The following is a 45,629-nucleotide window of genomic DNA, read 5'->3' on the forward strand; positions in this document are numbered from 1 at the left end:
GCCGGGCACGCCGGGCACGCCGGGCACGCCGGGCACGCCGGGCACGCCGGGCACGCCGGGCACGCCGGGCACGCCGGGCACGCCGGGCACGCCGGGCACGCCGGGCGCGCCGGGCACGGTCGGCGGAGGTCGGCGGAGGTCGGCGGGGCTCATGCGGTGAGCCCCGCCGGTTCGGTCGCCCCCGGTGAGAAGCGTCCCGGACGTTACAGCCGCTTGCTCCGCAACGTCGATCCGATGTGGGCCGCCGCCGTCGACAAGTGGTGGCGGACGTCCCGGAGCTGATCCTCCGTGACCCCGTGGTCGCGGGACGCGTCGCGGATGTCGTCGCGAAAGCGGTCCAGCAGGCGGTCCAGGTCGCGGCCGGGGTTGCCGGTGGGGTCCTCGTGCGCCCAGGCGGGTTCGTACTCCGCGGGGAAGTCCTCCGGGGTGGCCGAGTGCTCCGGCTCCGGGGGTGCTCCGGAGGGCGCCCGGCCGAAGCCGAACTCCTTGCCGAACTCCTTCCCCAGGTCCTTGCCGAAGTTCTTCCCGAAGTCGCCGAACTCCTTGGCCAGTTCGGTGAGTCCCTCGCGGACCCCCGTCGGCCAGTCGCCGCGCGCGAAGTGGTCCTGGACCTGGTCCTGGACGTGCTTGGCCATGCGCTGCATCTCCTCCTGAGCCTGCGCGCGGGCCTTCTCCTGCGCCTCCTTGGCCTGACGGCGGGCACGCTGCGCCTCGTCGCGGGCGCGGCGGCTCTCGTCCTTCGCGCGGCGGGCCTGTTCCTTCCACTCCTGCCGGACGCGCCGCATCTCCTCCTTCGCCGCCCGCCACGCCTCCTTGTCCTGGAAGTCGTCGAGGCCGCCGAACCCGCCCGCCGTGGTGTCCTGCTGTTTCGCCCGCGTGCCGTCCGCGGAGCCGTGCCGCGCCTCCGTGGCCGCCGCCCGCATCTCGCGGCGCAGGTCACCGGCCGCGCCCCGTACGTCCGCGCGGATCTCCGCGGCGAGCTCCGCGACCGACTCGCGGATCTCCAGCTCCAGATCGGCCAGTTCGCCGCTGCGGTCGGCCAGTTCGGCCCGGCCCGCGTCGGTGATCGCGTACACCTTGCGGCCGCCCTCGGAGGTGTGCGTGACGAGTCCTTCGGCCTCCAGCTTCGCCAGCCGGGGGTAGACGGTGCCCGCCGAGGGTGCGTACAGGCCCTGGAAGCGCTCCTCCAGGAGGCGGATCACCTCGTACCCGTGGCGCGGCGCCTCGTCGAGCAGCTTGAGGAGGTACAGGCGCAGTCGGCCGTGGGCGAAGACGGGAGCCATGTCAGAGCACCTTCTTGTCGGTCGCGGTGCCGTCGGTCGTGCTGCCGTCAGCCGCAGTGCCATCGGTCGCGATGCCATCGGTCACGGTGCCATCGGTCGTGGTGTCGACCGGACCGCTCTCGGCGGCACCGTTGTCCGCGGCGCTGGCCGCGGTCTCGTCCGCCACGATGTCCGCCGGGCCGTCCGCGGTGCCGTCCACTGTGTCCTCCGGGCCGGTCGACACGGCCGTGTCCCGAGGCTTCGGGGCGTCCTCGTACGACTCGTCCTCCGTGGGGGGCCTGCGCAGCAGGGCGATGGAGCCCGAGACGGTCATCGCCTTCAGCCTGCCGTTGCCCGCGCCGAGGCGGCCGGTGATCTTCTTGGCGCCCCACTGGCCGTTGACCCGCAGGTCCTCGAAGGCGCTGGAGACGCTGCCGCTCGCGGTGTTGGCCTCGACCTCCGCGTCCGCCGGGTGCGGGAGCCGAATGGCGATCTCGCCCGAGACGTTCGACAACTGGACGTCGGTGGGCGCACCCGCGGCGTCCAGGTCCACGATCATCGAGCCGCTCACCGATTCGGCCCGCACGGAGGAGCCGGAGCCCTCGACGACGGTCAGGTCGCCGGAGACCGAGTTGAAGCGGAGGTCGCCGGTGACGGCCTGGGCCTCCAGGTTCCCGGAGACGGTCTCCACGCGCACGGGGCCGGCGACGCGGACGAGTGTGGTGTCACCGGTGACGCCCCGCACCTGGACCTTTCCGTCCACCCCGGAGACCACGGCGGCGGCGCCGACCACGCCCAGCTCGACGTGCGTCCCGGTCGGGACGGCCAGCGAGACCACCGCCGCACGGCGCCAGCCCTTCCGGTCGAGCCACTTGAGGAAGCCCTTCCAGGGAAGGTCCTCGTAGGCCACCGTGAGCGTGCCGTTCTCCTGGGTCACCTGGAGCGGGGGGCCGTCCAGTTCGGAGACCTCCAGCCGGGCGGAACCCTCGTCGGTCCCCACGACGTTCACTGTTCCGTTGACGATGCGTACGTGCAGCGTCTGCACGGGGCCGTCGAAGGAGAGCTTCTTCGGCTCTGTCACGGACCACTCGGACATGGTGCAGACCTCCTCGACCGGACCGGACCCCGACACGAGTCCGAGTTCGACGCGCCATATCGCGTCTTCCGTTATTCACGATATATCGCGGATGCGGAAAGTCAAGACACCCGTTCTGGGGATCATTGGCGCGTTGAAGTGGGCAAATCGCCCTAAAGTGGGGCTATGTCGACTGCCTCCGGTGCGCCCCGGGACGATCACCCGGTCCAGGCCCCCGGGGCCGTGCTGCTGTGCCGGGCCCGTCCCGAGTCGGCCGGTCCCGCCGCACAGCTGCTGCGCGAGCGGATGCTGCTCGCCGGGGCCGGGCCCGAGTGGAGCGTGCTGGTTCCCGAGGGCGGGCCCTGGCGGGACGGCGCGGAACCCGTCGACCGGGTGCTCACCGGCTGGGCCACGGCGCTCGCCGTCGGCGCCCCCTGGCCCGTCCTCGCCCTGTGGTGGGACACCGACCGCAGCGGCTTCACCCTCGCCTCGGGATTCCGTCGCACCGTGGGCTACGAATGGCTGGCGAACGGCACCCCGGTCGGCGAGGACGAGGCGATGCGCACCTTCGCCGCCCGTCTCGGCCTCGACCCGGTGCTCGACATGCAGGCCCTGGAACCGCTGACGCGGCCCGATCCGGCGGCCGACGCCCACGCGCGCGTGACGGGGCTGCTCGCCGTCCTCGCGCGCGCGGGAGTGCTGCTTCCGCCCGGACTCGATCCCGGGGAACCCATGGAGCGGCTCCGTGACGCGGTCCGGATCCGGCCGGACGCCGAGCAGATCGAGTGGACCGGCTGGCGTGCCGCCGTGGGCGCCGAGCTCGACGTCGTGGAGAGCGGTGGTCTCGGGCCCTGGCTGCGCGGCCCGAGGGCGCGCACCCTCGCGGTGGCGCAACTGGCCGTCGGCCTCCCGCTCACCGCGTGGGGGGTACGGCGCCACAGTGGCGGCTGGACCGTCGCCGGCGCGGTCCTGATGATCCGCGGCGCCCTGGCCCTGGCGTACGACCACCTGCGCGCCTACGACTGACGGGCTCGCCGTCCCGCCGGAGAGGGCCCGCGGCTCCGGGTGCCGAGCCGCCGTGTTCCGGGGACCCGGTCACGCGGGACCCGGGACAGGAGGACCGTCCGGGACCCGGTCGCCCCGTACCGGAGGCGCGCCGGAGGGGCTACTCCTCGTCCTCGTCCTCGTCGTCCAGCCGGGCCAGCCAGGTCGCCAGCCGTTCCACCGGTACCTCGAAGTCAGGGTTGAGGTCGACGAACGTACGCAACTGCTCGGCGAGCCACTCGAAGGTGACCTCTTCCTCGCCGCGCCGCTTCTCAAGTTCCTCGATGCCGCGGTCGGTGAAGTACATGGATGGTGCTCCGTGGGTGAAAGGGAAGTGGAACGCTGGGAATGGGAAAAGGATAGGCGGGGGCACGGGACCGGTGGAGGGCCTCTGTCGCGGGCGACCCCCTGCGGCTAGCCTGCAAGGTCGGCCACGGGGGCGTGGGGACACCACGGGGGCGTGGGGAACGGGGGATGCCATGAGTGACGCGGTGACGCGCATCGCACGGATCGAGATGCCCGACGGAACACCGGTGTGGGCCCGGATCTCGGGGGCCGAGGAACTGGAGGAGCCGGGCGGCGAGCTGTTCCTGACGGACGTCGGCTTCGGAGAGCGCGTGGAGGCGCAGGTCGAGAGCCTGCACTCGGTGATCACCAGTGTCGCGCGCTCGCTCGCCGCGCCCCTGCGCGCGGTGCGACCCGACGAGGTCAGCGTCGAGTTCGGCATCGAGCTGACGGCGAAGGCCGGCAAGGTGGTCGGGCTGCTCGCGGACGGCGAGGCCAAGGCGGGCATCACGGTGACGCTGACCTGGAACGGCGGCCCGCCGGACCTGGAGGAGACCGGAGCCGCCCCGCACGCGGGCGCGTCTCCCGGCGCCCCGGCGCACGGCGGCGCCACCGACACCTCCGGCGGGGGCGGAGCATGACGGACGGGCACGCCCCGGGCGCACCGGGCGGCCCCGGGAACGCTCACCGTGCGCTGCGTGATCTCGTCATGGCCGCCACCGTGCGCATCCATCGCGCGGGCTCCGGGTATGCCCTCGACGAACCCGGCACGTTCCTCGGGAGCGGTTTCTTCATCGCTCCGAACTGGGTTCTGACCTGCGCGCACGTGGTCCGGAGCGGGGAGGGGGACAAAGTGACGGTGGTGTACGAGACAGGGCCGGGCCGGGGTACGTCCGCCGTCGCCGGCGAGGTCGCGACGGCCCTCCCGGACCGCGTCGAGCTCCCGGTGCGGGGCACCTGGCCGTCCCCCGACCTCGCGCTCGTGCGGCTGCGCGAGCCGGTGGACCACGACTGCGCCTATGTCACCGAACGCCCCGCCGCCTACTACGAGGAGGCGGCCGTCCTCTACTCCGGCTGGTCCGTGGTGGGCGGGGAGCTGCGCAGACTGAGCGGCACCTGCACGGTGCAGGGCACGCTCGGCGGCTGGTCCGACGACGAGCAGATCCGGCTGGGCGGCGATGTGCTGCCGCCCGGCGTCTCGGGCGGACCGGTCGTCGACCCCGTACGCGGTGAGGTCGTCGGTGTCCTGAAGTCGCGTACGGACCGGGGGCTCGGCGGCACCTGCACGGGGGTGGAACAGTTACGGTCCCTGCCGGTACCGCCCGAGGAGATCCGGGCCGAGCACGACGACAGCTATCACGCCGTCTTCCACGCCCACGACCGCTACCACCGGGACCGGCAGCGCCATCCGGACACCGACCGCAGCACCTGGGCCGACGTCCAGAACCAGCTCGGCGCCCGGCCCGGCCGCGCGCTCAGCCCCGAGGAGCGGACCCAGCTGCTCGGCAGGCTCGCCGATCTGCCGCCGCCGGTCAGTACCCGCGCCCTGCTCGGCCTGCTCGAATCCCTGGTCGGGGACCGGACCGCGATCCCGCATCCGGCGCCGCGCGGCTGGCGCGACGGTCTAGGGGCGCTGTACGAGAGCTCGCGGCACGACGCCTCCCTGGACCTCGTCCTCGACTACGCGATGCTGGCCATGTCCGCCGAACGCCCCTTCGTCACGCCCGGCACGCAGGCCGCCGAGCGGGCCCTGTGGGAGTGGGTGCGGCAGACCGCCGAGGGCAGGCCGGGCCCCGCCTACCGGCGCCGCCTCGGCCAACAGTGGATCGAGCGGCTCCGGTTGGCGCCTCGTGGCCCGTCGGCGGCGGAAGCAGAGACGGCGCACGGCACCGCGCACAGCGCCGACCGTGCGCCCCGTCTCTTCGTGCTGCTCGAACTGGAACAGCTCGGCTGGGAGCCGGGCCGCTGCGACTGGCACGTCTCGGTGGGCCGGCCGACCGGGGAGGTGGTGCGACTGCGCGACGGCGAGCGCGCCCCGCTGGAGGACCTGCCGGCCGTTCTCGGACCGCCGCTGGCGGAGGCCTTCCGCCAGTGCGACGAACCCGGGCGGCCCGCCGACCTCCAGGTCGCGCTGCCCCATCTGCTGCTCGGACTCGACGTCGACGCCTGGCGGTTCGGGCCCGGCGAGCCGCCGCTCGGCGCGCACCGGCCCGTCGTCGTGCGCTGCGCCGACCGGGAACAGCTTCCCGAGCCGGCCGACGCGACGGCCCCGGCGGGAAAGCAGCTCCCCGCCGACGAGGAGCAGCACGAGCGGGAGGCCCGCTGGCGGTGGATCCACGCGCATGGCGCGCAGGCCGAAGTCCTCGACTGCGAGGACGGGTTGCGGGTACCCGTACCGGCGGCGGAGTCGTTGCGCGGGCTGCCGCACAAGACCGTCCCGGTGCTCTGCCGCTACGGCGACCACCGCTTCGAGGACGACCCGGTGGCGCTCGTACGGATCGTGCACGGCGGGTACGGCGTCGCGCTGTGGCGGCGCTGGCGCGGGCAGTCCGACGCGGTCTGCGGCGAGTTCCACCGAAGGGCCGGCGACACGGTGGCGGGCGCGGGCCGCGCGGACCGGCTCCCCGAACTGGTGCACGCCCTGCGGGCCGGGCTGCGCGAGGGCCGGCCGGAGACCTACTGGGCCGACGGGATCGCCCTGTTCTACGACGACCCGCGCCGGCCCCTGCCCGGGACCGGGGACCTGCTGGAGGCGCCATGACCGCATCCGCGGACCCGGTGTCGCGCGACGCTCGAACCAGGCCGAAGTGGGCTGCTATGAGCCCCTCTTGGGACCTTACGAGGCCCTTCGGGGGTCGATACGGTGAGGCGACGATCGACGGCTGCCGTGGTGGACGAGTGACGACGAGGACTGGGCAATGACCGAATCCAGCGAGTGGCTCATCTACCGAGGCGCCGGCGAACCCCACGACGGCCTGAACCGCCTTCCCGCCCCGCCGCCCTGGCGCGACTTCGCGAGCCGGGACGCCGCCGGATCCGACGGCGACGGCTCCGAGGACCGCAGGCTGGGCGCGCACCGGCATCTGGCCGAACTGCACAGGCCGGGCGCCGAGGAACTCGAAATGATCAACGCGGCGCTCTATCTGCGCCGCCCGCTGCTCGTCACCGGCAGCCCCGGCGCGGGCAAGAGCACGCTCGCGCACTCGGTGGCGTACGAACTCGGTCTGGGCAACGTCCTGCGCTGGCCGATCGTCAGCCGGTCGACGCTGCAGGACGGGCTCTACCATTACGACGCGATCGCCCGGCTCCAGGACGTGCAGATCGCCGCGCCGCCGGGCGCCGACCCGGCCGCGCCCGGCGCCCCCGGCTCCGTCGAGGGCATCGGCAGCTACATCCGGCTCGGCCCGCTCGGCACCGCGCTGCTGCCCTCCGACACCCCGCGCGTGCTGCTCATCGACGAGCTGGACAAAAGCGACATCGACCTGCCCAACGACCTCCTGAACGTCCTGGAGGAGGGCGAGTTCGCCATCCCCGAGCTGGAGCGCGTCGCCGACCGGCTGCCCGGCGGCGAGGCCGAGGTGCTCACCGCCGACGGCACCAAGGCGCGGGTGCGCGACGGCCGGGTGCGCTGCCGTGCCTTCCCCTTCGTGGTGCTCACCAGCAACGGCGAGCGCGACTTCCCCGCCCCGCTGATGCGCCGCTGCATCCACCTCGAACTGGGCCGCCCGGACCACAAGCGGCTCGCCACCTTCGTACGCGCCCACCTGGGCGACGAGGCGGCGCGGGCCGGGGACGATCTGATCACCCACTTCCTGGAGCGCTCGCGCAGCGAACTCGTCGCCGCGGACCAGTTGTTGAACGCCATCTACCTCACCGACGCGGCCGCCCCGCCGAGCCGCGACCGGCTCGCGGACCTGCTCATCCAGCGACTCGACCGCCCGAGGTGACGCGCTGATGCCCGGCGGCGACCCGATCGCCGAACTCATAGCCCGGCTGCGGCAGATCGGGCTGGATCCCGATGCCCGGCAACTCGCCGACACGCTCTGGCTGGCACGTTTCTCGCACCGGACGGACACGGTCGGGAGCGAGCCGGGGAGCGCGCCACCGGCCGGCCGGACGGCGGCGGGCGACGACCCCGTTCCCGGGCGCCCGGACCCGCCCGGCGCCGAACGGCCGCCGCCCGGCGACCGGCCCGAGCGGTCCCGGCCGGACACGGAGGCGCAGGCGGACCGGCGCGTCGCGCTGTACCCGGTGCCCCGGGACGGCGCGCCGCGCGGGTACGGACAGGGCCGGTCGGCGGTGCTGCCGGTCGGTGTACCGGCCGCGCCCGCGTTCCCGGCCCCGCTCGAACTCCAGCGCGCGTTGCGGCCGTTGCAGGGCTACCGGACCGCGGCGCCGCCCCTGCGGACCGTCCTCGACGAGACCGCGACCGCCGAACTCAGCGCTCGGGCGGGCGGATTGGTCCTGCCGGTGTTCCGCGGGGTGACCCGGGCCGACGCCGCGCTCCAGCTGGTCATGGACTCCTCCTCGTCGATGCGCGTGTGGGACCGGATGTTCGCCGAACTGGAGCAGGTCTTCGGCCGGTTGGGCGCCTTCTGGGACATCCAGGTCAGCCACCTCCACGAGGGCCCGGACGGAGAGCCCGCCGTCAGCCGCCGCCCCGAGCCCGGCGCGGCCCCCCTGCACTCCGCCGACCGGCTGAGCGATCCGACGGGCCGTCGCGTCACCCTCCTCGTCAGCGACTGCGCGGGGCCCCTGTGGCACAGCGGCCACGCCCACCGGCTGCTGCACCACCTGTCCCGGCTCGGCCCCGCCGCCGTGCTCCAGCCGCTGCCGCAGCGCATGTGGAACCGCACCCGGCTTCCGGTGTCGTACGGCGAACTCACCCGCGGTGAGGCCCTCGCGGGCGCCGCCACACTGAAGGTCCGGTTGCCCGCCGGAACCCCGCCGGAGGCCCGCGACGGCGCTCTCCCGGTGCCCGTCCTGCCGCCCGAGCCCGCCGCGCTCGGCGCCTGGGCACGGCTGCTGTCCGGGGCCGGCGCGGGACCCGTGGCCGGCGCCGTCGGCTGGGTGCGCCACCACCACGAGCCCTCCCGGAGCACCCGCCCCGGACGTCGGATGTCCGGGCTCGAACTGGTGAGCCGGTTCCGCTCCAACGCCTCCAAGGCCGCCGGGCGGCTCGCCGGCTATCTGGCCGCGGCCCCGCTCAGCCTTCCCGTGATGCAGCTCGTCCAGCGCACCATGCTCCCCGACTCCGGGCCCTCCGAACTGGCCGAAGTCCTGCTCAGCGGCCTGGTCTCGCGCGCCAAGGCCGAGGAGTACGGCGCGGACGGCACCCAGTGGTACGAGTTCGCGCCCGGCGCGCGGGAAGCCCTCCTGTCCCCACTGGGCCTCGACGAGGCCATGCTGGTGCTCAAGCACTGCTCCGAGTACATCGAGTACCGCTTCGGCAAGGGCGGCCCCAACTTCCCCGCCCTGGCGCTCGCGCAGCTCGGCGAGGGCGGCTCCGGACGGCCGTACACACCCGGTGCCGGATACCCGGGCGAGAACGGCGACAACGGCGGCGCCACCCTCGTCCCACAGCCCTTCGCCGAGGTCGCCGCACGAGTACTGGAGCGTTTCATGCCGCTGCCGGAACACTTCGCGATCTACGTGCCGGCCCGCGGCGGCGACGACCTGCCCGACGAGCGGCCGACCCACCCCGCCGTGCTCCGGGCCCGCTCGCTGGCCCGCCAGTTCGGCAGCGACGGCATGGTGCAGGACCTCATCGACGCCGTACAACTGCTGCGCGGCGCCACCGAACACGAACGGGTCCCCGGCGCCGACCCGGAACTGTGGGCCGAATACGCCAACTGCGTGCTGCTGCTGTGGGAGGTGCAGGGCGGCGCGGAGCTGCTGCGCGAGGCGGAGGCGGCCGCGGAGCGCGCCGTCGCGCACCCCCGGGCCGTGCGCGAACGGGCCGTCCTGGCCCGGGTGCTGCACGCCGCCGCTACCGACCGCAGGCGGCGCGGCGACCGGCGCGGCGCCCTCGACCTGCTGCAACGCGCCGACCGCGAGTACGCGGTGGCCTGCGCCGCGCCCGACCTGGACGCCACCGAGGCCCTGCGGCTCACACTGGAGCGGGTACGGGCGCTGGAGGCACAGTGGCGCCTGGGCGGCGACAGCGCGCTCCTCCAGGGCGCGGTCGGCATGCTGGAGGCGTTCGCCGACGCCTGGCCCGACCGGCGCAGCCGCCCGTCCGAACTCCCGCTCGCCCACGGCCGGGTCCTGCTGCGTCTGTCGGGCGCCACGGCCGACCACGAACAGGCCAGGCTGTACGCGGAACAGGGCGCGCACTCCCTGCGTGCCGCGCTGGAGACCGGCCCCGAGGACCCGCCCGCGGTCGCCGGTGACTCCTCACGCGTCCGCATCCTCCTCGACCTCGTGGACGCGCTCCTGAGGTCGGGCGGCGAGCTGGACGACGCCCAGGCCCATGTCGACGAGGCGCTGGGGCTGGCCCGCGAACAGGGGCTGCGGTCCGCCCTGTTGGTGCGCGCCGGGCGCATCCACACCGCCCGGTACGCGGACTCGGGCGACCCGCGCGAACTCCAGGACGCCGCCGCGCGGTTCGAGCAGGCGTCCCGCGGCGTGCCCCGGGACGCCCCCGCGCACGCCGACGTCCTCGCCGAATGGGGCGAGGTGCTGCTGCGGCGCGCGGTGCTGGACGACGGACCCGCCCCGCGCGCATCGTTGTCCCGGGCGATCCGGGTGCTGCGCGACTGCCGTACCGAGACCGCGGCGGGCAGTGCCGGGCTGGCCCACCGCCTGCTGCTGCTCGGCCGCGCGCTGATGCTGCGCTACCGGGCCCGCGGCGACAGGGTGGACCTGCGGGAGGCCGAGCACCTCTTCGGGCTCGCGGCGCTGGAGGAGGGTCCACCGCTGATCACCGCCCGCTGCTGGCTGGAGCTCGGACAGGCGCAGTTCGAGGCGTACCAGAGTCTCGGCCGCAAGGCCCGGCTCGACGAGGCCGTCGACGCCTTCCGGGCCGCGGCGGAGTCGGCGCGCGAGGCCGAGGAGGAGGCGGAGACGGAGCGCGCGCGTCAGGAGGCCGTGGAACTGGGTGCTCGGGCGCAGCACTGGCGGGGTATGTCCTACGAGGCGGCGGCGCGTCCGCGTGCCGCGCGCGAGGCCTACCGGGCCGCCCGGACCGAGTGGTCCAGGCTCCCGGACGGTGTCGTGAGCACGGGTGAGCCGACGGCCCGGCAGACGGCGCAGCGGCTGGCCGAACTGGAGTGAGGAGCGCCCGCCGGCGGCCGCCGGGGCGGAGTCAGCGAAGGTGAGGGGGAAGACATGGGCGTACGGGACGACGCACAGGCCGACGCACGGGACGGGGCACTGGACGGGGCACTGGACCGCGGTGTCGCGGGGGAGCGGCTGACGTGGCCGCCGGACCCGTCGAAGGACCCGGACCCGTCGAAGGACCCGGACCCTTCGCAGGCATCGGACCCCTCGCGGACGCCGGGCCCGGCGCAGGAACCCCCGGCGGAGCTCCCCGATCTGCTGGACCTGGACCTGGCGGAGCTGCGGACCGTCCAACACCCGGTGCTGGAAGAGGTGCTGGCCGATCTGCGGGCGCGCTCAGGACAGCCGAGCGAGATTCTTTGGGGGTTCAACAACGCTTTCTGAGCGGCGGAGTGAGCGACGGCCCGGTCAACCGTCGCTCACGAGCGGCCACTTCCGGTCCGCCCTGGTGAATGAACCGGACAATTTCGATGGGGCGGCGTTTGTGTCCCGCCCGCGCCCGGGAATGCCGCCGGGTACGGGCAGGGGGCCGTGGAGCGGTTCGCGGCGTGGGATCGCGCGGCCGTACGTCATGGGGGTGCCGGAGTGTCTGCAGAGGTGACCTCCCCGATCCCGTCCCCCGAACCGACCCTCCCCGAACCGCACTCGCTTGAACCGGCTTCACCTGAACCGCCGTTCCCCTTCCGGCAGTTCATCGTCAAGATGCACGGCCGGTGCAACCTCGCCTGCCGCTACTGCTACCTCTACGAGGGCCCCGACCACACCTGGCGCGCCCGACCCGCCGCCGCCTCTCCCGGCGTACTGGACCGGACGGCGCACAGGATCGGCGAACACGCCCGCACGCACGGCATGACAGCGCTGTCCCTGGTCCTGCACGGCGGCGAACCGCTGCTGGCGGGCGTCGACACCCTCGCCCGGTTCACCGGCCTCGTACGCCGACAGGTCCCGGACGACTGCACCGTGCACGCCACCGTCCAGACCAACGCCACCCTGCTCACCGAGCGGCGGCTCACCGTCCTGGCCCGGCACGCCATCCGCGTCGGCATCAGCCTGGACGGCGGCCTGCCCGAGCACAACACATCGCGCACCGACCGCGCCGGACGCCCGTCCTGGCCCGCCGCCGCGCGCGGCGCCCGGCTCATCGCCGAGCACTGCCCGCAGGCGTACGCCGGGATCCTCACCGTCGTCGACCCCACCACGGACCCGGTCGAGCTGTACGAGTCACTGCTCGCGCTGCGACCGCCCGCCCTCGACCTGCTGCTCCCGCACGGCAACTGGTCCGCTCCGCCACCGCACTTGGACGGCTCGGGGACTCCCTACGGCGACTGGCTGTGCGCCGTCTTCGACCGCTGGTGGCAGGCCGGGCGGCGGGAGACGCGGGTGCGGCTCTTCGAGGAGTGCCTCGCGCTGCTCCTCGGGCTGCCCGCCGCCACCGAGTCGCTCGGCCTCGCACCCTTCGACGCCGTCGTCGTCGAGACGGACGGCTCCATCGAGCAGGTCGACTCCCTCAAGTCCTGCTACGAGGGGGCGGCCAGGACCGGCCTCGACGTCTTCCGGGACCGTTTCGACGAGGTTCTGCGCCACCCCGGCGTCGCGGCCCGGCAGGCGGGCGCCGCCGCACTGGCCGCGCGCTGCCGGGCCTGCCCGCTGCTCTCCGTCTGCGGCGGCGGACACTACGCGCATCGATACCGGGCCGGACACGGCTTCGCCAACCCGTCCGTGTACTGCGCCGACCTCCAGCACTTCATCCGCCATGTCGCCCGCAGCCTGGCCGGGGTCGCAGCCGTTCCTGCCGCCGTTCCCGTCCCCACCGCCCCCGTCCCCGCCGTTCCCGTCCCCGCCGTCCCCACCGCTTCCGAAGGAGGGGTCCCGTGATCCTGCCGGCGGTCCCGGAACGGGCCCTGAACGAACTCGGCCGTACCGAAGGCGGCCCCGAGACCCTCGGGCTCCTCGTCCGCGACCAGCACACCCGACGGCTGCTCCTGCTCCGCGCGGTCCTCGACGCGGCCGAGTCGGCCGGCCCGGACGTCCGCCCCGCCGCCGTCCTGACCCGGTTGCGCGAGGACTGGGCCCTCCTGGAGGAGGCCGAACGACTGGAGCGGTCCGCCCGCCTCAACGGGCCTTCTCACGAGGGGGATCCGGGATCCGGGTGGCCGAACGGTTCCGCGCCGGGACCTGGCCGGGCAGGGGTACACCCGCCGGTGTCCGAGGGACCGTACGGTTCTGCGGCGGTGTTCGCGGGGCGGGGCGGTTCCGCGCCCACGCACGCGGGACCCGACGGTTCCGTGCCGACGTCCGGGGGCCGAGGTGGTCACGCGCCGGTGTTCGAGGGGCCGTTCGGTTCCGCCCCGGTGTTCGCCGGGGCGGGTGGCTCTACGCCGGGATCCGGCCGGGCAGGTCGCTCCGCGCCGACGTCCGGGAGCCACGGCGGGTCCGCGCCGGCCGGGAATCCTCCGCCGGTGTCCCCCGTCCGGGCCCTCCTCCTCCACCCGTTCATCGGCCCGTGGGCCCGGGACGCGCTGCGCGCGCTCGGCTCCGGAACGGGCCCGCGACCCGACCGGGACACCCGTGAACCCGCCCGCGCGCTCGCCCACTTCGGGTCGCTCGCCGCCGTGGCCGCCGCCCGCTCCGGACTGTCCTACGCGGTACGGCTGACCGCCCGCGACGGCATCCTGACGCTGCCCACGCTCGGCGCGCTGCGGACGGGCGGTTCCGGTCTCGGGGACACGGAGGTGGGCGTCGTGCACCGGCGGGGGCGGCTGACGCTCCGGCGGCCCGGCGAGACGGACGTGGTCGTTCGTCTGCAGAGCGGTGCCGGCGCCTGGTCGGAGGCCGCGGCCTGGACGTCGGCGTACACGCTGCCCGGTCTGGTGCCGGGCTCCGCAGCCGTACCACTGGACGACCTCGACCCGTATCGGACCGCACGCGGCGGACCCCGCCCGGACACCCTGAGCGGCCCCGTCACCCTGGACGACGCCGACCGCAAGCACTGGCTGCACACCTGGTCGGGCACAGCGGCGGCGCTCGGTCTCGGCGGCGAGCGGCGGCTCGCGGAAGCGGTGACCCTGCTGCGTTGTCTGGTCCCGCTCTCCGCGCCACCCGGCTCGGGGCCGGGCGGGGCGGGCGGCAGTTGCAGCGGCACCCGGCGCGAGGCCTTCGGTGCGGTCCTCAGCAGCGCGCCGGCGACGGCGACCGTGTTCGCGGCCACCCTCGTCCACGAGATCCAGCACGCCAAACTCGCCGCACTCGCCGACATGGTGACGCTCCATCACGCGAGCCCTGCGGCGCGCCACTTCGCGCCGTGGCGTCCCGATCCCCGCCCGTACGACGGCCTGTTGCAGGGCGCCTACTCGCATCTCGCGCTCGCGGACTTCTTCCAGCGCTGCGCCCTCGCCGCCATGCTCCCGGCCCGCCGGGACGCCGCCTGGGCGCAGCACGCGCGGTACCAGGAGCAGGTCGGGGCCGTCCTGCCGGCGCTCGTCGGATCGGGTGATCTCACCGTGCGGGGACGCCAGTTCGTCGACCGCATGGTCGAGGTGCACGAACGGCTCGCCGAGCGGCCGCCACCGCGCGGACACGCGGCGCGCGCGACGGCGTACGTCCAGGCCGCCCGTACGCTGTGGGCCCGGCGTCACGCACCGGGCGAATGAACCGCCCACCACAAGGGGGGCGCGGGACGGTCCGGCCGAGTCGGACCGGGTCCGCCGAACGCGCCCCGCGCGCCCGTCGAACGCGCCAAGCGTCGATTCGATTGAGCCATCCTCGCCGAAAGCAGCCGGTTCCCGGACGCGGGACGGTCGGTGCGCCAAGATCGTCGCTGAACACCTTGGAAAAGGAACCGTGGAGCAAGCGACCGGCGTGCGTCGGCGCCCTATCGCCGACCCTCCCGGCGGTTCTAAAATCACGCGCGGGGAGGCCGCTGCATGTCTGGAGCTCGTACGCCGGTCGGGCCAGCCGAGAGGGGGTCCGCGAGGCAGACCGTCACCATCAGCTTCGCCGGTTTCAACCGGGCCTGGGCGGCCTGGATCGGGGACCGTCTGGAGCGGCGTGGCCATCGCGTGGTGTACCAGCGCTGGGACGCCCCGGCCGAGGTGCCGCTCGTCGACCTGTTGCGCGACCTGACACTCGCCCGGGGCCGGATCCTGATCGTCGTCAGTGAGTGGTACTTCCAGCTGGGCCCGCGCAACCACGAGGAGTGGAACACCGCGTTGCGCGAGGTCGTCGCGCCCGACCCGTCCCGCTTCGCGGCCGTCTCCGTCACCAACAGCGCCGTACCGGCGGCCACCACCGTGCTCGGCGCGGTCGACCTGAACAACATGGGCGCCGACGAGGCCGAGCGCCGCGTGCTCGACCGCCTCGACCTGCCCTCCGAACCCCTCCCGGAGTCCGTCGAGGGCGCCCGGCGCGGCCCCCGCTTCCCCGCCGCCATGCCCGAGGTCTGGGGCGGCGTACCGCGCCGCAACACCCGCTTCACCGGCCGCGAGCCGCTCCTGAACGACGCCTACCACCTGCTCCAGGGCGCCGAGGCGGGCGCCGGCGTGGTCACCCTGCACGGCATGTCCGGCGTCGGCAAGACCCAGCTCGCCGCCGAGTACGTCTACCGCTTCGGCTCCGAGTACGACGTTGTGTGGTGGGTCAACGCCGAGAAACGCGTCACCTACCGCCGCCGACTGGCCGAACTCGCACCGCAGTTGGGGCTCGCCACCGGCGCGGAGTACGGCGAACGGCTGCGTGCCGTACGCGACTCGCTGCGCCGCGGCGACCCGTACTCCCGCTGGCTGCTCATCCTGGACGGCGCGGACGAGCCCGACCAGATCTACGACCTCGTCCCCACCGGACCCGGCCACGTCCTGATCACCTCGCGCAACCCCGAGTGGAACGAGCACAACAGCAGGCTGCTGGAGGTGCCGGTCTACGCCCGCGACGAGTCCGTCGCCTTCATCCGCCGCCGCGCGCCCCGCCTCACCGAACCCGAGGCCGACCAACTCGCCGACGCGCTGGAGGACTTGCCTCTCCTCCTGGACCAGACGGCCGGCTGGCTCAACGACTCGGACCTGTCCGTCCAGGAGTACATCGCCCTGCTGGACGGCGGCATCGACAAGGACGTCGTCAAGGTCGCCGCGGACTTCCCGGTCGCCTTCCAGACCGCGTGGTCGATACTGCTGAACAAACTCCGCGACAGCGTCCCCGAGTCGGTCGACCTGCTGCGCCTGTGCACCTTCTTCGCCCCGGGCTTCATCCCCGTACGCCTTCTGAAGGACATGCCGCACGACCAACTGCCCGAACAGATCGCGGGGTTGCTCAACGACCCGCTGCTGTGGAACAGGGCGATCAACCAGCTCCGCCAGTACTCCGTCGTCCGCCTGGAGTCCCACGAGGCGGCCGGCGACGAGGTGGCGTCCTCGGGCGAGTCCCTGTACCTGCACCGCATGGTCCACCAGATCGTCCACAAGGACATGCCCGACGAGGACCGCGGCGAGTTCATCGACGTGGTCCGGCGCGCCCTGGCCGCGGCGGACCCCCGGCGCCCCACGGACACCCGGCTGTGGCCCGCGTACGCGGAGATCGTGCCCCATCTGAAGTACGCGGACGTCCTGCGGAGCAAGGACTCGGCCGTCCAGACGCTGGTCTTCAACTGTCTTCGCTACATGTACATTTCGGGCGAGTACCAGGCGGGCATCACACTCGGCCGGCGCGCCCTCGATGCCTGGCGGGAGATCCTCGGGGAGAACCACCCGAGGATCTGGGAGCTGACCCACCACTACGCCAACCTGCTGCGGGCGGTCGGCGACTACGGGAGCACCGAGACGATCGAGCGCGCCGCCGTCGACCATCTGCGCGAGCAGCGCGGCGAACAGGACCTCGACCACCTGCGCGCGGTCAGCGGCCTCGGCGCGGACCTGCGCGGCCTGGCCCGCTACGACGAGTCCCTGCAGCTCTCGCAGCGACTCGTGCTGACCTACCGCGACCTCCTGGGCGAACAGGACTCTCGGACCCTCGGTGCCCAGAACAACCTGGCGGTGTCCCTGCGTCTGCTCGGCCACTACGAAGCGGCACTGGACATCGACCGGAAGACGCTGGAGGCACGCCGCCAGCTCTTGCGGGCCCGGCACCCGTGGGCACTGTCCTCCGAGCTCCACTACGCTGTCGACCTCCGCCTGCTGGGCCGCTACACCGAGGCCGAGTCGATCCAGGCCAAGAACGTGCGCGAGTACCGTCTCGTCATGGGGGCCGACGCGCCGCAGACCCTTGAAGCGGAACACAACCTCGCCCTGTGCCACTACCGCACCGGGAACCGCGCCGAGGCGGGCGCCCTGCTCACCCGGGTGCTGGACCGCTGCGAGCGCGCCCTCGGCGAGACCGATCCGCAGACACTGAGATTCGGCGCCTCCACGAGCTGTTTCACCCGCGAGCACGGCGACATCGACCAGGCGCGGGAACTCGGCGAGTCCGTCGTCGCACGGTACGAGGTGATGCTCGCCGAGGGGCACCCGTACATCGCCGGTGTCCGCGCCAACCACGCCCTCGTGCTGCGCAGTGTCGGCGAACGGGACCAGGCCCATGTGGTCATCGAGCAGTCCCTGGCGGACATGACCGCGGCCGTGGGGGAGAGCCACCCCTGGACGCTGGGCTGCGCCCTCAACGCCTCCGCCCTGCGCAACCTGGTCGGCGACCCGGAACGGGCCGCCGCGCTCAGCCGGCGGGCGGTCGCCGGTGCCACCGAGACCCTCGGCCGCACCCACCCGCTGACCCTCTCCGCCCGTATCGCCCTCGCCGCCGACCTGCGCGCCCTGCGGGACGGCCGCCAGGCCGAGAAGACGGAACAGGAAGCCCTCGCCGACCTGGACGCCACGCTGGGCCCCCGGCACGTCCACACCATCGCCGCCCGCTCCCGCAACCGGCCCTTCTGGGACTTCGAACCGCAGGAGACGTGAGGTCCGTGCCGGGGCCGTCGGCTCCGGCACCGCCCGGCAGCACGACGAAGGGCCCGGCCCCGAGTTCGGAGGAACTCGGGGCCGGGCCCTTGCGTACGGCCGTGACGGAGGCCTAGGCCTCGAACACCTCACGCACGAGCTGCTCCTGCTCCGCCTGGTGCCGCTTCGCGGAACCGACGGCGGGGGAGGAGGAGTGCGGACGCGAGATGCGGCGAAGGCGCTCGCCGTGCGGGACGTCGGCGCCGACCGCCAGGTCGAGGTGGTCGATCAGGTTGAGCGCGATGAACGGCCAGGCACCCTGGTTCGCCGGCTCCTCCTGGGCCCACAGGTACTTCTCGGCGTTCGGGTACTTGGCGATCTCCGCCTGGAGCTCGGCACCCGGCAGCGGGTACAGGCGCTCGATACGGATGATCGCCGTGTCCGTGGAGCCGAGCTTCTTCCGCTCGGCCTCCAGGTCGTAGTACAGCTTGCCGGCGCAGAACACGACCTTGCGCACGGCGGACGCTTCGACCGAGTCGTCACCGATGACCGGGCGGAACTGACCCGACGTGAACTCCTCCGCCTTCGACGAGGCCGCCTTCAGGCGCAGCATCGACTTCGGGGTGAAGACCACCAGCGGCTTGTGGTGCGGGTTGTGCACCTGCCACCGCAGGAGGTGGAAGTAGTTCGACGGGAGCGTCGGCTGGGCGACCGTCATGTTGTTCTGCGCGCACAGCTGGAGGAAGCGCTCGATCCGGGCCGAGGAGTGGTCCGGGCCCTGGCCCTCGTAGCCGTGCGGCAGCAGCAGGGTGACGCCGGACGTCTGGCCCCACTTCTGCTCGGCGGCCGAGATGTACTCGTCGACGACCGTCTGCGCGCCGTTGACGAAGTCACCGAACTGCGCCTCCCACATGACCAGCGCGTCCGCGCGGGCCAGCGAGTAGCCGTACTCGAAGCCCATGACCGCGTACTCGGAGAGCAGCGAGTCGTAGACGTTCAGGCGGGCCTGGTCGTCCGACAGGTACTGGAGCGGGGTGTAGTCCTCGCCCGTGACCCGGTCGATCAGCACCGCGTGACGCGTGCCGAAGGTGCCACGGCGCGAGTCCTGGCCGGACAGCCGGACCGGCGTGCCCTCCAGGAGCAGCGAACCGATGGCGAGGGTCTCGCCCATGCCCCAGTCGATCGTGCCGTCCTCGATCATCGCCGCCCGGCGCTGGAGCTGCGGAAGCAGCCGCGGGTGCACGGTGACGTTGTCGGGGATGTTGACCTGGGACTCGGCGATCCGCTTCACGACCTCCTGGGAGACCGCGGTGGACACGGCGACCGGGAACTCGGCCTGGACGTCCGGGATGTGCGCCTCGGGAACCTGCGCGACGGCCTCGCGGACCTCGGTGAAGACCTTCTCGAGCTGGCCCTGGAAGTCCTGCAGCGCCTGCTCGGCCTCTTCGAGGGTGATGTCGCCGCGACCGATGAGGGACTCGGTGTAGAGCTTGCGCACCGAGCGCTTCTTGTCGATCAGGTCGTACATCAGCGGCTGCGTGAACGCCGGGTTGTCGGACTCGTTGTGTCCGCGGCGGCGGTAGCAGATGAGGTCGATCACGACGTCCTTGTTGAACGCCTGGCGGAACTCGAACGCCAGCCGCGCGACACGGACGACGGCCTCGGGGTCGTCGCCGTTCACGTGGAAGATCGGCGCCTCGATCATGCGGGCCACGTCGGTGGCGTACATGGAGGAGCGCGACGACTCCGGGGCGGCGGTGAAGCCGACCTGGTTGTTGATGACGATGTGGACCGTGCCGCCCGTGCGGTAGCCGCGCAGCTGCGACATGTTGAGCGTCTCGGCGACCACACCCTGGCCGGCGAAGGCCGCGTCACCGTGCAGGGCGACGGGCAGGACCGTGAAGTCCGTGCCGCCCTTGTTGATGATGTCCTGCTTGGCGCGGACGATGCCCTCGATGACCGGGTCGACCGTCTCCAGGTGGGACGGGTTGGCGGCCAGCGAGACCTTGATCTGCTCGCCGTCCAGGCCGGTGAAGGTGCCCTGGGCGCCCAGGTGGTACTTCACGTCGCCGGAGCCGTGCATCGACTTCGGGTCGAGGTTGCCCTCGAACTCGCGGAAGATCTGCGCGTACGACTTGCCGACGATGTTCGCGAGGACGTTCAGCCGGCCGCGGTGGGCCATGCCGATGACGACCTCGTCCAGGCGGGACTCCGCGGCGCTGTCGATGACGGCGTCGAGGAGCGGGATGACGGACTCGCCGCCCTCCAGGGAGAAGCGCTTCTGGCCGACGTACTTCGTCTGCAGGAAGGTCTCGAACGCCTCGGCCGAGTTCAGGCGGCGCAGGATCCGCAGCTGCTCCTCGCGCTCCGGCTTGGTGTGCGGGCGCTCGATGCGGTCCTGGATCCACTTGCGCTGCTTCGGGTCCTGGATGTGCATGAACTCGATGCCGGTGGTGCGGCAGTACGAGTCGCGCAGCACGCCGAGGATGTCGCGCAGCTTCATCAGGGACTTGCCGGAGAAACCGCCGACCGCGAACTCGCGCTCCAGGTCCCACAGGGTGAGCCCGTGCTCGGTGATGTCCAGGTCGGGGTGCTTGCGCTGCTTGTACTCCAGCGGGTCGGTGTCGGCCATGACGTGGCCGCGGACCCGGTAGGAGTGGATCAGCTCGAAGACGCGGGCGGCCTTGGTGACGTCGTCGTCGTGGCTGGCGTCGATGTCCTTGAGCCAGCGGACCGGCTCGTAGGGAATCCGCAGCGACTCGAAGATCTCGTCGTAGAAGCCGGTCTCGCCGAGCAGGAAGTTCGCGACGATGCGCAGGAACTCGCCGGAGGCCGCGCCCTGGATGACCCGGTGGTCGTAGGTCGACGTGAGCGTCATGACCTTCGCGATGCCGAGCTTGTTCAGGGTGTCCTGGGAGGTGCCCTGGAACTCCGCCGGGTAGTCCATCGAGCCGACGCCCATGATGACCGACTGTCCGGGCATCAGACGCGGGACCGAGTGGACGGTGCCGAGGCCGCCGGGGTTGGTCAGGGAGACCGTGACACCGGTGAAGTCGTCCATCGTCAGCTTGCCGTCACGGGCGCGGCGGACGATGTCCTCGTAGGCCTGCCAGAACTCGAAGAAGTTCAGCGTCTCGGCCTTCTTGATGCCAGCGACGACCAGCTGGCGGTCACCGTTGGGCTTCACCAGGTCGATGGCGAGGCCGAAGTTGACGTGCGGAGGCTTGACGAGGGTGGGCTTCCCGTCCTTCTCCACGAAGTGCCAGTTCATCGACGGCATGGCCTTGATGGCCTGCACCATCGCGTACCCGATGAGGTGGGTGAAGGAGATCTTCCCGCCCCGGGCGCGCTTCAGATGGTTGTTGATGACGATGCGGTTGTCGAAGAGCAGCTTCACCGGGACGGCGCGCACGGACGTGGCCGTGGGCACCTCCAGCGAGGCGTTCATGTTCTTCGCGACGGCACCGGCGGGACCGCGCAGGGTCACGTACTCCGGGCCCTCGGGCGCCTCGGCGGCCGGAGCGGCCTTCGGCTGCGCGGCGGCCGGAGCGGCCTTCGCGGGAGCCGGGGCGGCGGCAGCGGGCTTCGGAGCCGCGGGAGCGGCGGCCGGAGCGGGCGCGGGCGCGGCCGGCTGGGGGGGAGCCTGGCGCGCCGCGGGCGGCGCGGGTGCGGCCGGAGCGGCCGGGGTGGTCCCTGCGGCCCCCGCGGCCGCAGTACCTGCCGGAGCCGAGGCGGCTGGCGCCCCGGGCTTGTAATCGGCGAAGAAGTCCCACCAGGCTCGGTCTACCGAATTCGGGTCCTGGAGGTACTGCTGATAGATCTCGTCGACGAGCCACTCGTTGGCACCGAAGGCGGCCGCGGGGTTCTTCCCGGCGGCTTGGTCATCGGTCGAGATGCTCGAGTTACTGGGGGACTGTGGCGACACGGCGGCAACCGCCCTCTTCCGCTTCACAAGGTGATGGACAGCGGGAATAAAGGCTACGCCTCCCTGGCCGAGAAGGTCAGGCCGGGCCCGTCCAACGTCGCGTAAGTCACATCGGAATCGGTGTTTCGCTCATGGAAATGGCGGGAAACAAGCGGGGTTCCGCTTCGGAATGGGTACGTCGATCACGGGCCGCGGGACGGTTCACGCGGTCCTGTGCCTGATCACACGTGTACGCCGAAGGCGACAGCGATGGATCTTGCGGCTCCGGTTCGAACTTTACGTCAACTTGGCAGAGAAGGGAGTCCCGGAAGGATGACCTGGATCCGGCAGCCCCGCTGAGATTCGGCCACACCGATCCGTCCGCCGTGCAGATCGACCGCCCAGCGGGCGATGGCCAGACCCAGGCCCGTACCGCCGTCGCTGCCCGGACCGTGCGGCGCGGGCACCCCGCCGCGGTTGAACCGCTCGAAGACGCGGTGCCACTCCGACTTCGGGATGCCGGGCCCCTCGTCCAGGACCTCTAGGGCCAGCGACTCGGGATAGTCGCCCCGTCGCGCCCGTACCGTCACCCGGCCGTGCGGCGGGCTGTGTTTGACGGCGTTGTCGATCAGATTCGCCACGACCTGGTGGATCCGCTCCGGGTCCGCGTGCGCGGTCAGCTCCGGCGGGGACACGTCGAGGTGCAGATGGACGTCCGTGCGGGTGTGGCCGCCGCCGGAGCCCGAGCTGAGGTCCGCGCGGGCGGAGGCGACCATGTTGGCCTCCTTCAGCACGCCGGACAGATACGGCCACACCTCGAACCGCCGCCGGCGCAGCGGTACGACGCCGTTGTCCAGCCGGGACAGGTCGAGGAGCGTCTCCACCAGCCGCCCGAGGCGCTCCGTCTGCTTCAGCGCGGTGCGCATCGTCTCGGGATCGGCGGCCGAGACGCCGTCCACGACGTTCTCCAGGACCGCGCGCAGCCCCGCGATGGGGGTCCGCAGCTCGTGCGAGACATTCGCCACGAGCTCCTTGCGCTGACGGTCCTGGGCCTCCAGCTCGTCGGCCATGAGATTGATCGTCTGCGCCAGGTCGCCCAGCTCGTCACGCCGGTCGTCGCGCACCCGGCGGGTGTAGTCGCCGTGCGAGATGGAGCGGGCCACCGCGTTCATCTCGTCCAGCGGCGCGGTGAGCGAGTGCGCGACGAACTGCGTGATCAGCAGGGTGGCGATCATCGAGAAGACCGTGATGAAGCGGAGCTCCGTCTTGGTGTGCACCGCGATCATCGACAGGCCGGTGGTGATGAGCACGGAGATGACGACCAGCGCGCCCAGCTTGGTCTTGATCGAGAAGGGCCGCACCTCGCCCCAGGAGCCCGCGCTCCTGCGCTCCCCGGACGCGCGCTCGCCGAGCCCGCGTCCTCGCTCTCCGAGTCCGCTCATCACATCAGCCCCTCACGCAGGTCCCGATCACGCGGGTCCCGACGTTCCGAAGGAGGTCCGGCTCAGGGAGTCGGGGTCTCCAGTGCATAACCGACGCCGTGCACCGTACGGATCCGTTCGGCACCGATCTTGCGACGCAGCGCCTTGATGTGGCTGTCGACGGTCCGGGTACCGGAGGCGTCCGCCCAGTCCCACACCTCGGCGAGCAGCTGCTCGCGCGAGAGTACGGCACGAGGGGTGTTCGCGAGGCAGACCAGGAGGTCGAACTCGGTGGGAGTGAGGTGGACGTCCTCGCTGCGGACCCGCACCCGGCGCTGCGCGTGGTCGATCTCCAGCTCGCCGAGGCGCAGGATGCCGCTGCGCGGCGTGGTGGCCGCGACGACCGCGCGCTCGACCCTGCGGAGCAGGACGTGCACCCGGGCGGCCAGTTCGCGCATCGAGAACGGCTTGGTCATGTAGTCGTCGGCGCCGACTCCGAGCCCGACCAGCATGTCGGTCTCGTCGTCACGCGCGGTGAGCATGAGCACCGGCACGGGACGGGCGGCCTGCACACGACGGCAGACCTCCAGACCGTCGAAGCCGGGCAGCATGATGTCGAGGATCAGCAGATCGGGCTGCCATGCCTCGGCCGTGTCGACGGCGGCCGGACCGTCGCCCGCGGTTTGCACGAGGAATCCCTCGGCTCGCAGGCGGGCCGCGATGGCGTCGACGATCGTCGGGTCGTCCTCGACGACCAAAACCCGGCGCTGAGCGCCGGGGGTGGCCGCCGTACCGTTCTGGGAGGTGTGTGTCTGCTCCATCGCCCGCCCCTGAAGTGTGCTTTCCGGAATCCGTGGGGTGATCCCATGACTGCGCTTGACGCTTGAATGATCCGCGTCAGGCAAGCAGGGTACGGGCAGGCACCGTGCCTCGGCTATCCAGGCCTTACCGCGAGGTACACGAGGTCGGGAACGCCCCGGGCAACGGGGATCTCTTCGGTACGAACCAGACGGAATCCGGCATTCCGCAAGGATTCTTCAAATTCCGGAGACGGCTGGGCCGACCATACGGCGAGCACACCGCCCGGCCTCAACGCCCTTGCGCAGCTTGCCAGTCCGGCCTTTCCGTACAGTCCCGCGTTGCCCTCGGTGACCGTCCAGCCGGGTCCGTTGTCGATGTCGAGACACAGCGCGTCGAACGTGTCGGAGATCTCATTGACGTAGTCGACGAGATCGGCTTCGACGATGTCCGTGCGCGGGTCGGCGAGCGCCCGCACCGAGAGTTCGGCGAGGGGTCCGTCGCGGTGCCAGTCGATGATCGCCCGTTCGCGCTCGACAACCGTGATGCGCCCCCAGCGGTCGTCCGCGGCCGCGTGCGCGAGCGAGAATCCGACGCCGAGCCCGCCGATCAGCACGCTCGGCTCCGGCCGCCCGTCGAGGGCGTCGTGCGCCGCGTCCACGAGCAGCCGCTCGGAACGCCCGTCGGACGTGTCCATCAGAAAGCACCCGTTGGCGATGATCTGCAGCAGAGGGCCGTGCCGCCGCAGCACGACCTCGCCGTACGGGCCCTGACGGCGGTCGATGACAACGGGAGTGTCGTACGAGGCTGTCATGGTCGACATCCTGGCACTTTCACCAGTACGAGTGGCCGGAATTACCGGGGGCCCGGTCCTCCGCGGTCCGAGAGTGCGGGCCGGACGCCCCGTGGCCCCCGGCCGTGCGGCGCGGGGCGGTGCGGCGCGGGTCGTCCGGGGCGTGATCAGGAGGGTTCCGCGATTCCGGGGGTGACGGCGGGCCGTGCGTGGTTGACGCGGTGGCGGCCCGGGGATCCCAGAAGGAGGCCCTGACGTCTCGGCCCCCTTACTTGAGGAGTTGCTGAGAATCGTCGTGTACGTGGCGCCGGTCATAGACAGCGGTACAGGGGACGCGAAGGGTGGGATGCGACGGAAGGAGCGCCGCACCGTGGACCTGAGCACCACCGGCCGAGCCGACGCGTCCACCGGCCGAGCCGGTGCGTCCACCGGAACGGCGCCGGGCACACCTCCCCTGAACCGCCTTCCCGGGATGCCCCAGCAACGCGAAGGCGTCACGCCGCCGCCGTCCCCGGGGACCACGCCCGCGGTCACATCAACGGCTTTGTCCACGGCCACACCTCTGCCTGGCCCGGCGGTCACACCGGGATCACACGGCCCCCTCGGGTCGGTGGCCACACCCGGGCCGGCGGGCGTGCTCGGACGGGAGGCCACGCTCGGATCTGCGGGTGCGCCCGGGCCGGCGGCCACGCTTGGGCCGGTGGGCGTGCCTGCGGCGGAGGGCGCGTTCGGATCTGCGGGTGCGCCTGGGCCGGCAGGCACGCGCGGACGGAAGGACGCGCTCGGTTCGGCGGGTGTGTCGGGGACGGCGGACCTGCTCGGGGCCGCGGACATACCGGGACCGCCGAGCCTGCTCGAACCGGAGGACGCGACCGCGACCGCGCCCGGCCCGGCAGTCGTACGGGACGTCGCGACCGGCTCCGATTGCGTCCCGCGTGCCTTCCCCGGCCGGCTCGGCGGACTCCCCGTCCGGCGGCTTCTGCCCACCCCGCTGGGTACGCCCTTCACCTTCGGGTACGGGACGGTCCTCGCCGCCACCTCCTACCTCGCCGACCACGCGCACCCCGCGTTCGTCCGCGCCCTGCACCAGGCGTCCAGTACGGACTTCGCGCACCTCGCCCGGCATCCCGTGCTCGTACTGATCGCGAGCGCGCTCTGGATCGTCGGCGGGATCGCCTCGCCGTACGCGGCCGGCTTCCTGCTCGTGCTGACCGCCCTGGAGCGTCGTACGGGCACGGCGCTCGCGGCCGGTGTCTTCCTGCTCGGGCATGTGGTGGCCACGCTGGCCACCGAGCTGCCGGTCGGGGCGGCGGTGCTGGCGGGCGTACTGCCCGTCGGCTCACTGCACCGGCTCGACTACGGCATCAGCTTCGGCGTCGCCGCGAGCGTCGGCTCGCTCGCGGGACTCCTTTCTCCCTGGCTGCGCTGGCCGCTCCTGATCGGCTTCGGCTCGGTCCTCACCCAGGACCTGATCCTCCTCGCCGACCCCGTGACGGACGGGGGACACCTGATCGCGCTGGCGGTCGGCGTCGCGACCTGGCCGCTGGTACGCGGGCGGCACCAGCGCCGATTCCCCGGGCCGGTCGCGCAGCTCTGAGACGCGCCTGCCCGGCCGGTGTCCGCTCCTGCGTGCTCAGGAGCGCAGCCTCCCCGCCCCCGCGGACGAGTGGGGAGCCGTTGAGCCGTTGGGGGACGGCCGACGCGCCCGGCCCGCGATTGCGGTGCGTGCCGGACCGCACCTGCCTGTCCGCGCGGGTGCTCCCACGCCGGTGCGGGGCGTCGGACGGCCGATCCCCGGCCCTCCTTCGGGGCACGAGGAGGGCACCAGGACGGAGCCCCGCGCAAGACGTCCGAAGACGGTTCCACCGGTGCCGGCACGGGCACCGGTGAAACCCCTCCGGCGAGTGCAAGGGCAAGGGCGACGGCGGCGCGACCGGTCGGCGGACGAGGTCCGGCGCCGACGCCGGACGACGACCGCCGGGGGGATCTCCGGCGCGGGACCCTAGCGGGCGATCGACCCGTTCTGGGCGTCGGACGCGGACTGCCATGCCTGTACGCCCGCCAGGGACGCCTCCTTGGCCTGCCGCCACTTCATGGCGGCCTGCTGGGTCGGAGGCACATCCATGGCGCGGATCATGCTCCGGCCTGCGGAGAACACGGCGACCGCCGCGATGGCCATGCCGCTGAATGCCACCAGGGCACCGGCCGCGGTGAGCACGGCGCCGGTCGTGACGAGCCGGCGGTCGACGTCGAACGTGGGCGTGGAGTGGTGATGGTTCATGACTCCACCTTCCAACGGCAAGTGGCCACCCCGCATCCCGAGCGACGGCGCACGAAGCCGTGTCGGCCGAGCAGTGGCACGTGCGGCCCCGGTGGCAGGCGAGGAGGTGATCCGTGACCGGGCCGGACGTTCCGGCGACGACAGCCGCTCGATCGGTGGCCGACCGCGCATCGCTCGATCGGTGGTACCTGGTCCGCGCCGGGCGGATGACCAGCGGCGATCCGTACAAATCCGGGAGATCGGAAGTGATCGCTCACAGCGAACAGCCCCGGGGGAACATTGCGGGGCCGCCGCGCATTGAGTCGACATAGCTCAACTTGACTGCCGAAGGGGCGATCATGGCTTCGACGTCCGCATCACTCACCCTGCCCGTGCTGCCGCTCGACGACGAGGTCGTGCTGCCCGGAATGGTGGTTCCGCTGGATCTGAACGACACCGATGTGCGTGCCGCGGTGGAGGCCGCTCAGGCCGCCGCCCGTTCAACGCCGGGCAAGCCTCAGGTACTCCTGGTGCCACGCATCGACGGCACCTACGCGAGCACCGGAGTGCTCGGCACGGTCGAACAGGTCGGCCGGCTGGCCGACGGCGACCCGGGCGCGCTCATCCGAGGGCGCGGGCGCGTGAAGGTCGGCGCGGGGACCACGGGTCCCGGTGCCGCACTCTGGGTGGAGGGCACCCGGGTCGAGGAGACCGTGCCCGACCCCCTGCCCGGCCGGGTCACCGACCTGGTGAAGGAATACAAGGCGCTGGCCACCAGCTGGCTGCGCAAGCGCGCCGCCTGGCAGGTCGTCGACCGCGTGCAGCAGATCGACGATGTCTCCGCCCTTGCCGACAATTCCGGTTACTCACCGTTCCTTTCCGTCGAACAGAAGGTCGAGCTGCTGGAGACCGCCGACCCGGTGGCCCGGCTGAAGCTCGCCACCGAACAGCTCCGCGAGCACCTCGCCGAGCAGGATGTCGCCGAGTCCATCGCCAAGGACGTCCAGGAGGGCGTCGACAAGCAGCAGCGCGAGTTCCTGCTGCGGCGCCAGCTCGAAGCCGTACGCAAGGAGCTGCGCGACCTCAAGGGAGAGGACGGCGAGGACGAGTCCGACGACTACCGCGCCCGTGTCGAGGCCGCCGACCTTCCCGAGAGCGTCCGCGAGGCCGCCCTCAAGGAGGTCGAGAAGCTGGAGCGGTCCAGTGACCAGTCGCCCGAGGGCAGCTGGATCCGGACCTGGCTCGACACCGTCCTGGAGCTGCCGTGGAACGAGCGGACCGAGGACGCGTACGACATCAGGGGCGCCCAGTCCGTGCTCGACGCCGAGCACGCCGGTCTGGAGGACGTGAAGGAGCGCATCACCGAGTACCTCGCCGTGCGCAAGCGGCGCGCCGAGCGCGGTCTCGGGGTCGTCGGCGGCCGGCGCGGCGGTGCCGTGCTCGCGCTCGTCGGCCCGCCCGGAGTCGGCAAGACCTCGCTCGGCGAGTCCGTCGCGCACGCCATGGGCCGCAAGTTCGTCCGCGTCGCCCTCGGCGGCGTACGGGACGAGGCCGAGATCCGCGGACACCGCCGTACGTACGTCGGCGCGCTGCCCGGCCGGATCGTCCGCGCCATCAAGGAGGCCGGGTCGATGAACCCGGTGGTCCTGCTCGACGAGATCGACAAGGTCGGTTCCGACTACCGGGGCGACCCGGCGGCGGCGCTGCTCGAAGTCCTCGACCCGGCGCAGAACCACACCTTCCGCGACCACTACCTGGAGGTCGAACTCGACCTCTCCGACGTGGTGTTCCTGGCCACGGCCAATGTCCTCGAAGCCATCCCGGAGGCCCTGCTCGACCGCATGGAGCTGGTCCGCCTCGACGGCTACACCGAGGACGAGAAGGTCGTCATCGCCCGGGACCACCTGCTGCCGCGCCAGCTGGAGCGGGCGGGCCTGGAGAAGGACGAGGTCGTGCTCGACGAGAGCGCGCTGCGCAGGCTCGCCGGGGAGTACACGCGGGAAGCCGGCGTGCGGAACCTGGAGCGGGGCATCGCCCGGCTGCTGCGCAAGGTCGCGGCCCAGCACGAACTGGGCCGCAGGGAGCTGCCGTTCACGGTGAAGGACAGCGACCTGCGCGACCTCATCGGGCGCCCGCACCACGTGCAGGAGTCCGCCCAGGACCCGGCCGAACGCCGCACGGCGGTGCCCGGTGTCGCCACGGGTCTCGCGGTCACCGGAGCGGGCGGTGACGTCCTCTATGTGGAGGCGTCGCTGGCCGACCCGGAGACGGGCGCGGCCGGTCTGACCCTCACCGGTCAGCTCGGCGACGTGATGAAGGAGTCGGCGCAGATCGCGCTCTCCTTCCTGCGCTCGCACGGCGCGGAGCTCGAACTGCCCGTCGGCGACCTGAAGGACCGGGGCGTGCACATCCACTTCCCGGCGGGCGCCGTTCCCAAGGACGGTCCGAGCGCGGGCGTCACGATGACGACCGCCCTGGCGTCGCTCCTGTCCGGCCGGCTGGTCCGTACGGACGTGGCCATGACCGGTGAGGTGTCGCTGACCGGCCGCGTGCTGCCGATCGGCGGCGTGAAGCAGAAGCTGCTCGCCGCGCACCGGGCGGGTGTCACGACCGTGATCATCCCGAAGCGCAACGAGGCCGATCTGGACGATGTCCCGGCCGAGGTCCTGGAGAAGCTCGACGTCCACGCCGTCACGGACGTCCGCCAGGTCCTGGAGCTGGCGCTGTCGCCGGCGATGAACGGCGCGGTGCCGGAGGTTCCGGTGGCGGCGTGACGGACGCCCATCGGAGGGGAAGGCCCGGGTCCCGTGAGGGAGGCCCGGGCCTTCGCCGTGTCTCGGCCGTGGCCGTCCGCCGTGGCCGTCCGTCGTGGCTGTGAGCCCTGGCGGTACGACCGTTGTGCGCGTCCCGTACGTACGTCGGTGAGGTGCGACGTCAGCCGGTGGCGAGCGCCTGGACGCGGTCCAGGGCGCCGTTGAACTTGTCGTGGTCCCCGACCGTCGTGCCGGACGACGTGTACTGCCAGATCGTGTAGTACCCCCAGCCCGCGGGGAGCGTCCCGGGATCGGAGGCGTAGCGCGCGATCCACAACGGGTTGGCGGAGGCGAAGCCGCTGTAGTCGCCGGTGCACTGGGTCCACCAGCTCGCGGCCGTGTAGATCACCGCGTCCCGGCCGGTACGGGCCCGGTACTGGGTGAGGAAGCTGCTGATCCAGCTGACCATCGCGCTCTGCGTCTTGCCGTAGCAGGCGGCACCGTACGGGTTCCACTCGATGTCGAGGGTGCCGGGCAGCGTCTTGCCGTCGCCCGACCAGCCGCCGCCGTGGTCGACGAAGTAGTTGGCCTGGGTGGCGCCGGTCGTGGTGTCCGGGGTCGCGAAGTGGTACGAGCCGCGGATCATGCCGATGTTGTACGCGCCGTTGTACTGCTGGGCGAAGTACGGGTTCGTGTAGTACGTCCCCTCGGTCGCCTTGGTGTAGGCCCACCTGACCCCGCTGCTCCACAGCGTGGACCAGGCGACGTTGCCCTGGTAGCCGGCGACGTCCACGCCTTCGGTCTGGGTGGCGTCACCGGTGGACGGTGTGCCGTCCTGGCCGTCGTGGGCGATCACCCCCATGCCCATCCGGGCGGAGCCGCGTGCGGGGGTGTCGGTGGCGGAGGAGGGGAGGGTGGAGAGGAGGGAGAAGGCGGCGAGCAGGGTTCCTACCGCGAGCGCTCGCACGCGGTGGGCCGTTCCGGATCTGTGCACGGGCATGTGCGTGCCTCCGAAGGGCGATGGAGCTCCGGGAGCCCGGGGGAGCCCGATGGAGCTCGGTGGGGGGAGCGCGGGCACGCGGGCCGTAGGGGGGATCAGGTCGTCCTTGACCTGGGGTGGCGTGCGCATGCCAGCAGATAAGTGTCTGATAAAGAAGCTACGCACGTAGACGACGACGTGGAAGAGGGGCCGGAGGCTGCCGTTGGTCTACGCCTGCGAAATACTGGCGGAGCTGGGGCAACGGCCAGTTCTGGCAGAAACTTTCAGGATCGGGAAACCGAGGCAGGGGTGCTGACGTGCACGAGGGCGGAAACGACGGCGGACGTCCGGTCGAATCCGGCGTGTCGGGAAATGGTGTGGACCGGCCCGCGGCGCACGGTGGCGCGGAGCGCGAGTTCCTCTCCCTGGAACGCGAGTTGACCGTGTTCCTGCGCCGCGCCCGCGCCAGCCAGGGGGAGATGGCCCGCGAGGTCCATCCCGACCTGGAGTCCGCCGCGTACGGACTCCTCGTCCGTCTGGAGGAGTGCGGCCGTCAGCGTGCCACGGAACTCGCGGCCTACATCGGCGTCGGCAAGGCCACCATGTCCCGGCAGTTGCGCGCCCTGGAGGAGCTGGGCCTGGTCGCGCGCGAACCCGACCCCGCGGACGGCCGCGCCTGGCTCGTCCACCTCACCGACGAGGGCCGCGGCCGCGTCACCAGCGTCCGCGAGGCCCGCCGCGCCCGCTATGTCCGCCAACTCGCCCACTGGGACCAGAACGAGGTCGCGGAACTGGCCCGGCTGCTGCATCAGTTGAACCGCGGCATGGAGAAGTAGGCCCGGCCGCCGCCCCCGTCTCCTCACAGCTCGACGAACACCACCGTCGCGTCGTCGTGCGTCTTGCCCCGCCGGGGACGCGGACGCTCCAGCGCGTCCGCGCGCTCCAGCGCCCGTACGCGCTCGACGAGTGACGCGGAGCCCTCCTCGCGTACGAGGGCGAACAGTTCGGCCCAGTCGCCCGCGTGGAACCTCTCCACCCAGCGGGTGGCGCCGTCCGTGAGGGCCGTCAGGGCGCGGACGGAGGAGCGGGGGAGTGTGCCGGTCACCGCGCGCGAGGCCACCGAGGGATCCGCGGCCGCCGTGAAGAAGCCGCCCTCCCTGTTGCGCACGGTCGCGTCGGCGACGGCGTCCGTACTGAGGGCGCCGCGAGGGAGGCGGGAGAGGCGGTCGTCGAGGAGGGGCGTGACCTCGCCGGAGGGCGATTCCACCAGCAGGGCCGAGTCCGAGAGGACCAGGTACTCGACCTCCGACGCGGACCACCGCGCGAGGGCCACGGTTGCCTGGGGTGTGCGCGGGTGAGAAAGGTCACAGGTGGCGGCGTGCGTGCCGGCGACTCGGCGAATCGCCCGCGACAGGACGTCGGACAGGGGTAAATCCCGCTGCGAAACGGACAGTTCGGTCAGTGCCCCGCCGAGTCGCGCGGAGAACCAGGAGACCGAATGCGAACAGCCGTAGTCACCCCGAGGGGGTGTCACCCCGTCGAGCACCACCAGTGAACCGCCCTGTCCTGAAGCGGGAAGTCCGACCGAGGCGAAGTCCTCATTGGGGCGGTCCGGGTCTCCGGGCTCCGATGCGAGTTCAGTGCGCATTCCGTCAGTCTGCACGAGCCCTTCACAAGGCCCCCGAAAGGCCGACGAGGAACGCTCGCCGTGCGGCCCAGCAGCTCAGGCGCCAGGTTTGGCATGGAATGATCGACTCCGGCAACGCGTGGCGGCGAATACTGCCAAAGCCCGTCCCGGACGTCCAACCGGCTCGGCGCGGGGGCCTGTCACGAGCGGTCCGGGACTTGCCCGCCAACTCCCCTCCGATGTTCACTCCTTCGGGTGGCGGGTCAGATGATGCGGGACCACTGCCCACCGGCACTGGGAGGGTCGGGAGCCGTACCGGGCGGACGCCGCGATTGACGGGACGTCACCCGGGCCCCAAATGGGTACACGAGTCAGGAATGCGAGCACCGGTGCAGAAGACGCGGCCGAGGCGCACAGGCAAGAAGACGGCCTCCAACTCCACAGAGGGTGGCGCCGTCGGCGACGCCACCGACTCCACAGGCCGGGGCAGGACCGCCCATGTACGCAACCGGCTGATCGTGGCCGTGGCGGTCGTCGCGGCCGCCATCGCCGGAGCCGGGGCGCCCACGGTGCTGTCCGCCTCGCAACAACTGAACGACTCCCAGAACCTGGTGACGCTCGCCCAGCGCACCCAGCAGGCGCTGACCCTCGCGCACTCGCTGGCCGACGAACGCGACGAGGTCACCTCGTACGTCGCCGCCGGCAGGCCCAAGGCCAAGGCGCCCTCCGAGCAGCGCAGCTCCCTGGTCGACCGGCAGGTCGACGAGCTGCGCGCGGACACGGACGCCCCCGCCGCCCTGATCAAGGACCTCGACGGCATCGCGGCCCTGCGGAGAGCGGCGCTCACCGGGAAGAGCACGGCTCTCGAAGCGCACCAGGCGTACTCCGAGGCCATCGTCGAACTCCACGCCCTCTCCGAGGACCTGGCCGACCGGATGCCGCCGCGCGCGGGCTCCGGCGCGCACGCCCTCGCCGAGCTGGACACCGCCGTCCAGCAGTCCGCCGCCGCCCGCGGACTGCTCCTGGCGGCCCTCGGCATCCCGCGCACCACCCAGACCGTCTACAACCCGGTCACCGGTCTCATGACCACCACGAGCTCGTCGTCGGACGCGGACACCAAGCAACGCGACGCGCTGAGCGCCGCCGCCCAGCAGGCCCGCGTCCGCTCCGACGCGGCCGTCGCCGACTTCCGCGAGACCGGGCCCGAGAAGGCCGTGTCGTCCTACGACTCCACGGTCACCGGCCCCGACGTCGGCTCCGCCGACCGGTACCTGGTGAACCTCACCGGCCAGCCGAAGCTCTCCGACTCCGCGCTCGGCACCAGCGTCAAGAAGCTGGACGCCGCGCTGTCGGCCCGGATCGACCTGATGCGCGGCGTGGAGGCCTCCCTCAACGACCACCGCACCAAGGACCTCGAACAGCTGCGGGACGACGACGTCAACGCGCTGGAGATCCGCGTCACGCTCTTCGGCGTACTGATGCTCGTCGCGGCCGGCGTCACCATGGCCATGGCCCGCACCCTCACCCGGCCGCTCGCCGTCCTGCGCCTCGGCTCGGCCCGGCTCGCCGCCGACCCGGGCTCCCAGGAACCGGTCAAGTTCACCGGCCGCAACGACGAGTTCGCCCAGGTCGTCCGCTCCGTCAACGCGCTGCACGCGCACGCCGCAGCGCTGCACGAGCGGATCGGCACCCTCGAAGGCGACCGCAAGCACCTCATCGGCCAGCGCCAGGTGATGGCCGACGAGCGCGACAAGCTGCGCGGCGAGCTCGCCGAGTCCGTGGCCCACTTGGAGCAGGTGCGCGGCACGATCCACAGCACCTTCGTCAACCTCGCGCTGCGCACCCTCGGCCTCGTCGAGCGCCAGCTCGGCGTCATCGAGGGCCTGGAGGAGCGCGAGCAGGACCCGGACCGCCTCTCCACCCTCTTCAAGCTCGACCACTTCGCCACCGTCATGCGGCGGCACAGCGAGAACCTCCTCGTCCTCGCGGGTGCCGAGCACGTCCAGCACCATGCGGGCCCGGTCCCGCTCGTCGACGTCGTACGGGCCTCGGTCAGCGAGATCGAGCGGTACGAGCGGGTGCGGATCGCCGCGCTGCCCCCGCACGCGCACATCGCCGGGTTCGCCGCCGACGACCTCAGCCATCTGGTGGCCGAACTCCTGGAGAACGCCACCTCGTTCTCGCCGCCCGACGTGCCCGTCGAGGTCTCCGGCTGGCTGCTGGAGAGCGGCGACGTGATGCTCTCCGTGCAGGACGAGGGCATCGGCATGACCGACGAGCGGATGCGTCATCTCAACGCCCGGCTCTCCGAGTTCGACCCGGAGGACACGTACGACCAGGAGAGCGGCGAGGGACTCGGGCTCGGCCTGTACGTGGTGGCCCGGCTCGCCCACCGGCACGGTGTACGGGTGAAGCTGCGCGAGCAGAAGCAGGGCGGGGTGGCCGCCGTGGTCGTCCTCCCGAAGGCACTGCTGGCCACCGCGCCGTCGTCCAGCGTCCCCGCGGCCACCCGGCACGTCGGCGGAGCTCCCGCGGTGGCCCTGCCCGGCGCCGACGCCGAGGCCAACTCCAATGTCCTGCGCGGTCGTTCGATCCGTACGACCCCGGTTTCGGCCGCGGCCGACGACGAGGACCCGCTGATCGCGGCGGCCAAGGCGGCCGTACGGGAAGCCGCGCCCGAGCTGGAGGCGGCACCCCGGCAGGCGCCCGTCACCGCGCCCGAGCCGGCCGCGCAGACCCCGGTCATCCCGGCCCCCCGCGAGCCCGAGCCGGTCACCGATCCGGAACCGGAACTCACGTCCGAGACGACGATGGAGCTGTGGCTCCCGGACTTCGCTCCGGACACTTCCGGACCGGAAGCCCCGACATCGGGGGACTTCGAACTGGCGGCCCCCGCCCCTGCGGCCCCCGCCCCGGCGGCCACCGCACCAGCGGGCCCTGCACCGGCGGTGGCCGCACCAGCGGGCCTTGCACCGGCGGTAGCCGCCCAGGGTGGATCCCCCACTTCGGACTTCGCCGAGACGCCGTCAGGTTCCCCGCGAACGACCACCACCCCCACATTCGGGTCCCCCGACCCGGCCCCTGCTCCGCCCGTCGGGTCAGCCGAGCCGGCTTCGCCCTTCGGGTTCCCCGAGTCGGCCCCCGACTCCGGCTTCGCCGAGCCCGCCCAGGTTTCCCCCGAGGCACCCGGAGCCGCGGCCGGGCCGGCTTCCGGCTTCGACGGGGTATCGACTGCCGGCGCAGAGGGGGCGACTCCTTCCGCAGGCGAGGCAAACCCCCACGCCGACGGGACGGACCCCCACACGGTGGGGACGGCCCCCGGCGTCACCGAGGCGTCCGCGGTTCCGGCCGCCCCGGCCACCGACCCGTACGCCATCGGCCCCGACAGCCACGAGCGGGCCCCCGATGAGCACCCCCGGCTCACCGAAAAGGGGCTGCCCAAGCGGACGCCGAAGATCTCCGCCCCCGTGGCGGCCCCGCGGCCCCGCGTGGGCGGCGTGGACGCCGATGCCCTGCGCCGCAGGCTGGGCGGGTTCCACCGGGGAGCGGTCGAAGGCCGTCGCGACGTGGAGGCGGAGATCGCCGACCGGACGGCGGAGACCCCCACGCCCGAAGGACAGACCCCGTCGGCACCCGCACCCGCACACGCGCCCGCAGGACCCGCGCCCACCGCGCACCAGATCGACGCACAGGACGTAGCAGCATCGGGGGGCACAGTCGAGGAGGCAAGCAGTTGACCGCGACCAGTACCTTCGGCCTGAGCAGTGAAGCACGTAACCTGCACTGGCTGTTGACCAATCTCGTCGAGGAGGTGCCGGGCCTCCTGTCGGTCGCGGTCGTCTCCTCCGACGGGCTGCTGCTGCTCTCCTCCGACCCCGGCCGCAACGCCGAGGCGAGGACGGCCGACAGCACCAGGCCGACCGGACCCAAGGGCTCCGCCGCCGACCTCGCCACCATCGTCTCCGGCATCGGCAGCCTCACCATCGGCGCCGCCAAGCTGATGGACGGCGGCGGCGTCAAGCAGACCATGGTCGCGATGGACGAGGGCAGCCTCTTCGTCATGGCGATCAGCGACGGTTCGCTGCTCGGAGTGCACGGTTCCCCGGACTGCGACATGAGCGTGGTGGCGTACCACATGGCGCTCTTCGTCGGCAGGGCAGGACACGTCCTGACCCCCGAGCTGCGCCTCGAACTGCGAAAATCCCTTGAGGCCGACGCTGTCGGGAGTGCCTGATGACAGCGTCGAACGGGGTCCAGAAGCTCCCGGTCCGCGGCGGCGGCCGCAAACCCGCCCGCGTACGCCCCTACTCGCTCACCGGCGGACGTACGCGCTTCGGCCACGTCCTGCTGGTGGAGACCTTCGTGGCCGCGCTGGAGGCCCCGGAGGAGCGCAAGGAGCTGAGCAACGGCTCGCTCACGCACCGGGTCATGCCCGAGATGCGGGCCATCGTCGAACTCTGCCGCCGGATGCGTACGGTGGCCGAGATCGCCGCCCTCCTCAGGATGCCGCTCGGAGTGGTCCGAGTGCTCTTGAGCGACCTGGCGGACCAGGGAAAGATCCGCGTGTACGGAACAGGTCACGGCCCGGGACAGCCGGACCGCGCTCTGCTGGAAAGGGTGCTGAGTGGACTCCGTCGTCTCTGACGCCGAACCTGGCGTCGCCCCCCTCCTCGACGAAGAGGAGAATCTGAAGGCCTGGCAGACGGACCGCACGCGCGCGCCGATCGCCACGAAGATCGTGGTGGCGGGCGGGTTCGGCGCCGGCAAGACCACCCTCGTCACGGCCGTCTCGGAGATCACGCCCCTCCAGACGGAGGCGCTGATGACCCAGGCCAGCGAGGAGACCGACGACCTCACGGGTACGCCGGAGAAGCTGACCACCACCGTGGCCATGGACTTCGGGCGCATCACGCTCGACGACGACCTCGTGCTCTACCTCTTCGGTACACCGGGCCAGCAGCGGTTCTGGTTCATGTGGGACGACCTGGTGCGCGGCGCGATCGGCGCGGTGGTCCTCGCCGACACCCGCCGCCTCTCGGACTGCTTCCCGGCGCTCGACTACTTCGAGAGCTGCGGACTGCCGTACGTCGTCGCCGTCAACCACTTCGACGGCAGCGACGAGTTCGAGCCCGACGACGTGCGCGAAGCACTCACGGTGCCTTCACACATACCTGTCATGATCATGGACGCGCGTCGCCGGATCTCGGTCGTCGAGACCCTGCTCGCGCTCGTCGGCCACGCGCTCGAAGTCAGCCCCGAATAGGGACGCCCGAGTCCTAGGAGAAGCAACCCGCATGCGGAAGATACTCGTCGTCGGAGCCGGCCAGTCCGGGCTCCAGCTCGCCCTCGGACTCCAGTCGCAGGGGTACGAGGTCACCCTGATGTCGAACCGGACGGCGGACGAGATCCGTTCCGGCCGGGTCATGTCGACGCAGTGCATGTTCGACACGGCGCTCCAGCACGAGCGCGATCTCCAGGTGAACTTCTGGGAGTCCCAGGCCCCGAAGATCCAAGGGCTCGGCGTCTCGGTCGCGGCCCCCGGTTCCTTCGACCCGGGCCCCTCGCAGCGCGTCATCGACTGGGTCGGCAAGCTCGACGGATACGCGCAGTCGGTCGACCAGCGGGTCAAGATGGCGGGCTGGATGGAGACGTTCGCGCAGCGCGGCGGCCAACTGGTCATCCACGGCGCGGCGGTGTCCGACCTCGACTACTTCTCCCGCGCGTACGACCTGGTCCTCGTCTCGGCGGGCAAGGGCGAACTCGTCTCCATGTTCGGCCGTGACGCCGCCCGTTCCCCGTACACCGAGCCGCAGCGCGCCCTCGCGGTGGCCTACGTGCACGGTCTGGGCCCGCGCCCCGAGCACCCGGACTACGACGCGGTCCGCTGCAACCTGGTCCCCGGCGTCGGCGAGCTGTTCATCATGCCGACCCTCACCACCTCGGGCCGCGCCGACATCCTGTTCTGGGAGGGCATACCCGGTGGTCCGCTCGACGTCTTCAACGGCGTCAAGGACCCCGCCGAGCACCTCTCCCTGACCCTGGAACTCATGGAGCGGTTCACGCCCTGGGAGTACGCGCGCGCCACCAACGTCGAACTGACCGACGTGGGCGGCACGTTGTCCGGGCGGTACGCCCCCACCGTGCGCAACCCGATCGGCCGCCTCCCCGGCGGTGGGCTGGTCCTCGGCGTCGCCGACGTCGTCGTGGCCAACGACCCGATCACCGGCCAGGGTTCCAACTCGGCGTCCAAGTGCGCCGCCGCCTACCTCGCCTCGATCGTCGAGCAGGGCGACAAGCCCTTCGACGAGGAGTGGATGCAGGCGACGTTCGACCGCTACTGGGACACCGCGCAGCACGTCACCAAGTGGACCAACGCGATGCTGGGCGTCCCGCCGGAGCACGTGCTCAACCTGATCGGAGCGGCGGGCCAACTCCCGCCCGTGGCCGACCGGTTCGCCAACGGCTTCAACAACCCGGCCGACTTCGAGAACTTCTTCTTCGAGCCCGAGAAGACGGCCGCCTATCTGGCGTCGGTCACCGGGGGCTGACATCCGCCCGACCACGGTCGTGGCAGCGACGCGACAGTGGATTCACATCCGGCCGCGTCCGCACGGTGAGCAAGGAAAGCGGCCCCCGACCTACCAGGTCGGGGGCCGCTTTCGGGTCCAACTACCGTGAGTGCCCGGTGTCCTCGGTGGCTTTGCGCCGGACCGGGAACGCGGGGAACGCACGGTTCGCGGCTGACGTGGCTCTCGTGAGAACGGTCAGCAACGGTGGCCTGCCACCCTCCTGGGACGACGGGCCACCGTGAGCGGGCGAACGTCAGACAGCCGCGCCGGCCAGCTTCGGGCTCGGGCCGTACTGGTTCGCCTCCGGCTTGGTGTCGCTGGCCAGGAAGACCAGCAGGATGATGCCGCCCACCAGCGGGACAAGAGCGATGAACGTCCACCAGCCGGAGCGTCCGGTGTCGTGGAGGCGGCGGACGCCGACCGCGAGGCTCGGGAGCAGGACGGCGAGCTCGTAGAGCGGGGCGATGACACCGGTGCCGAGGAGGCTGAGGTCGATGACCAACAGCGCGACATAGATGATCACGTTGATGAGCGCGAACATCCAGTATTCCTGGCGGCGGGCGCGGCCGTTGAAGGTGGCGTACTTCTTGAGGACGTCGAGGTACCAGTGCATGGGTCCCCCCCAGGGACTAGTGGTGGGGCCGGTCCGAAAAGAACAGGCCAGCGTGGAATGTAGAGGGCTTGATCACACCGGTCAAAAAGTTACCTGGCAGCGGCCGATCGGTGATCACGCGTGGATGTATAGGGCCTAACTTCGCCTACTTTGTTCTGCGTGAGCCCGTGACGGACCAGGTGGACCCGGCGAAGCAAGCGTCGATGCGCCCGCTCCGTAATGGAGTTGTGCACGCCCCCTCTGATCGTGCCGGTCAGGTGATCGGGGGTAACTCGCAGGCCGTGTCCCGCACACGGTCGCGAAAACCGTCGTGGCGCGAGTCACCGCGTGTTCAAATCCCACGCCCACCGCAGGTGAACAGCCCCTGGAAAGCGCCCGATTCAAGCTCTGCCGAAGCAAGCCGGCCGCCTAACCGGCGTCGGTCACCGGCGCGACGGAGGCGTAGCCCTCGTCGGTTCCTTCGGTGGCCTGCTCGGGGAGCTTCGGCGGCGTGTAGTGCCGCAGGGACTTCCCGTCCGGATCCGGGCGCACCGCGCCGAGCAGCGGGTTCGCGGCGATGGGGGACACCTTGATCGTCGCCCCCGGGCGCGGCGCCTGCACGACCATCCCGTCGCCCAGGTAGATGGCGACGTGGGTGGCCTCGGGGAAGTAGAGCACCAGATCACCGGGGCGCAGCTTGTTCAGCGGGATCCTCGGGAGCTGGGCCCACTGTTCCTGGCTGGTGCGGGGGATGGGGCGGCCGGCCCGGTCCCAGGCCTGTGACGTCAGCCCCGAGCAGTCGTAGGCCGCCGGGCCCTCGGCGCCCCACTCGTACGGCTTCCCGATCTGCTCGACGGCGTAGCGCAGCGCTTCCTCGCCCGCCCGCGAGGGCGGCCGGACGCTGCTGAGCGCGCCGGAGGCCATGACCTTCTTCTGCGCCGTGGCCGTCCCCGACTTCTCGGACCTCTCCAGTTCGGCGATCTGCTCGGCGGTCAGCGAGGCGAGCAGCCGCTGGACGTCGTCGAGTCGCCTGCGCACCTCGTCCCGATCCGTCTTCTGCCGTTCGGCGAGCGAGAGCTGACCGTCCAGCGCCTTGCGGGCCGCACGCGCGAGCACCTCGGTGTGCTTCTCGCCGCCCGCGACCCGCCGCACCGTCTCGGCCCGCTCCAGCGACAACTGTCCGATCAGGTGTCCCTGGTCGAGGGCGTGCTGCGGATCCCGGGCGAGCAGGAGCTTCAGGTACGTGGAGAGGTCGTCGCTGCTCTGGTACTGCTGCCGGGCCAGCCGCCCCGCGGCGCCGCGGCTGTCCTGGAGCGAGAGGCGTGCCCTGGCGAGGCCGGTGTCGAGCCTGGCGACCTCCGCGCGCTGCTTCTTCAGTTTTTCCGCGGTGCCGTTGTACGTCTCGGTGGCGCGTTCGGCGTCCCGGTAGGCGCGCTGAAGATCCGTCAGCAACGAGGCCACGGACCGCTGGGCGTCGGTTCCGGAGCCCTGGCCGGGCTCCGGGGCGGCCACCGCCGGTGTGGGCGAGAGCAACGCCCCGGCCGCCACCGCTCCCGTGCACAGCAGACGCAGAAGCCTTCCTGACACGCCATCACCTCCGTTACCGGGGTGGCCCGTCCACCACCCGTCTCGCACCGGCAGGATCGGCCCACGGCTTCGCTCGCGCGCGCCGGGTGACCGCTTCGGCCCAAGAAGGTCACTCGTCGGCGTTGCCGCCCGGCGTGGCGCCGCCGCTGTCCCCGCCCTTGTGCGTGCCCGGGGACCAGGGCAGCTTGAACCGGCTCCCCGAGGTGCCGCCCTCGGGGTCGTACTCGTACTTCCACCCCTGATGGAGCCCGAGCCGCTTGCTGGTGGCCGACTGGACGCGCCGGTAGACCAGCACGGTGGGCTTGCCGCCGTCCGGGTCGGGCACCGGAATCCGGTAGATCTTCGGCGGGTGCCCGGTGATGCCGAGCAGCACGGGCACGACGCGCCCGTCCAGCGGGCCGCCGACAAAGGGGGTGTCTTCGCTCTTCACCGGACCAGTGTCACAGCAGGTGGGCCGCATCCTCGACAACGGGCAGCACCCGGCGGACCAGTGCCCCCGCGATGCCCTCGGGGCGCTCCATCGCGAGCGAGGCCCGGACCACCGCCGCGGTCTGCGGATCGCTCCCCGCGCTCGCCACGAGCGCCGCCACGAACTGCTCGACGAGCCAGTCCCGCAGCTCGTCCAGCGGCGGTTCCTTGTCCTCGTCGAGCCAGATCAGCGAGGCCGCCTCGACGGCCGTGATCCACATCCGTACGGTCATCCGCAGCCGGGGCCCGGGACCCTTCACCCCCAGATGATCGAGAATGTGCTCCGCCGCCGCCCGCCGGACCCCGTCGACTATGGCCGTGGTCCGCGAGGTCTCGATGACGCTCCCGCCCTGCAGCAGCGCGCTGAAGCCGGCGTCGTGCTGGTCCACGAACGCGAGATACCGGTCCAGCGCCCGGGACAGCCGCTCGGTGAGCGGCCCCTGAGGAGGCTCCGCGAAACAGTGCTCCAGCTCCTCGGCGGCGGACCGCAGGGCAGCCTCGTACAACTGCTGCTTCCCGCCCGGGAAATACCGGTACACGAGCGGCCGCGAGACCCCGGCCGCCTCCGCCACATCGTCCAGCGACACCTCCTCGGGCACCCGCTGGGCGAACAGGGACAGCGCGGCTTCGAGCAACTGACTCCGCCGCTCCTCGACACTGAGCCGACGGTAGGCGGGGGTGGAAGCCTGCGAGGTCATGACGGGCAGCGTAACCGCCCACCCGCACACCTCCCCGTACGACGCAGACCGGGAATCACCCCACCCACCGCCCCCGTCCCCGCACCACCGCGCATGTGGAAGCACCACGCCCGCAAGCCGCCCCCCGACGGCGAACCACAAGGCCGGACAAGAAGACCCCGACACACAAGCCGTCCCCCACACGGGCGGACACAGCGGCGTACATGGAGAGGCCGACTCACAAGCCGCCCCCCGGCAGCGGAGCACATCGCCGGACATGGAGGGCTGGCCCACCACGCAAGCCGCCCCCCTCGCGGGCGGAGCACAATGCCGGACATCGAGAGGCCGCCACGCGAGGCGCCCCCTCGCGGGCGGAGCACAATGCCGGACATCGAGAGGCCGCCACGCAAGCCGCCCCCCTGCGGGCGGAGCACAGCACCGGACATCGAGAGGCCGCCACGCAAGGCGCCCCCTCGCGGGCGGAGCACATTGCCGGACATCGAGAGGCCGCCACGCAAGCCCCCACTCAGCGGCAGCCGCCGGACAACGCGAGGGGACGTGCCGGTACATCGAATGCCCGCAGCCGGACGGATCACAACAGACGCCCCCATGGAACGCCGGTCAGGATCCGTTCGGATGCGGGCGGATGTACCGGCGCGGCCCCGCCCCCGCACCCCTTGGGCGCGCCCCCGACCGACCGATCCCTGCCCCGAAACCCCAGCCGAGTCCGAAGCCGAGTCCGAAGCCGAGTCCGAAGCCGAGTCCGAAGCGGAGTCCGAAGCGGAGTCCGAAGCGGAGTCCGAAGCGGAGTCCGAAGCGGAGTCCGAAGCCGATCCCGAAGCCGGGACCCAGCCGATCCCGAAGCCGGGACCCAGCCGATCCCGAAGCCGGGACCCAGCCGATCCCGAAGCCGGGACCCAGCCGAGCCCGAAGCCGGGACCCAGCCGAGCCCGGACCCGAGCCCGACACCGCCCGGCAGGGCCCCGCCTCAGGCCAGCAGCCCCGACGCCTTCCAAAGCCGCCGCCCCGCCCCCCGCAGCACCCCGATCTCGTCCAGGAAGTCCGTCAGCTTCTTGGCCCCGGTCTGCATCACATCCCGCCGATGCCCACTGGCCTTCACCTGCGCCAGGGCCTCGCGCTTGTCGAGCCCGACGTTCGTGTACACCTCGGGGTTGACGAAGGCCACCGAGAACACCCGGGCGAACTCGCCCGAGGTGATCCGGGTGAACTCCTGCGACCACCGCGGCGCGGAGACCATCTGCCGCCGCAACTCCTCCCGGGCGTAACGGACATGCCGCGCCTCCTCCACGACGTGGATCCGCGTGACCCCCCGGACGAGGGTCTGCACCCGCTCGTCCGGGAACGTCAGCCGCTGCATCCAGTCGAGGATCTCCTCACCGAGCAGCGTGGCCGTGAACGAACCCGGCGTGGTCGAGATGGTCTTGAAGACCCGCCCGAGGTTGAGATGCGCCCGGCTCACCGGGTAGTACGGCGTGCCCCCGCGCGTGATCAGCCGGGCGAACATCTTCGAGTGCCGGCACTCGTCCTCGATCTCGGTCAGCGCGTACCGCACATGCGCGCTCGTCGCCGCCTTGTCGTAGATGTGCCGCACCAGGAGCTGCATCAGGATGATCTCGAACCAGATGCCCAGCGAGGCCAGCGCGGCCGCCTCGTGCTGGGACAACGCGATCCGCTGCTCCTCGCTCATGCGCCGCCACAGCGGGGTGTCGTACAACGACACCAGCTCGGGCGGCCAGAACCACTTGCCCTCCTCGAAGGGTGCCTCCCAGTCGAGCTCCTTGTCGGGGTCGAAGGAGTGCTTGGCGGAGGAGTCGAGGAGGCGCTCGGCCACCTGCTCCCGGTCCTTGAGCAGACCGAGCGCGTCACGGAGCACCTCGGCTTCGGTCACCGTCGTCATGGCTGTTCCCACCTCGTCGTACGGGATCACTTCAGGGGTTACCGGCGGTCACCACTTATGAGACTGCTTGTCAGCAAGCTCGTCAATCCCCTGTGCCGGACTTGTTGACGGCGCGTCTACCTCGTGTGAGCCTGCGAGGTATGCCGACGCATGAGCTGTACGCCGCGGACTCGGGAGATCCCCTCTGGCAGATACCGGCCTCGGGGACGGCCCGCTTCAACTGGGAGTACGACGACGGTCGTGACCGGCTGCTCGCCCTCTACCAGAAGGGCAAGGACAAGCAGTGGGACGGCCAGAAGCGCATCGACTGGGGCCTGGAGGTCGACCCGGACGATCCGCTCGGCACTCCCGACGAGGCGATGACCCTGTACGGCACCCCGTACTGGACGAAGATGACCGACCGGGACAAGGCCGAACTGCGCAAGCACTACGCCTCCTGGCAGTTCAGCCAGTTCCTGCACGGTGAACAGGGAGCCATGATCTGCGCGGCGCGCATCGTCGAATCGGTGCCCGACCTCGACGCCAAGTTCTACTCGGCCACCCAGACCATGGACGAGGCCCGGCACGCGGAGGTCTACGCCCGCTTCCTGCACGAGAAGATCGGCATGCTCTACCCGATCAACGACAACCTCCAGTCCCTCCTGGGCGACACGCTCCGCGACTCCCGCTGGGACATGCCCTACCTGGGGATGCAGGTCCTGATCGAGGGACTGGCCCTGGCCGCCTTCGGGATGATCAGGGACACCACCGACAAGCCGCTGCCGAAACAGATCCTGGCCTACGTGATGCAGGACGAGGCACGCCATGTCGCCTTCGGCCGCATGGCCCTGCGCGACTACTACCGGCAGCTCTCCGACGCCGAACTGCGCGAACGCGAGGAATTCGTCATCGAGGGCTGCTACTTGATGCGGGACAGGCTGCGCGGTGTCGAGGTCCTGGAGAACTTCGGCATCCCGAAGGCGGAGGCCGAGCGGTTCAGCGAGCAGTCCGAATTCCTGCACCTCTTCCGCCAGTTGCTGTTCAGCCGCATCGTCCCCTGCGTCAAGGACATCGGCCTGTGGGGCGAACGCCTCCAGCGGGCCTACGTGGACATGGGCGTCTTCGACATGGGCAACTCCAACCTGGACCTCCTGATGGCCCAGGACGAGGAGGTCGCCGAACGACTGGACGCGCAGCGGTTCGCGGCGGAGGAGCGGGACCGCGTGGCGGAGATCGAGGAGACGATCGAACAGGGTACGTAGGCACCGGGGCCTGTGACCCAGGGCCTCCGCGACAGCGGGGCCCGAAGGAGACGGGCCACGCCGCAGGGAGGCGGTGCCCGGGAGCGCCTAGTGAGCTGGTTCGGAGATGCGTGAGCAGTAGCGGCAGATCCGGTCGAGGATCTGGTCGGCGGTTTTGGTCCACTTGAACGGCCGGGCCTCG

The 45,629-nt window shown here is 71.9% G+C and carries 33 protein-coding genes; 18 read left to right on the forward strand and 15 right to left on the reverse strand.

Annotated features, from left to right (window positions below; translation table 11 throughout):
* Window positions 1–203 precede the first annotated feature (203 nt).
* A complete protein-coding gene (locus tag ACIQRL_RS20795) occupies window positions 204–1,283 on the reverse strand; it encodes a helix-turn-helix transcriptional regulator (RefSeq protein WP_401333238.1) in 1,080 nt (359 codons plus the stop codon).
* Window position 1,284: 1 nt separating this feature from the next.
* Entirely contained in the window at window positions 1,285–2,358 is a 1,074-nt protein-coding gene (locus ACIQRL_RS20800) for a DUF4097 family beta strand repeat-containing protein (RefSeq protein WP_401333241.1), read from the reverse strand.
* A gap of 165 nt (window positions 2,359–2,523) precedes the next feature.
* Here ACIQRL_RS20800 and ACIQRL_RS20805 point away from each other — a divergent pair, with 165 nt between their 5' ends.
* Complete coding sequence (locus ACIQRL_RS20805) at window positions 2,524–3,363, forward strand: hypothetical protein (protein WP_401333242.1); 840 nt, start codon at window positions 2,524–2,526, stop codon at window positions 3,361–3,363.
* Window positions 3,364–3,502: 139 nt separating this feature from the next.
* On the opposite strand, the gene ACIQRL_RS20810 is transcribed toward ACIQRL_RS20805, so the two are convergent.
* Window positions 3,503–3,688 carry a DUF6104 family protein gene (locus ACIQRL_RS20810; RefSeq protein WP_030190019.1) on the reverse strand — a complete coding sequence of 62 codons (186 nt, stop codon included), beginning with the start codon at window positions 3,686–3,688 and terminating at the stop codon, window positions 3,503–3,505.
* 172 nt (window positions 3,689–3,860) lie between these two features.
* Between ACIQRL_RS20810 and ACIQRL_RS20815 the strand changes: the two genes are divergently transcribed.
* The 8 genes from ACIQRL_RS20815 (at window position 3,861) to fxsT (ending at window position 17,882) form a co-directional block, all read left to right on the forward strand.
* A complete protein-coding gene (locus tag ACIQRL_RS20815) occupies window positions 3,861–4,307 on the forward strand; it encodes a CU044_2847 family protein (protein ID WP_401333244.1) in 447 nt (148 codons plus the stop codon).
* The gene (locus ACIQRL_RS20820) at window positions 4,304–6,427 is read left to right on the forward strand and encodes a trypsin-like peptidase domain-containing protein (RefSeq protein ID WP_401333246.1); all 2,124 of its coding nucleotides are present in this window, start codon (window positions 4,304–4,306) and stop codon (window positions 6,425–6,427) included. The genes ACIQRL_RS20815 and ACIQRL_RS20820 overlap by 4 nt, the downstream gene beginning before the upstream one ends.
* A gap of 157 nt (window positions 6,428–6,584) precedes the next feature.
* Window positions 6,585–7,613: an AAA family ATPase gene (locus ACIQRL_RS20825; RefSeq protein ID WP_401333248.1), complete on the forward strand. Its 1,029-nt coding sequence runs from the start codon at window positions 6,585–6,587 to the stop codon at window positions 7,611–7,613.
* A 7-nt stretch (window positions 7,614–7,620) separates the two neighbouring features.
* A complete protein-coding gene (locus tag ACIQRL_RS20830; RefSeq protein WP_401333251.1) occupies window positions 7,621–10,941 on the forward strand; it encodes an SAV_2336 N-terminal domain-related protein in 3,321 nt (1,106 codons plus the stop codon).
* Between the two features lie 54 nt (window positions 10,942–10,995).
* Window positions 10,996–11,331, forward strand: a complete 336-nt coding sequence (fxsA, locus tag ACIQRL_RS20835) for an FxSxx-COOH cyclophane-containing RiPP peptide (RefSeq protein WP_401333254.1) — start codon at window positions 10,996–10,998, stop codon at window positions 11,329–11,331.
* A 318-nt stretch (window positions 11,332–11,649) separates the two neighbouring features.
* On the forward strand, window positions 11,650–12,822 hold the full coding sequence (locus ACIQRL_RS20840) for an FxsB family cyclophane-forming radical SAM/SPASM peptide maturase (protein WP_401333409.1): 1,173 nt from the start codon (window positions 11,650–11,652) through the stop codon (window positions 12,820–12,822).
* Window positions 12,819–14,597: an aKG-HExxH-type peptide beta-hydroxylase gene (locus tag ACIQRL_RS20845; protein WP_401333257.1), complete on the forward strand. Its 1,779-nt coding sequence runs from the start codon at window positions 12,819–12,821 to the stop codon at window positions 14,595–14,597. The genes ACIQRL_RS20840 and ACIQRL_RS20845 overlap by 4 nt, the downstream gene beginning before the upstream one ends.
* Before the next feature lie 273 nt (window positions 14,598–14,870).
* Window positions 14,871–17,882, forward strand: a complete 3,012-nt coding sequence (fxsT, locus tag ACIQRL_RS20850; protein ID WP_401333259.1) for an FxSxx-COOH system tetratricopeptide repeat protein — start codon at window positions 14,871–14,873, stop codon at window positions 17,880–17,882.
* 112 nt (window positions 17,883–17,994) lie between these two features.
* On the opposite strand, the gene ACIQRL_RS20855 is transcribed toward fxsT, so the two are convergent.
* From ACIQRL_RS20855 to ACIQRL_RS20870, 4 genes are all read right to left on the reverse strand, one after another.
* Window positions 17,995–21,786 (reverse strand): multifunctional oxoglutarate decarboxylase/oxoglutarate dehydrogenase thiamine pyrophosphate-binding subunit/dihydrolipoyllysine-residue succinyltransferase subunit, encoded by a 3,792-nt coding sequence (locus tag ACIQRL_RS20855; protein WP_401333262.1) that lies wholly within the window; start codon window positions 21,784–21,786, stop codon window positions 17,995–17,997.
* Between the two features lie 281 nt (window positions 21,787–22,067).
* Window positions 22,068–23,207 carry an ATP-binding protein gene (locus tag ACIQRL_RS20860; protein ID WP_401333265.1) on the reverse strand — a complete coding sequence of 380 codons (1,140 nt, stop codon included), beginning with the start codon at window positions 23,205–23,207 and terminating at the stop codon, window positions 22,068–22,070.
* Window positions 23,208–23,269: 62 nt separating this feature from the next.
* Window positions 23,270–24,007 (reverse strand): response regulator transcription factor, encoded by a 738-nt coding sequence (locus ACIQRL_RS20865; protein ID WP_401333268.1) that lies wholly within the window; start codon window positions 24,005–24,007, stop codon window positions 23,270–23,272.
* Between the two features lie 113 nt (window positions 24,008–24,120).
* Window positions 24,121–24,798 (reverse strand): spermidine synthase, encoded by a 678-nt coding sequence (locus tag ACIQRL_RS20870; RefSeq protein ID WP_401333411.1) that lies wholly within the window; start codon window positions 24,796–24,798, stop codon window positions 24,121–24,123.
* A 775-nt stretch (window positions 24,799–25,573) separates the two neighbouring features.
* Here ACIQRL_RS20870 and ACIQRL_RS20875 point away from each other — a divergent pair.
* Window positions 25,574–26,374, forward strand: coding sequence for a rhomboid-like protein (locus ACIQRL_RS20875; RefSeq protein WP_401333271.1), 801 nt, complete (start codon window positions 25,574–25,576; stop codon window positions 26,372–26,374).
* Between the two features lie 405 nt (window positions 26,375–26,779).
* Here the strand turns inward: ACIQRL_RS20875 and ACIQRL_RS20880 are convergent, their stop codons facing one another.
* A complete protein-coding gene (locus tag ACIQRL_RS20880; RefSeq protein WP_401333274.1) occupies window positions 26,780–27,058 on the reverse strand; it encodes a hypothetical protein in 279 nt (92 codons plus the stop codon).
* A gap of 338 nt (window positions 27,059–27,396) precedes the next feature.
* On the opposite strand from ACIQRL_RS20880, the gene lon reads away from it, so the two are divergent.
* Window positions 27,397–29,811 carry an endopeptidase La gene (gene lon / locus ACIQRL_RS20885; RefSeq protein WP_401333277.1) on the forward strand — a complete coding sequence of 805 codons (2,415 nt, stop codon included), beginning with the start codon at window positions 27,397–27,399 and terminating at the stop codon, window positions 29,809–29,811.
* 160 nt (window positions 29,812–29,971) lie between these two features.
* Here the strand turns inward: lon and ACIQRL_RS20890 are convergent, their stop codons facing one another.
* Complete coding sequence (locus ACIQRL_RS20890; protein WP_401333280.1) at window positions 29,972–30,790, reverse strand: lysozyme; 819 nt, start codon at window positions 30,788–30,790, stop codon at window positions 29,972–29,974.
* Between the two features lie 296 nt (window positions 30,791–31,086).
* On the opposite strand from ACIQRL_RS20890, the gene ACIQRL_RS20895 reads away from it, so the two are divergent.
* Window positions 31,087–31,605, forward strand: a complete 519-nt coding sequence (locus ACIQRL_RS20895) for a MarR family winged helix-turn-helix transcriptional regulator (RefSeq protein WP_401333282.1) — start codon at window positions 31,087–31,089, stop codon at window positions 31,603–31,605.
* 23 nt (window positions 31,606–31,628) lie between these two features.
* On the opposite strand, the gene ACIQRL_RS20900 is transcribed toward ACIQRL_RS20895, so the two are convergent.
* On the reverse strand, window positions 31,629–32,417 hold the full coding sequence (locus ACIQRL_RS20900) for a protein phosphatase 2C domain-containing protein (protein ID WP_401333284.1): 789 nt from the start codon (window positions 32,415–32,417) through the stop codon (window positions 31,629–31,631).
* Between the two features lie 368 nt (window positions 32,418–32,785).
* Here ACIQRL_RS20900 and ACIQRL_RS20905 point away from each other — a divergent pair, with 368 nt between their 5' ends.
* The 5 genes from ACIQRL_RS20905 to ACIQRL_RS20925 are packed head-to-tail and all read left to right on the forward strand — an operon-like array spanning window position 32,786 to window position 38,944.
* Window positions 32,786–36,133, forward strand: a complete 3,348-nt coding sequence (locus tag ACIQRL_RS20905) for a nitrate- and nitrite sensing domain-containing protein (RefSeq protein ID WP_401333286.1) — start codon at window positions 32,786–32,788, stop codon at window positions 36,131–36,133.
* Window positions 36,130–36,630: a roadblock/LC7 domain-containing protein gene (locus ACIQRL_RS20910; protein WP_401333289.1), complete on the forward strand. Its 501-nt coding sequence runs from the start codon at window positions 36,130–36,132 to the stop codon at window positions 36,628–36,630. The genes ACIQRL_RS20905 and ACIQRL_RS20910 overlap by 4 nt, the downstream gene beginning before the upstream one ends.
* Entirely contained in the window at window positions 36,630–37,040 is a 411-nt protein-coding gene (locus ACIQRL_RS20915) for a DUF742 domain-containing protein (protein WP_401333291.1), read from the forward strand. Before ACIQRL_RS20910 ends, ACIQRL_RS20915 begins: the two co-directional genes overlap by 1 nt.
* A complete protein-coding gene (locus tag ACIQRL_RS20920; RefSeq protein WP_401333293.1) occupies window positions 37,021–37,659 on the forward strand; it encodes a GTP-binding protein in 639 nt (212 codons plus the stop codon). Before ACIQRL_RS20915 ends, ACIQRL_RS20920 begins: the two co-directional genes overlap by 20 nt.
* Before the next feature lie 31 nt (window positions 37,660–37,690).
* The gene (locus tag ACIQRL_RS20925; protein ID WP_401333296.1) at window positions 37,691–38,944 is read left to right on the forward strand and encodes a styrene monooxygenase/indole monooxygenase family protein; all 1,254 of its coding nucleotides are present in this window, start codon (window positions 37,691–37,693) and stop codon (window positions 38,942–38,944) included.
* A gap of 274 nt (window positions 38,945–39,218) precedes the next feature.
* On the opposite strand, the gene ACIQRL_RS20930 is transcribed toward ACIQRL_RS20925, so the two are convergent.
* The 5 genes from ACIQRL_RS20930 to ACIQRL_RS20950 form a co-directional block, all read right to left on the reverse strand.
* Window positions 39,219–39,578 carry a DUF805 domain-containing protein gene (locus ACIQRL_RS20930; RefSeq protein ID WP_401333299.1) on the reverse strand — a complete coding sequence of 120 codons (360 nt, stop codon included), beginning with the start codon at window positions 39,576–39,578 and terminating at the stop codon, window positions 39,219–39,221.
* Between the two features lie 408 nt (window positions 39,579–39,986).
* Window positions 39,987–41,144, reverse strand: a complete 1,158-nt coding sequence (locus ACIQRL_RS20935; protein ID WP_401333301.1) for an NlpC/P60 family protein — start codon at window positions 41,142–41,144, stop codon at window positions 39,987–39,989.
* A 109-nt stretch (window positions 41,145–41,253) separates the two neighbouring features.
* On the reverse strand, window positions 41,254–41,574 hold the full coding sequence (locus tag ACIQRL_RS20940) for a hypothetical protein (protein ID WP_401333304.1): 321 nt from the start codon (window positions 41,572–41,574) through the stop codon (window positions 41,254–41,256).
* A gap of 10 nt (window positions 41,575–41,584) precedes the next feature.
* Window positions 41,585–42,310 (reverse strand): TetR/AcrR family transcriptional regulator, encoded by a 726-nt coding sequence (locus tag ACIQRL_RS20945; protein ID WP_401333307.1) that lies wholly within the window; start codon window positions 42,308–42,310, stop codon window positions 41,585–41,587.
* Window positions 42,311–43,277: 967 nt separating this feature from the next.
* Window positions 43,278–44,207 (reverse strand): diiron oxygenase, encoded by a 930-nt coding sequence (locus ACIQRL_RS20950; RefSeq protein ID WP_401333309.1) that lies wholly within the window; start codon window positions 44,205–44,207, stop codon window positions 43,278–43,280.
* Window positions 44,208–44,347: 140 nt separating this feature from the next.
* Here ACIQRL_RS20950 and ACIQRL_RS20955 point away from each other — a divergent pair, with 140 nt between their 5' ends.
* Entirely contained in the window at window positions 44,348–45,448 is a 1,101-nt protein-coding gene (locus tag ACIQRL_RS20955) for a ferritin-like domain-containing protein (protein WP_401333312.1), read from the forward strand.
* The last annotated feature ends 181 nt before the right edge of the window (window positions 45,449–45,629 follow it).

Source organism: Streptomyces sp. NPDC091209 (assembly GCF_044757755.1).
Classification (GTDB): domain Bacteria; phylum Actinomycetota; class Actinomycetes; order Streptomycetales; family Streptomycetaceae; genus Streptomyces.

Coding starts and splice junctions, on each gene's coding strand:
- ACIQRL_RS20795 (WP_401333238.1), bottom strand. CDS start 1,283: ATGGCTCCCGTCTTCGCCCACGGCCGACTGCGCCTGTACCTCCTCAAG.
- ACIQRL_RS20800 (WP_401333241.1), bottom strand. CDS start 2,358: ATGTCCGAGTGGTCCGTGACAGAGCCGAAGAAGCTCTCCTTCGACGGC.
- ACIQRL_RS20805 (WP_401333242.1), top strand. CDS start 2,524: ATGTCGACTGCCTCCGGTGCGCCCCGGGACGATCACCCGGTCCAGGCC.
- ACIQRL_RS20810 (WP_030190019.1), bottom strand. CDS start 3,688: ATGTACTTCACCGACCGCGGCATCGAGGAACTTGAGAAGCGGCGCGGC.
- ACIQRL_RS20815 (WP_401333244.1), top strand. CDS start 3,861: ATGAGTGACGCGGTGACGCGCATCGCACGGATCGAGATGCCCGACGGA.
- ACIQRL_RS20820 (WP_401333246.1), top strand. CDS start 4,304: ATGACGGACGGGCACGCCCCGGGCGCACCGGGCGGCCCCGGGAACGCT.
- ACIQRL_RS20825 (WP_401333248.1), top strand. CDS start 6,585: ATGACCGAATCCAGCGAGTGGCTCATCTACCGAGGCGCCGGCGAACCC.
- ACIQRL_RS20830 (WP_401333251.1), top strand. CDS start 7,621: ATGCCCGGCGGCGACCCGATCGCCGAACTCATAGCCCGGCTGCGGCAG.
- fxsA (WP_401333254.1), top strand. CDS start 10,996: ATGGGCGTACGGGACGACGCACAGGCCGACGCACGGGACGGGGCACTG.
- ACIQRL_RS20840 (WP_401333409.1), top strand. CDS start 11,650: ATGCACGGCCGGTGCAACCTCGCCTGCCGCTACTGCTACCTCTACGAG.
- fxsT (WP_401333259.1), top strand. CDS start 14,871: ATGTCTGGAGCTCGTACGCCGGTCGGGCCAGCCGAGAGGGGGTCCGCG.
- ACIQRL_RS20860 (WP_401333265.1), bottom strand. CDS start 23,207: ATGAGCGGACTCGGAGAGCGAGGACGCGGGCTCGGCGAGCGCGCGTCC.
- ACIQRL_RS20865 (WP_401333268.1), bottom strand. CDS start 24,007: ATGGAGCAGACACACACCTCCCAGAACGGTACGGCGGCCACCCCCGGC.
- ACIQRL_RS20870 (WP_401333411.1), bottom strand. CDS start 24,798: ATGACAGCCTCGTACGACACTCCCGTTGTCATCGACCGCCGTCAGGGC.
- ACIQRL_RS20880 (WP_401333274.1), bottom strand. CDS start 27,058: ATGAACCATCACCACTCCACGCCCACGTTCGACGTCGACCGCCGGCTC.
- lon (WP_401333277.1), top strand. CDS start 27,397: ATGGCTTCGACGTCCGCATCACTCACCCTGCCCGTGCTGCCGCTCGAC.
- ACIQRL_RS20890 (WP_401333280.1), bottom strand. CDS start 30,790: ATGCCCGTGCACAGATCCGGAACGGCCCACCGCGTGCGAGCGCTCGCG.
- ACIQRL_RS20900 (WP_401333284.1), bottom strand. CDS start 32,417: ATGCGCACTGAACTCGCATCGGAGCCCGGAGACCCGGACCGCCCCAAT.
- ACIQRL_RS20915 (WP_401333291.1), top strand. CDS start 36,630: ATGACAGCGTCGAACGGGGTCCAGAAGCTCCCGGTCCGCGGCGGCGGC.
- ACIQRL_RS20925 (WP_401333296.1), top strand. CDS start 37,691: ATGCGGAAGATACTCGTCGTCGGAGCCGGCCAGTCCGGGCTCCAGCTC.
- ACIQRL_RS20930 (WP_401333299.1), bottom strand. CDS start 39,578: ATGCACTGGTACCTCGACGTCCTCAAGAAGTACGCCACCTTCAACGGC.
- ACIQRL_RS20945 (WP_401333307.1), bottom strand. CDS start 42,310: ATGACCTCGCAGGCTTCCACCCCCGCCTACCGTCGGCTCAGTGTCGAG.
- ACIQRL_RS20950 (WP_401333309.1), bottom strand. CDS start 44,207: ATGACGACGGTGACCGAAGCCGAGGTGCTCCGTGACGCGCTCGGTCTG.
- ACIQRL_RS20955 (WP_401333312.1), top strand. CDS start 44,348: ATGCCGACGCATGAGCTGTACGCCGCGGACTCGGGAGATCCCCTCTGG.